Origin of the sequence: Saccharothrix espanaensis DSM 44229, from assembly GCF_000328705.1 — a bacterium.
GTDB lineage: Bacteria > Actinomycetota > Actinomycetes > Mycobacteriales > Pseudonocardiaceae > Actinosynnema > Actinosynnema espanaense.
Map to the genome: position 1 here is coordinate 228,714 of NC_019673.1, position 53,761 is coordinate 282,474.

A 53,761-nucleotide genomic window follows, 5' to 3' on the forward strand; every position below is an offset into this window, starting at 1 on the left:
TCCGACCACGCACACGTCACGCACGGGGACATCCTGCCGGACGGGCCACCCGATCCCGGCGCTCGTGGCAACCGCCGCCGGCCGGCGGACGTCCTGACGGCATGAGGGTGGAGGTGCTGGACGGGCCGGGCGCGCGGGAGGCGGCCCGCTTGCTCGCGGGGTTCGGGGCCGGGCTGATCACCGTCGCGGTGGTGGCGCGGCCCGGCTTGGCGGCCCTGGTCGTCGGCACCCGGCCCGACCCGGCGGCGGACGCCGTGGTCACGCCGGATTCCGTGGCGCGGCTGTGGGAGCGGCGGGTGGAGCCGTTCGCGCTGCGCTGGGCCGGTCTGCGGATCGGCCGGCCGGGACCGCCCGTGCTGCACGACCACGACCCGGACCTGCCCGTCGTCGCGCGGCGGCTGCTCGACCGGCTGCGCACGGGCCTCGCGCGCGACGGCTGGACCTACGACCACATCGGTTCGACGGCGGTGCCGGGGCTGCGCGCGAAGCCGTTCATCGACCTTCAGGTGGGGGTGACCGCGCTGCCCGTCGAAGGCTCGCCGGAGGACGACCTGCTGGCCGCCGCCGGGTTCCGGCCGCCGACCGGCGTGCGGCCGGACGCGCCGGGCGTGCACCGCGACTACGAGCGGCAGCCTGGCCTGGCCCCGCCGGAGTCGTACCGCAAACGCTTGTACGTGCGGCCGGACCCGGTCGGACCGGCGATCCTGCACGTCCGGCTGGTCGGCTCGCCGTGGTGGGCGGAGACCGTGCGGTTCCGGGACCTGCTGCGCACCGACCCGGCCGTGCTGGCGGCGTACCAGGAGATGAAGGAGCGTTCCGCGCGCGAGCACGGGGGCGGCGACGACTACGACCACTACACCCGGGCGAAGTCCGCCTTCTTCACCGACCTGCCCCGAGCCGACCTGTTTTGACCGGGTAATTCGACCTGCCCTGACCGGGCTCGCCGATCCGCACCGACCGGGGACGCGGTTCGGTCCGCGTCCCCGGTCCCGGTGGTCAGCGCAGGGCGTCGAGCGCGAACGCGGTGTAGACGACCACGCCGTGCTCCATCGCCGACTCGTCGAACAGCACCCGGTTCGAGTGGTTGGGCTCGGCCCGGTCCAGTTCCACGCCGCGCGGGCACGCGCCGAGGAACGAGATCGCGCCCGGGACGCGTTGCAGCACGTAGGAGAAGTCCTCGGCGCCCATCAGCGGGTCGTCCATCGGGGCCGCCCAGCGGTTGCCCAGGGCAGTGGCGGTCACGTCGAGCACGTGCGGGCCGACCTCCGCGTCGTTCACCGTCACCGGGTAGCCGGGGATGATCTGGACCCGCGCGGTGCAGCCGTGCGCGGCGGCGACGTGCTCGCAGACCTGCGGCAGCTCCTTGTGGACCAGCGCCCGGGTGTCCTCGCTCAACGTCCGGATCGTGCCCTCGACCAGGGCCGTCTCCGGGATGATGTTGGTCGTGGTGCCGGCCTTGATGTTGGTGACCGACACGACGGCCGGCTGGTGCACGTTCACCCGGCGGGCGACCATCGTCTGGAGTGCGCCGACCAGCGCGGCGGCCGGCGGGATCGGGTCGACCGCGTCGTGCGGCATGGCCCCGTGGCCGCCGCGGCCGGTGATGGTCACGTGGAACGTGTCCGCCGACGCCATGGTCGGGCCGGGGCGGGAGACCACGACGCCGGATTGCAGCGTCGAGGTGATGTGCAGGGCGAACGCCTTCTCCACGGGCGTGCCGGCGGCGTCCAGGACGCCCTCGTCCAGCATGTGCTTCGCGCCGTGCATCCCCTCCTCGCCCGGCTGGAACATGAACACGACCTGGCCGGACAGCGCCTCGCGCCGCGTCGACAGCAGCCGGGCCGACGAGGCCAGCATCGCCACGTGGGTGTCGTGGCCGCACGCGTGCATCGAGCCCGCGGTCTCGGACGCGTACTCCAGGCCGGTCTCCTCCTGCAGCGGCAGCGCGTCCATGTCCCCGCGCAGCAGCACGGTCGGCCCCGGCTTCGCGCCGCGCAGCACCGCGACCAGGGACGTGCTGGACTTGCCGGTGGTGATCTCCAGCGGCAGACCCGCCAGCGAGTGCTGGATCGCCGCCTGGGTCGCGGGCAGGGCGAGGCCCTGCTCCGGGTGGCGGTGGATCTGCCGGCGCAAGGCGACCGTCCTGGGCTGTAGTGCACGTGCCGCCTCCACCAGCCCGGTGAACCGGGGCTCGGGTGCGCTCGTCTGTGCGTTCGGCAGAGTTGTGCTCATCCCTCGATAGTGGCATCGGAAAGGCCCTGATGCCTCCGGCCGAGCCCCCCGTGCTACCGGGTGCGGTGCGGTGGCCCTACGGTGTGCACATGGCACACCAGGAGCCGGTCAACGGCTTCGCTGTCGCGGTGGTTCGGGAAGACGGCCGCTGGCGGTGCAGCAGGATGGACGGCTCGGCGCTGTCCGAGCTCGACGCGGCGATCACGGAACTGCGTCAACTCCGCTCCACGGGTGCCGTCTTCGGACTGCTCGCGGTGGACGACGAGTTCTTCATAGTCCTGCGCCCGGTGCCCGGCGGGGTGGCGTTGCTGCTGTCCGACGCCGCGGCCGCGCTGGACTACGACATCGCGGCGGACGTGCTGGACCTCCTGCGGGTCGACCCGCCCGACGAAGAGGACGAGGAGCTGTGGCCGGAAGGCGATTTGGCCGTCCTCGCCGACGTCGGGATGCCCCAGCACGAGCTCCAGGTGATCGTGGACGAGGTCGACCTCTACCCGGACGAGCAGCTCCAGATGATCGCGCAGCGGTGCGGCTTCGGCGACGAGTTCACCAAGCTGCTGGACACCATCCAGGCGTGACGGGCGGGATCCGGGCGTGAGGGGCGAGGCGGACCGGGACCTGGTCCGGGCGGCCCTCGACGTCGCCCGGCGCGCGCCGCTGACCGGGGACGTGCCGATCGGCGCGGTGGTGTTCGGGCCGGACGGGGTGGAGCTGGCGCGGGCGTGCAACGCGCGGGAGGCGACCGGCGACCCGACCGCGCACGCCGAGGTGCTGGCCCTGCGGGCGGCGGCGGCCGCGTTCGGCGACGGGTGGCGGCTGGGCGGGTGCACGCTGGCGGTGACCGTCGAGCCGTGCACGATGTGCGCCGGCGCGCTGGTGCTGGCCAGGGTCGAGCGGGTGGTGTTCGGGGCGTGGGAGCCCAGGACCGGCGCCGTGGGGTCGCTGTGGGACGTCGTGCGCGACCGCCGGCTCAACCACCGGCCCGAGGTCGTGGGTGGCGTGCTGGCCGACGAGTGCGCGGCGCTGCTGGAATCCTTCTTCGCGGAGATGTGACGCCAGTCACATAAGCGTTATAGGCCGTTCGGACGAGGCATCCCACCGGTGGAAGGACCACTTGTCGGGAAGGGGAAAGTCGCCATGGGCGTTTTCGACCAGGCCAAGGACAAGGCCGAGCAGCTGATCGGCGAGGCCAAGGAGAAGCTGGGTCAGAAGTCCGGCAACGAGGACCTGGAGGCCTCCGGCAAGAAGGACCAGACCGTGGGCGAGGTCAAGGAAACCGGCCACGACCTGCGGGACAAGACTGCCGGCGCCGTCCAGGACGCGAAGGACAAGTTCTCCGGCGGCAACAGGTAGCCACCAGCTCCCAGGCCCGGGTCGGCACCCCCTCCGCGGTGCCGCCTCGGGCTTCGGCGTGCCCGACGGGTGACGTGGTCGCCTCGCTTCCGGCCGTCGCGGAAATAGCCCACGTGGGGGAACCCGCTGATCTGCGCGCAGGCCGCCCCGCTGTCACGATCGGAGGGTGTCCGTCGAGATCGCGGACGCCGCCCTGGCAGGCGGCGTCGCCAGGGGAGACTTGGCCGCGTTCGAGGTGCTGGTGCGGCGCTACTCGGGCCGGGTGTTCGGCCTGGCGTACCGGGTGCTGGGCGACCGGGCCGAAGCGGAGGACGTCACCCAGGAGGTGTTCGCCACCGCGTGGCGCAGGCTCGGCTCCCTGACCGAACCGGCCGCCGTCCGGACCTGGCTGTTCCGGGTGGCCTACCGCGAGTGCCTGGGCGTCCTGCGCCGGTCCCGGACCGACCCGGTGGACGAACTGCCCGACCGCGCCACCCCCGTGGGCCTGGGCCAGGGTCCGCGCGACCCGTCGACGGTGGCGGAGACGGTGGCGGCGGTGGCGGCGCTGCGCTCGGCACTGCGAGGACTGCCCGCACCCCAACGCGCGGCGTGGCTGCTGGCCGAGGTGGACGGGCTGTCGTACGCGGAGATCGCATCGGTGGTGGGGGCGACCGAGGAGTCCGTCCGAGGCCGCCTCGCACGGGCCAGGGTGCGCCTGGCCGAGGTGATGAAGGTGTGGCGCTGACCCCAGTGGAGATCGGGTGCGGCGGTCTTGTATTGTTCTCGGCGGTGGCGTGTCCGAGCGGCCGAAGGAGCACGCCTCGAAAGCGTGTGAGGTTAACGCCTCCGTGGGTTCAAATCCCACCGCCACCGCTCCGAACGGGGCCTGACCAGCGGAAACGCGGGTCAGGCCCCGTTCTCGTCCCGGAGGCCCGGGGACTGCGCGAGGCGCGGTACCGGCTCGTTGCCCGGTGGTGCGGCGTGGCTCGCGTTCACGGTGTGGGGCCCTCGCGTTATAGAGGCGTGGACAACGCCCGCTCGCACAATGGCGCGTCCGACATCCCCCGATCGCAAGGAGCGAGAGATGATCGAACGACTCGCGCACGTGCGCAAGCTGCTCACCGCTCTCCGGGCGGGAGCGGTGCTCGTCGTTGCCACCGTCGCGCTACCGCTGACCACGACAGTCGCCGGTGCCCAGGCCAACGAGGTGCGGAACCAGGTGGTCGGTCACTGGGACACCACCGTGCGATCGCCGGGCAAGCCACCGACCCGGGTCCTCTTGGAGTTCCGCCTCGACCTCCGGATCGAGATGCTCGGTCAGATCGGGGTGGGTGGCGAGCCGGTGTACGTCGGCACGGGCAGTTGGCGCGGCACCGGGCCGACTGCGCTGAGCTTCGACGTCACCCACCCGCTGCCCGCACCCGACGGCACCCTCCTCGGGAACATCCGCTGCCACCAGGAGGGCACCCTCTCCGCCGACCGGTTCAGCGTGTCGGGCGAGGCGTTCCTCGACCAACCGGACGGCACGACCGCCGGCCCCTTCCCGGTGTCGATGGACGGCGTCCGCGTCCGGAACTGAACGATCTGCTCCGGCGATCCGCTCGGTGCGGGGCGGACGCGGACAGCGGCCGAGGTCGACCGAGAGTGAGGGGGCGATCCACCTGTCGGCGGCGTTCTCGGGTTCGGCACGGTCGGTAGCGTGACCCTGGTCACGTGGCGGAGCGTGTTGAGGGGGTCTGCGGAGATGAGCGTTGCGGGTGATCAGAGTGCTGCGCCGAGTCCGGAAGAGGTCGGGGCGGCGTATGACGAGTTCGGGGACCTCTACGCGTTGACGATCGGGGACGTCGGGCTGCACATCGGGTTGTGGTCGCGGCCCGGGGAGAGGGCTCCGGCCGCGACGCTCACCGACCTGGCCAACCGGGCCCAGGAGCGGCAGACGGACCACCACCTCGAACGCCTCGCCCTCACCGCCGACGACCACCTGCTCGACATCGGGTGCGGCAACGGGCAGCCGGCGGTGCGGATCGCCGAGCGCAGCGGGGTCCGGGTCACCGGGATCACGGTCAGCCGGGAGCAGATCGCGCTGGCGGGTGCGGCGGCTCGGGCGGCGGGGCTCGCCGACCGGGTCGGCTTCGACCACGGGAACGTCCTGGACCTCGGCTTCGCGGACGAGTCCTTCGACGCCGCCCTGGCGATCGAGGTCTTCCCGCATCTCGCGGACCGGCAGCGCGCGTTCCGCGAGACCGCCCGGGTGCTGCGGCCCGGCGGCCACTTCCTGGTCAGCGACTTCACCGCACGCGGCACCCCGCCCCCGGACCAGGTCGACGCGTTCCGGCAGACCTGGCTCTGCCCGCTGCCGACCACGCCCGCGAAGGTGCTGGAGATGGCGGACGCCGCCGGCCTCGAACTGGTCGAGGTCGAGAACCAGACGCAGAACCTCTCCTTCTCCGGCGACCTGATGGAACTGCTCTACACCCAGCGGAAGGACGCGATCGTCGACCGCTACGGCGTCGAGCTGTTCGACCGGATGGCGCCCGTGGTGCGGTTGGCCTGCGCCTACACCCGCGATCACCTCGGCTACTACCTGTTCCTCTTCCGCAAGCCCCAGTAGTCGAGGTTGTCAGAGTGGCCTGGTGGTCGGGGGCTGGGTAGTCGAGGTGGTCCAGGTAGGCGCTCTCGCGTGCCCCGGCCATCGTGGCTCCGACCTGGGCGGCCGGAGGGGCGGGAAGGGACCGCCGGAGGCGTCGGCTTCCTCGTCAGGCCGCCGACGCCTCCGTCATGTGCGTTGTGCTCCGGTCTGGCGCTGGGAGGGCCACCGGACCGGCACGTGATCAACCCTACCCCATGATCGAACACACGTTCGAGTGATCGTGAAGGATCCCCCATGCGAGTTTGGCCACGCGGACGTTAGGTCCGTGGCCTACTCGCACGCATGGTCAACAGTTAGTGACCGCTTCTTTCGCAGTTCACTCGTTCCGGGGAGGATGCGCGGACCCGCCAACTTCCGGAGGATCCGTTGAGACCAAGTCCGCTCCGCGTCGGATTAGCGGCCGCCGCCGCTTCGGCCGTGTCACTCGCCCTGGTGACGCCCGCGTCCGCCGCGCCCAGCCCGGACGCCCTGATCGCCGAGGTCTACGGCGGCGGGGGCAACTCCGGCGCCACGCTCACCCAGGACTTCGTGGAGCTGGCCAACCGGGGCTCCGCGCCGGTGTCGCTGGCCGGGTGGAGCGTCCAGTACCTGCCCGCGAGCGCCAGTGCCGCGAGCCAGTGGCAGGTCACGCCGCTGACCGGTTCGGTCGAGGCGGGCAAGCGGTACCTGGTGGCCGAGGCCAGGGGCGCCGGCGGCACCGTCGAGCTGCCCGCCCCGGACGCCACCGGCTCGATCGCCCTGTCCGCCACCGGCGGCACGGTCGCGCTGGTCACCGCCACCGCCCCGCTGACCTGCAAGACCGCCGCCGACTGCGCGGCCGACACCCGCGTGCGCGACCTGGTCGGCTACGGCACGTCGACCGTCGTCCGCGAGGGCACGCCGACCGGCAACCTGGCCAACGCCACGTCCGCCGCGCGCCCGGCGCTCGACGACACCGACGACAACTCGGCCGACTTCGCCGTGGGCGCGCCCACGCCGGTCAACTCCAAGGGCCAGGGCCCCGGCGACGTGGAGCCGGAGCCCGAGCCCGGCGACAAGCGGATCCGCGACATCCAGGGCACCACCCGGGTCTCGCCGCTGCTCGGCGCGAAGGTCGCGGGCGTCCCGGGCGTCGTCACGGCCTCCCGCGCCACCGGCGACCGGGGCTTCTGGATCCAGGACACCGCGCCGGACGCCGACCCGCGCACCAGCGAGGGCGTGTTCGTCTACACCGGCAACCTCGCGCCGACCGCCGAGCCGGGCGACTCCGTCCTGGTCAGCGGCACGATCGCGGAGTACCGGCCGGGTGGCGACACGGCGGGCAACGCGAACCTGACGCTCACCGAGATCACCAACGCGACGGTCACCGTGCTGACCAAGGGCAACGCGCTGCCCGCGCCGATCGTGCTGACCCCGCCGGACGGGTTCATCCCGACCGCGGGCGGCGGCAGCATCGAGGCGCTCGACCTCAACCCCGCGGCGTACGGCCAGGACTACTACGAGTCCCTCGAAGGCATGTACGTCCAGGTGGACGACGCACGGGTGGTGGGCCCCACGAACAGCTTCGGCGAAACGTGGATCACCACGAAGCCACCCAGAACCCGACCGCGCGCGGCGGCACCAACTACCTCGGCTACGACCAGCCCAACAGCGGCCGGATCAAGGTCAAGGCCGGTAGCGCCACGCCGCAGACCAGCAACGTGGGCGACGTGTGGCGCGGCGCGACCGTGGGCAACGTCGAGTACACGAACTTCGGCGGCTACACGCTGGCCACGAAGTCCGTGGGCACCTACGCGTCCGGTGGCATCACGCCGGAGAAGACGGACGCGGCGCGCTCTCACGAGCTGTCCGTCGTCACGTACAACGTGGAGAACCTGGCCGCGACCAACGACCAGGCCAAGTTCGACCGCCTGGCCGCGGCCGTGGTGCAGAACCTGGCGTCACCGGACGTCGTGGTGCTGGAGGAGATCCAGGACAACAACGGCGCGACCGACGACGGCACGGTGGCCGCCGATGCGACGTTCACGAAGTTCGTGGACGCGATCGTGGCCGCGGGCGGCCCGCGCTACCAGTGGCGGCAGATCGACCCGCAGAACAAGACCGACGGCGGCGAGCCGGGCGGCAACATCCGGGTGGCGTTCCTGTTCAACCCGGCGCGGGTGTCCTTCGTGGACCGCGCCGGCGGCGACGCGACGACCCCGGTGTCCGTGGTGAAGCAGCACGGCCGCGCGGCGCTGTCCGCGTCGCCGGGCCGCATCGACCCCGCGAACCCCGCGTGGAACAGCAGCCGCAAGCCGCTGGCGGGCGAGTTCAAGTTCCGCGGTCGCACGGTGTTCGTGGTGGCGAACCACTTCAACTCGAAGGGCGGCGACCAGTCGCTGCACGGTCGTTACCAGGAGCCGGTGCGGTCGTCGGAGGTGCAGCGGGCGGCACAGGCCACCGCGTTGCGCGCGTTCGTGGACCAGGTGAAGTCGGTCGACAAGGGCTCGAACGTCGTCCTCGCGGGTGACATCAACGACTTCCAGTTCTCGCCGGCGATCGCCACGCTCACCGCGGGCGATTCGGTCGTGGACCTGATCTCGACGCTGCCGGCCGCGGAGCGCTACAGCTACGTGTTCGACGGCAACTCGCAGACGCTGGACCACATCCTGATCAGCTCGAACATCAAGCGGTACCGCTACGACGTGGTGCACATCAACGCGGAGTTCGCCGACCAGGCCAGCGACCACGACCCGCAGATCGTGAAGCTGCGCCCGAGCACGGGCAACGCGCAGGTCGACCAGTTGGTCTTCCTGCTGGAGGACCTGCTGGAGCACCTGCCCCGGCCGTGACCCGGTGAACGCGAGAGGCCCCGCCCGGACGAACCGGGCGGGGTCTTCTCGTTGCGGAGGATACGGGATTTGAACCCGTGAGGGGGTTAACCCAACACGATTTCCAGTCGTGCGCACTAGGCCACTATGCGAATCCTCCGTGGAGAAGCCTACCCAACGGGTGAGGCCCGACCAAAACGGCTGGTCACCGGGTTGGCTTGAGTTCGATGACCAGGGTCGGCGCGTCGCCTCGCTCCAGCTCCGAGCCGTGGTCGACCAGGTCGCCCAGCACGCCCGCGTCGGCCAGGCCGTCGGCGCAGGCCATCACGGTCGCCGCCACGTGGTCCGGGTCGCGGCGGTGGCCGTCCGGGACGGTCCACCTCAGGCGCAGCGTGCACGGGCCGAGCGGGGGGACGCCGGTGGCGCGGGCCAGGGTCGCGGTCGCGGTGCGCAGGTCGCTGAGCGCTTGGACGCGGTGGCGCGGGTCGGTGGGCAGGCGGGCGTCGGGCAGGACGAGCACGGTGCCGCGCCGTTCGGCCGGCTGCGGGAGGGTGGTCTGCCAGTGGGTGACGATGTCGGCGGGCACGATCGGCCGGCTGTGCCGCGGGTAGTGGTCCTGGAGGGCTTCGACGGCGGCCGTCATGGGCACGTCGGTGAGTTGCGCGGCCCACGTCGCGAGGCCGGCGTCGTCCAGGACGGGGAACTCCGGGTCGACGGCCGCCGCGGCGGCCAGCAGGGCGGCTACCTGGGCGCGGTTCACCGCGCTGTCCCCCGGCTCACCGGCACTCCCGGAGCAGCAGGTCGTCCGGGGTGACGTCGAGGGCGTCGGCGAGCTTGCCGAGCAGGGCGGGGCTGGGCGCGCGGTGGCCGCGCTCGATCCCGGACAGCGCGCCTTTGGTGCAGCCGATCTCGGCGGCCAGCTCGGTCACGGTCCGTCGTGACGTCACCCGCAGGTGGGTCAGCCGGGCTCGATCGATCGATAACCTTGTCATGGCACAAACTGTAGACAAACTAACAAACAAAATGGAAGCGGTTTGCCGGAGTTTGCGCAGGTGGTCGACGTTGCGTGCGAGCGCGGAACGGTCCGTGCGCGGAACCTGGTTGAGGGTTTGCGATTGTTTGCGGAAGACTCGCCCCATGACCCAGTCGGAGGACGGCGCGGACCGACTGCCGGACTGGCCGCTGGGTCCGTACTTGCGGCAGGCGCGCCGGGTGGCCGGCCTGTCGGTGGCCGAGGTCGCCCGACTGGCGGAAGTCAGTCACGCGAAGGTGCGGCAGCTCGAACGCGGCTACGCCGTCCGCGACGGCGCCCACTACGCCGTCGGCACCACCAAAACCACAGTTGAACGGGTCGCGCGCGCCGTGGGGGCGGACGTCGCGGAAGCCCTCCGACTGGTCGGGATCGTCGCCGACGACCCGAGCGCGCCCGGCCGCCGGGCGCGACCATTGGACCTGTCCGCGGTGTCCGACGAGGACCTGCTGACCGAGATCGCGCGCCGGTTCGGCGCACGGCACCGGGACTGAGCGCGACGGAACCCGACGGTCCCGGGGACGAGGGCCCGGGACCGGGACCGCGCGGAACCACGGCTGGAGGGACGAGTGCCGCCCGTTGATGCGGAGTGCTACGTGTGCTCGTCGGCGTCCGGCGAGCGCCTGCACCTGTGGTTGAAGGCCCTGCCGGGCGGTGGCGTCTGGGCGTGGCTGGCGGAGAGCGCGCTGCCGGCGGTCGAGTTCACCCGCGAGGAGTCCGACCGGCTGCTGACCCTGTGGGCCGACCTGCGCCGGATGCTGCACGCCGGGGAGAGCAGCGACCAGCTCCGCTGCGTCGTCGTGACCGAGGTGGACAGTCGACAGCGGACCGTGCTCGTGTACGGCCTCCAGGAGGGGTTCATCACGTACTGGCGCGTCGGCGAGCCGCGCGACCCGGTGCTGCTGGACCTCAACGCGATGGACGAGCTGATCGAGGCGTGGACCGACGTGCGCACCTGACGCCTGACGACGCAGCCCGGCCCGTCCGAGCGCCGAACCCACGACGGTCACTTCCGCCGACGGGGTGTCGCAGGTCCACCCTGGTCCAAGGCGGCCTGTGTTCACCGTGCTGCACTCGCTGCCGCGCCCGGTCTGCTGGCCGTGGCGGTGGGTGTGCCGGGTCTGTCGCCGGCGGCTCCGGGAGACCGGCTACACTCATCGTGGACCTCGTGCGGCACACATCTCGCGAACCTCCCCAGGGCCGGAAGGCAGCAAGGATAAGCGGGCTCTGGTGGGTGCACGGGGTCCCCTTTTCGTGTCGGACCCCTTCGGTAGGGTCTGCCCCGTGGCGCTCGCCCTCTACCGCAAGTACCGGCCGGCAACCTTCGCGGAGGTGGTCGGGCAGGAGCACGTCACCGACCCGTTGCGCACGGCGCTCGGGGCGGGGCGGGTCAACCACGCGTACCTGTTCTCGGGTCCGCGCGGGTGTGGCAAGACGTCTTCGGCCCGGATCCTCGCCCGCTCGCTGAACTGCGTGAACGGGCCGACGCCCGATCCGTGCGGCGAGTGCAACTCGTGCATCGGCCTCGCGCCCAACGGCGTGGGCAGCGTCGACGTGGTGGAGCTGGACGCCGCGTCGCACGGTGGTGTGGACGACGCGCGCGAGCTGCGCGACAAGGCGTTCTACGCGCCGGCGGAGTCGCGCTACCGGGTGTTCATCATCGACGAGGCGCACATGGTCACGACGCAGGGCTTCAACGCCCTGCTCAAGATCGTGGAGGAGCCGCCGGAGCACCTGATCTTCATCTTCGCCACCACCGAGCCGGACAAGGTGCTGCCGACCATCCGGTCGCGGACCCACCACTACCCGTTCCGGCTGATCCCGCCGTCCTCGATGCGCGCGCTGCTGGAGCGCAACTGCGCGGCCGAGGGCGTCGCCGTGGAGCCCTCGGTGTTCCCGCTGGTCATCCGGGCGGGTGGTGGCTCGGCGCGGGACACCCAGTCGGTGATGGACCAGCTGCTGTCCGGTGCGGGGCCCGACGGCGTCAAGTACGAGCGGGCGATCTCGCTGCTCGGCGTGACCGACGTGGCGTTGATCGACGACGTGGTGGACGGCCTGGCCGCCCGGGACGGCTCGGCCGTGTTCGGCACGGTCGACCGGCTGGTCGACGCGGGGCACGACCCGCGCCGGTTCGCCTCCGACCTGCTCGACCGGCTGCGCGACCTGGTGCTGCTGCACGCCGTGCCGGACGCCGCCGACCGGGGACTGGTGTCCGCGCCGGACGACGTGCTGGCCAAGATGGTCGCCCAGCGCGAGGCGACCCGGCCCGCGACGGTCACCCGGTGGGCGGAGATCCTGCACCAGGGGCTGACCGAGATGCGCGGCTCGACCGCGCCCCGGCTGCTGCTGGAGCTGGTCACCGCCCGGATGCTGCTGCCCTCGGCGAGCGACACCGAGGCGGCGCTGCTGCAACGGCTCGAACAGCTGGAGAAGCACGGCCCACCCGCCGGCGCGGTCGCCGCACCCGCGAACCCCGCTCCGGCGAGCCCTGCCGCTCCGGTCGCCAGTGGATCGACGGGCGGCGGCTCGGTGGGCGGCGGATCGGCGGGCGGTGCGCCGGAGAGCAGCCGGACCTTCCAACGCCCCTCGCAGCGCCCTTCCGCACCCGCCGAGCAGCCCCCCCAGGCCGCACCGACCCAACCGCCGGCCGAACCCGTCCAGGCCCAGCCGGCCGCCGCGCCGAGCCCGGCCGACGCGACCCCGCACGCCGAGCCCGAACCCGACACGACCCCACCAAGCCCGGCCGCCCCACCAAGCCCGGCCGCCTCGCAGAACCAGGCCGGATCGCAGAACCAGGCCGGACCGGAGGACCAGACAGCGCCCGAGGTCGCGCCGGAGCAGAGCGCCGAGCCCGCCACCGGCGGTGCGCCGGGCGCGGACGCGGCGGAGATCCGGCGGCGGTGGCCCGACCTGTGCGGGATCGTGCGCGGGATCGCCGGTCCCAGCGCCGGCGCGCTGCTCACCAGCGCCACGGTCAGCGACGTGGTCGGCACGTCGGTCACGGTCAGCCACAAGTCGGTCCCGCTGGCCCGCCGGCTCGCCGAGCCGCGCAACGTCGACGCCATCGCGTCGGCGTTCGGCCAGATCTTCGGCGGCACCTGGCAGGTCACCTGCGTGCACGGCGACGCGGCACCGGCCGCCGCCCGCCCGCCGCAGCAGGCCCGCGCGCAGCGGCCCGCGCCGACCCGGCCCAGCCAGGCGGCGCGCACGCCGGAACCGGTCGACGAGGAGGAGATGTTCGCCGAGGCCGCCCGGCCGGGCGACGAGGAGACCGGCGAGCGCCTGGACCCCGAGGCCGTGGTGCTCAAGCTGCTCGCCGAGCAGCTGGGTGCTCGGCCGCTGAAGAGCTGATCGACGCGGCTACCCTGGTGGCCTGACCACGAGCGAGAGGAACCCGCGGTGCAACCCGGTGGGCCGAACATGCAGCAGATCCTCCAGCAGGCGCAGAAGATGCAGCAGCAACTCGCCGTCGCCCAGCAGGAGCTGGCCGACGCCGAGGTGACCGGTACGGCGGGCGGCGGCCTGGTGACCGCCGTGGTGTCCGGCAACGGCGAGCTCAAGAGCCTCGACATCGACCCGAAGGCGGTCGACCCGGACGACGTCGAGACGCTGTCCGACCTGGTCGTCGCGGCCGTGCGGGACGCCAACCGGGCCGCGCAGGAGCTGGCGGCGCAGAAGATGGGCCCGCTCGCGTCCGGCATGGGCGGCTTGGACGACATGGGCGGCCTCGGCGGGCTGTTCGGCTGATGTACGAGGGGCCGGTCCAGGACTTGATCGACGAGCTCGGCAGGCTGCCGGGCGTCGGTCCCAAGAGCGCCCAGCGCATCGCCTTCCACCTGCTCGCGGCGGACCCGGCCGACATCGGCCGGCTCCAGGACGCCTTGCAGAAGGTCAAGGACGGGGTGGTGTTCTGCGACGTGTGCGGCAACGTCTCGGCCGAGGCGACCTGCCGCATCTGCCGCGACCCGCGCCGCGACCTGACCCTGATCTGCGTGGTCGAGGAGCCGAAGGACGTGCTGGCGGTCGAGCGGACCCGCGAGTTCAAGGGCCGCTACCACGTGCTGGGCGGCGCGCTGGACCCGCTGTCCGGGGTGGGGCCCGACCAGCTGCGGATCCGGCAGCTGCTGACCCGGATCGGCACGGACGTCAACGAGATCATCATCGCCACCGACCCGAACACCGAGGGCGAGGCGACCGCGACCTACCTGGTGCGGATGCTGCGCGACTTCCCCGGCCTGACCGTGACGCGGCTCGCGTCCGGGCTGCCGATGGGCGGCGACCTGGAGTTCGCGGACGAGCTCACCCTCGGCCGGGCGCTGTCCGGCCGGCGCAGCATGTGAGGCTGGTCGCGGTCGACGGGCCGTCCGGGTCGGGCAAGTCGACCTACTCGGCGGAGCTGGCCGCCGGGCTCGGCGCGGTCCTGGTGCCCACCGACCACTTCGCGACCTGGGACGACCCGGTGTCGTGGTGGCCGCGCCTGCTCTCCGGCGTGCTCGAACCGCTCTGGGCGGGCCGCCCGGCGCGCTACCGGCGCATGGACTGGTCGGCGGGGTGGCCCCGGCTCGGCGACGAGGTGACCTTCGACGTGCCGGGAGTCCTGGTGCTGGAAGGGGTCTCGGCGGCCCGCCGGTCGATCGCCGACCGGCTGGACGAGGCCGTCTGGGTCGAGCACCCGGACCCGGAGCAGCGGCTGGCGCGGGCGGTGGCGAGGGACGGCGAGCGCAGCCGCGCCCACCTCGTGCGCTGGCAGGCGTTCGAACGGGGCTGGTTCGCGGTGGACGGCACCCGCGCCCGCGCCGACCGGGTCGTCACGACCGGCTGAGCCCCTCCAGCGACGCCCGCACCGGGCCGGCCTCCGGCGAGCCGATCGCGGTGAACCACTCCAGCGCGGTGCTCCAGTGGCCGCGCGCGGTCTCCCGGTCGCCGGTGGCCGCCGCCGCGTCGCCCGCCAGGTGCTCGGCCCGCGCCTGGACGAACCGCTGGCCGGTGCCGCGGCTGAGGTCCAGCGACCGCTTGGCGAAGTCCACCGCCTGCGCCACGTCGCCCAGGTCCAGCCAGACCCGGCCGACCAGCGCCAGCGCGCCGACCTCGGCCAGCCGCAGCCGGTACCGGACGGCGCCGTCGAGCGCTTGGTTCGCCGAGTACTTGGCCTCGTCCGGCCGGCCCGCCGCGCGGTGCGCGTGGGCCAGGCCCTGGCGGGCCGCGCACAGGCCCCACGGGTAGCCGGTCTCCTCGGCGATCCGCAGCGCCTCGGTGTGCCGCTGCACGGCCTCCTCGGTGCGCCCCACGCCGTGCATGGCCTCGCCGAGCGCGTTCTTCGCGTCGCACACGCCCTTGAGGTTGCCCAGCTTCTCCGCCATCGCCAGCGCCCGGGACGCCTCGGAGATCGCGTCCGCGTACCGCCCGCGCATCACGTAGGTGTGCGCGAGGCCCTCGTGCGGGATGTGGGCGAAGCCGCGCGCGCCGACCCGCTCGTACAGCTCGCCGGCCCGCTCGTGCAGTTCGGCGGCGCGCTCGGGCTGGCCCTGGAACAGGTACACCTCGGCCAGCGACCGGTAGCTGTCGGCCTGGGTGATCCACACGCCGAGCCGGTTGCCGACCTCCAGCGACTGCTCGAACGACGACATCGCCCGGTCGAGCTGGCCGAGCTGGAGGTAGACGCCGCCCAGGTTGATGTGCGCGATGCCCTCCTGTTGCAGCGCCCCGATCTCGCGGGTGATCACCAGCGCCCGCTCCAGGCAGTCCGCCGCGGTCTCCAGCTCGCCCAGGTCGACGTAGACGCCACCGAGGTTGATCAGCACCCCGGCCTCGGCGATCGGCGCGGCCCCGGTGCGCTGCTGGATCGGGATGGCGCGGCGGAAGTAGTCGACGGCGACCCGGTGCTGGCCGATCACCCAGTACAGGGTGCCCAGCGAGGCCAGCATCGCGACCTCGCCGACCGGGTCCCCGATCGCCTGCGCCACCGAGAGCCCGGCCTTGGCGGTGGCCAGCCACTCCACCGGCAGGCCCTGCGAGTAGAAGTAGCGGCGCAGCGCGTCGGCGAGCTGCCAGCAGTCGGTGTCGGGCTGCCGGTCGGCGGCGTGCAGCACCAGGGCGACCAGGTTCGCCCGCTCGGCGTCCAGCCAGGCCAGCGCCTCGGCGGGGGTGGAGAACAGCCGGGGGGTCACGCCGGTCACCGTCGACTCGCGCGGCAGCCGCAGCATGCTCGCCTTGACGGCCTCGGTCGCGTTGTCCACCGAGCGGATCGACCAGTCCAGCAGCCGGCGGTGCGCGAGGTCGCTCTCGGCCGGCCCGTCGTCGAAGGCCAGCCGCTCGGCCGCGTAGTCCCGCAGCAGGTCGTGGAACTGGTAGCGGCCGGGCGCGTGGTTGTCGACCAGGTTCGCGGTGGCCAGCCGGTCGAGCCGGCGCCGGGCGTCCTGGGTGGTCAGCCCGCCCAGCGCCGCCGCCACGTCCGGCGTGATGTCGCCGGGCGCCAGGCTCAGCAGCCGGAACAGCGTGGCCAGCTCGGGTTTGAGCGCGGTGTAGGACAGGTCGAAGGCGGCGTGCACGGCGGCCCGCTCGTCGCCCTCCACGGCCAGCGCGGCGAGCCGGTTGCCCGCCCGCAGCTCCTCCACGTAGGAGGCGATGGTGGTCTCCGGCCGGGACAGCAGGTTCGCCGCCGCGATCCGCAGCGCCAGCGGCAGGTGCGCGCACAGCTCGGCCAGCTCGACCGCCGCCTCGGCCTGCCGGGCCACCGCCTCCTCGCCGAGCATCCCGGCCAGCAGCGCCCGGGTCTCCTCGCGGTCGAGCACGTCGAGCCGCACGTTGGACGCGGCGTGGCTGACCGCCAGCCCGCGCAGGGTGTCCCGGCTGGTCACCAGGACCGCGCAGCCCGGCGAGCCGGGCAGCAGCGGCCGGATCTGCTCGGCGTTGGCCGCGTTGTCCAGCACCAGCAGCACCTGCTGGTCGGTGAGCCGGGAGCGGAACATCGCCTCCTGCTCGTCCTGGTCCAGCGGCACGGACTCCGGCGGCACGCCCTGCGCGCGCAGGAACCTCGGCAGCACGTCCACCGCGTTGAGCGGCGGGCCCTGGGCGTAGCCGCGCAGGTTCACGTAGAGCTGCCCGTCCGGGAAGTGCCGGCGCATCTTGTGCGCCGCGTGCACGGCCAGCGCGGTCTTGCCCACGCCCGGCGGCCCGGCCAGCGTCACCACCGGCACGCCCTGCGCGGTGCGCAGCAGCGCCTCGATCAGCTGCACGGCCTGCTCGCGCCCGACGAAGTCGCCGATGTCGGCGGGCAGCTGCGAGGGCACCACCCGGTCGCGCTGGGCGGGGGCGGCCGACCCGAGGTCCAGCGCCGGCGCGCCGGCCAGCACCTGCTGGTGCACGCGGCGCAGCTCGTCGCCGGGGTCGATGCCCAGCTCCTCGGCCAGCAGCCCGCCGACCTTGCGGTACGCGCCCAGCGCGTCGGCCTGCCGGCCGGACCGGTACAGCGCCACCATGAGCTGGGACCAGAGCCGTTCGCGCAGCGGGTGCTCGCCGGTCAGCCGGTACAGCTCGGGCACCAGCTCGGCGTGCCGGCCCAGCTCCAGGTCGACCTCGACGCGGCGCTCCTCGGCGTGCAGCCGGCGCTCGCCGAGCCGGGCGACCTCGTCGCGGTGCAGCACCTCGGACGGCACGTCCACCATCGCCGGGCCGCGCCACAGGCCCAGGGCGGCGGTGAAGATCGCCGACGCCGACTCCAGCCGGCCCGCCGAGCGCTCCTGCTCGCCCTCCTCGACCAGCTGCTCGAACCGGACCACGTCGATGGTCCGCTCGTCCACGTCGATCAGGTAGGCGTCGGGGACGGTGCGGATCGGCACGGCCGGTCCGAGGACCTGCCGAAGTCTCATCACGTAGGTCTGCAACGTGCCGCGCGCCCGCGCGGGCGGGTCCGCGCCCCAGATGTGCTCCGCGAGCTCGTCCACCGACACGCTGGAGCCGGCCCGCATGAGCAGCGAGACGAGCAGCGACCGCTGACGACCTGCGCGGACCACCACCTGCTCGCCGTCGACCAGCACCTGCAACGGCCCGAGGACGCGGAACTCGACCTGTGGGCCCATCCCCGACCTCCCCTCCGCCTGCGTGCGGCTTTCTGTTGTCCGTTGTACAGCGTAGGAGAGCGTTTGCCCGACGGGTCGTCGTCACGTTGGGTCAGCGAACGTGCGCCAGAGGTACGAGAATGCCCATTCACGTGGCCGGATCGTGACCTGTGTTACCACTGAAGGGTTGTGGTGACCGGTTAGGGTCGCTGACCACACCGTGAGATCCCGGATTTCCACTAGGGGTGTTTGATGGCTCATTCCCGAACGGCCCGGCGCCGCTGGACGGCCGCGATCGGCCTGACCGGCGTCGCCGCGCTCGCACTGTCCGCTTGCGCGCAATCCGACCGCGGTGACGAATCGGGTTCCGGCAAGACCGGCGGCACGCTGACCTTCGGTGCGGCCGGTGCTCCCAAGCTGTTCGACCCGTTCTACGCCACGGACGGCGAGACCTTCCGCGTCTCCCGGCAGATGTACGAGGGCCTGGTCGGCTTCAAGGCGGGCACCGCCGACGTCGAGCCCGCCCTGGCGACGAAGTGGGAGTCGTCGACGGATGGCAAGACGTGGACGTTCACACTCAAAGAAAATGTGAAATTCCACGACGGCACTCCGTTCAACGCTGAAGCGGTGTGCGTCAACTTCAACCGTTGGTACAACCAGAAGGGCGCCGCGCAGAGCGAGGCGGTTTCGCAGTACTGGCTGGACAACTTCGGCGGCTTCGCGGACACCCCGGACAAGCCGTCGCTGTTCAAGTCGTGCGCGGCCAAGGACCCGAAGACCGCGGTCGTCGAGTTGACCTCGGCGACTTCGCAGTTCCCGTCGGTGCTGGGCTTCACGTCGTTCTCGATCTCCAGCCCCGAGGCGCTCAAGAAGTACGACGCGGACAACGTCGTGGCGGCCGGTGACGCGTTCACCTACCCGGCCTACGCCAACGAGCACCCGACCGGCACCGGACCGTTCAAGTTCGGGAAGTTCGACAAGGCCAACAACGTGGTGGAGATCGTCCGCAACGACGACTACCACGGCACCAAGGCCAAGCTGGACAAGGTCGTCTTCAAGATCATCCCCGACGAGACCGCCCGCAAGCAGGCGCTCAAGGCCGGCGACATCGACGGCTACGACCTGCCCAACGCCGCGGACTGGGCCGGGCTCAAGAGCGACGGCTTCGACGTCAAGGTGCGCCCGCCGTTCAACGTGCTGTACCTGGGCATCAACCAGCTCAACAACCCGAAGTTGCAGGACCTCAAGGTCCGCCAGGCGCTCCAGTACGCGATCAACCGCGAGCAGCTGGTCAAGTCGCAGCTGCCCGAGGGCGCGACGGTCGCCACCCAGTTCATGCCGCCGACGGTGGACGGCTACGACAAGTCGCTGACCGCGGTCAAGTACGACGTGGACAAGGCCAAGTCGCTGCTGGCCGAGGCCGGCGCGTCCGACCTGACGCTGAAGTTCTACTGGCCGACCGAGGTCACCCGGCCGTACATGCCCAGCCCGAAGGACCTCTACGGCGCGATCGCGGGCGACCTGCAGAAGGCCGGCATCAAGGTCGAGACGACCAGCAAGCCGTGGAACGGCGGCTACCTGACCGACGTCGACAACGGCGAGCCGGACATCTTCCTGCTCGGCTGGACCGGTGACAACGGCACCGCCCACAACTGGGTCGGCACGTTCTTCGGCCGCACCGACAACCGGTTCAACACCGGCAAGTCGCCGTGGGGCGCGACCCTGGCCGACGCGCTGGCCGCGGCGAACGCCGAGCCGGACGCCGCCAAGCGGACCAAGCAGTACGAGGAGCTGAACAAGAAGCTGATGGAGGAGTACCTGCCCGCCATCGCCATCTCGCACTCCCCGCCGGCCATCGTGTTCAAGAAGGAGATCCAGGGCGTCACGCCCAGCCCGCTGACCGACGAGCGGTTCGGCTCGGCCTCCAAGGGCTGAGGACCGCGATAGGGACAACGGGGTAGCTCAATGCTCCGCTACACGATCCGACGGCTCATCCAGCTGGTCGGCGTGGTGCTGGTGCTGTCCCTGCTGCTCTTCGCGTGGCTGCGCGCTCTCCCGGGTGGGCCGGTTTCGGCCCTCCTGGGGGAGCGCGCCACGCCCGAGTCGCGGGAAGCCCTCACCCGGCAGCTCGGCTTGGACCAGCCGATCGTCACCCAGTACTTCAAGTTCCTCGGCCGCGCGTTGTCCGGCGACTTCGGCACCTCGACCGGTGTCCAGCCCGGCGACTCGGCCATGGAGATCTTCCTCCAGCGGTTCCCCGCCACCATCGAGTTGAGCTTCCTGGCGATCGTGATCGCCATCGCGTTCGGCATCCCGCTGGGCTACATGGCGGCCAAGCGGCGCGGCGGCTGGTTCGACAACCTCAGCGTCGGCGGCTCGCTGATCGGCGTGGCCGTGCCGGTGTTCTTCCTGGCCTACGTGCTCAAGGACACCCTGTCCGCGGCGCTGGGCCTGCCCACCGAGGGCCGCCAGGACGCGATCAGCGCCACCCGGGTGACCGGGTTCTTCGTCTTCGACGGCGTCATCACCCAGGAGTGGGACGCCGCCTGGAACGCGATCGAGCACCTGATCCTGCCCGCGATCGCGCTGTCCACCATCCCGTTCGCGGTGGTCTTCCGGATCACCCGGGCGGCCGTGCTCGACGTCCTGGAAGAGGACTACGTGCGCACCGCCGAGTCGAAGGGCCTGACCGCCCCGACCATCCGGCGGCGGCACGTGCTGCGCAACGCGATGCTCCCCGTGGTCACCACCATCGGCCTGCAGACCGGTGCCCTGCTGGCGGGCGCCGTGCTGACCGAGAAGGTGTTCTCGCTGCCGGGGGTCGGCCAGGCGCTGGCCATCGGCTTCGAGAGACGGGACTACCCGGTACTGCTGTTGCTGATCATCATGGCCACGGTCGTCTACGTGGTGGTCAACCTGCTGGTCGACCTCTCGTACGCGTTCATCGATCCGCGGATCAGGACGAGGTAGCCGCGATGGTCACTCCCACCAAGAAACTCGGGCGCAAGAAGGACCGGATCGACGCGCTGGCCGCGTCGAGCGCCGACGACGCCGGGGTCAGCCTGGCCGCCAGCGCCTGGCGGACGCTGCGCCGCAGCCCGGTGTTCCTCACCGGCGCGGTCATCATCGGCCTGTTCGTGCTGGTCTCGCTGCTCGCGCCGTGGTTGGCGCCGCAGGACCCGTCCGAGCCGATGCTGATCGACCAGGTGGTCAAGGCCCGCAACGAGATCCCGGCACCCCAGCCGGGTCACGTGCTGGGCGGCGACCTGCAGGGCCGGGACTTCTTCTCCCGGCTGCTGGTCGGCTCGCAGCAGACGCTGATCGTCGGCGTGCTGGCCACCATCATCGGACTGGCCGGCGGGCTGACGCTGGGCACGCTGGCCGGCGCGTTCGGCGGCTGGGTCGACTCGGTCGTCATGCGGGTCGTCGACGTCATGCTGTCGCTGCCGAGCCTGCTGCTGGCGTTCAGCATCAGCGCGCTGTTCGCCCGCCCCAACCAGTTCACCGTCATCGTCGCGGTGGCGGTGGTGCAGATCCCGGTCTTCGCCCGGCTGTTGCGCGGCTCGATGCTCGCGCAGCGGCACAGCGACCACGTCCTCGCGGCCACCGCGCTGGGCGTGAAGCCGGGCGCGATCGTGTTCCGGCACATGCTGCCCAACTCGCTGGGCCCGGTGATCGTGCAGTCCACGCTCGTGCTGGCCACGGCCATCATCGACGCGGCGGCGCTGTCGTTCCTCGGCCTGGGCAACCCCGACGACCGGATCCCGGAGTGGGGCCAGATGCTCGGCGACGTGCAGAACGTGTTCGACACGCACCCGCACCTGGCCGCGTGGCCCGCGGGCTGCATCATCGTGGTGGCGCTGGGTTTCACGCTCATGGGCGAGACCCTGCGCGAAGCCCTCGACCCCAAGAGCAGGCGGTGAGTCATGGCGTTGCTGGAAGTGCGTGACCTCACCGTGGTTTTCGAGCGCAAGGGGGAGCAGCCCTTCACCGCCGTCGACCACGTGAGCTTCGACGTGGAGCCGGGCCAGACCGTGGGCCTGGTCGGCGAGTCCGGGTGCGGCAAGTCGGTCACCTCGCTGGCCGTGATGGGCCTGCTGCCCAAGCGCGGCGCGCGGGTCAGCGGGACCGTGTCCTACGAGGGCGCGAACCTGCTGTCCCTGTCGGACAGGGAGATGCGCGACCGGCGCGGCCGCGACCTGGGCATGGTGTTCCAGGACCCGCTGTCCTCGCTGAACCCGGTCATCCCGATCGGCGTGCAGGTGACCGAGGTGCTGGAGCGGCACCGGGACATGTCGCGCAAGAAGGCCATGGTCGAGGCGGCGGAGCTGCTGGACAAGGTCGGCATCCCCGACCCGACCCGGCGGCTGACCGAGTACCCGCACCAGCTCTCCGGCGGGATGCGGCAGCGCGCGCTGATCGCGATCGCGCTGGCGTGCCGGCCGCGGCTGCTCATCGCCGACGAGCCGACCACCGCGCTGGACGTGACCATCCAGGCGCAGATCCTGGCCCTGCTGAAGGAACTCGTGCAGGACCTGGGCACCGCGCTGGTGATGATCACGCACGACCTGGGTGTCGTGGCCGGGCTGTGCGACGAGGTCAACGTCCTGTACGCCGGTCGGGTCGTGGAGAAGGCGCAGCGGCACGAGCTGTTCGCGCAGCCGCGCCACCCGTACACGCACGGGCTGCTGGCCTCGATCCCGAGGCTGGACGCGCCGCGCGGCGAGAAGCTGCACCCCATCAAGGGGTCCGTGGCCGACAACATCCCGTGGGACCACGGGTGCGCCTTCGCGCCGCGGTGCCCGAACGCGCTGGACGTGTGCGTCCGGATCACGCCCGAGCAGGAGGACCTGGGGTCGGGCAGGTTGTTGCGCTGCCACAACCCGGTCCAGCCCACGGTGCCCGAGGAGGTGTCGGCATGAGTTCGCTCAGCGACGCGGCCGCGGTGCCCGACGGGTCGGCCGGTGTCCCGGATCAGTCCACTGTGGACGAGCTGATGTCCGTGCGGGGCATCAAGGTGCACTTCCCGATCAAGCGGGGCATCGTGCTGGACCGGACGGTCGGGCACGTGTACGCGGTGGACGGGGTGGACCTGAGCGTCCGGCGCGGCGAGACCTACGGCCTGGTCGGCGAGTCCGGTTGCGGCAAGTCCACCCTCGGGCGGGCGATCCTGCGGCTGACCGAGCCGACCGCCGGGCACGTGGTGTTCGACGGCACGGACCTGACCACGCTCAAGGGCGAGGCGCTGCGCACCATGCGGCGGCGGATGCAGATGGTGTTCCAGGACCCCATGTCGTCCCTGGACCCCCGGCAGTCCGTGGAGTCCATCCTGGTCGAGGGCCTGCGGGCGCACGACCTGGACAAGGGCAAGGAGTCCACCGGCAAGCGGCTGCGCGAACTGCTCACCGCGGTGGGCCTGCCGGCGAAGTCGCTGCGCAAGTACCCGCACGAGTTCTCCGGCGGGCAGCGGCAGCGCATCGGCATCGCCCGCGCGCTCGCCGTGGAACCCGACCTGATCATCGCCGACGAGCCGGTGTCCGCGCTGGACGTGTCGGTGCAGGCGCAGGTGGTCAACCTGCTGGAGGAGTTGCAGGACCAGTTCGGGCTCACCTACCTGGTGATCGCGCACGACCTGGCCGTGGTGCGGCACATCTCGGACCGGGTCGGCGTGATGTACCTGGGCGGCCTGGTGGAGGAGGCGACCTCGGACGACCTCTACGCCGAGCCGCTGCACCCGTACACCAGGGCGCTGCTGTCGGCGATCCCGGTGCCCGACCCGCTGGTGGAGGACCGCCGGGAGCGGATCCTGCTCAAGGGCGACCTCCCGTCGCCCGCGAACCCGCCGACCGGGTGCCGGTTCCACACCCGGTGCCCGTGGAAGCAGGACACCAAGTGCTCGACCGAGCGGCCGGAGCTGCGCCAGGTGCTGCCCGGCCACAAGGTCGCGTGCCACTGGGCGGAGGACATCCGCGCCGGGCGGATCCGGCCGCACGAGGTCGAGGCCGTGCTGGTGGAGGAGTCCGACGGGCTCTCGCCGGACATCCCGCTGGTCGGCCCGGCGTCGGTGACCGAGGCGCTCAACCCGTGACACCCGTGCGGGGTGCCTCCCCCTGGGCGGCACCCCGCACGGCGGTTCAGGGCTTCCAGTCCGGCGAGCGGCCGAGCAGCGCGACCAGCTTGTCGGTGGTCGGGGCGTCCTCGGTGACGCCCACCGGCAGCGCGAACGCCGCCCCGGGACCCCGCACGTTCGGTGTGCTCGGGTAGCGGAGAGCCACCTTGTACGCGACGAGCGCCAGGCCGTCGTCCAGCGTTCCGTCCAGCCCCAGCGCGCGTTTGACGTCCCAGGAGTGGACCACGGTGTCGACCAGGTGCGCGCCGACCAGGTTGCGGCCCGGGTAGGTGCCGAAGCCCGGGATCTGCCCCTCGCGGTCGAGGAAGCCGTCGGCCCGGAACGACTCGGTGACCAGGTCGCTCGCCGTCGCGTAGGACGTGACCAGGTCGTCGGAGATCCCCGAGCGGGGTTCACCGCCGCGCGCGCCCACGTCGAACTTGATCGACATGTCGACCAGGTGCCGCAGGACGTCGCGGACGGTCCAGCCCGCGCACGGGGTGGGCAGGTCGTAGTGCTCCGGTTCGAGGCTCGCGACCAGCGCGGCGTTGAGGTCGATGGCGGTGCGGTCGAGGTCGAGCAGGTCCACGGATCCCCCTAAAAGGTTGTACGAACGATCGTACTATTAGTTTCGCAGTGGTCAAGGGGGCTAGCGTGGGCGGGGTGAAGGTCGACGGACGGGTGGAGCGCGGCGAGCAGACCCGGCGGCAGATCCTGCGGCGGGCGGCGGAGATCGCGTCGGTGGAGGGCCTGGAGGGCCTGTCCATCGGCCGGTTGGCCACCGAGCTCGAAGTCAGCAAGAGCGGCGTGTTCGCGCACTTCGGGTCGAAGGAGGAGTTGCAGCTCGCCACGGTCCGGGCGGCGGCGAAGATCTTCGTCGACGAGGTGATCACGCCCGCCTCGGCCGAGCCGCCGGGCCTGGCCCGGCTGGAGCGGCTGCTCGGCGGCTGGCTGGACTACTCGCGGCGGCGCACGTTCCCCGGCGGGTGCTTCTTCGCCTCGGTGCAGGCCGAGTTCGACGCCCGCCCCGGCCGGGTGCGCGACTCGATCGCCGAGTTCGACCGGCGGTGGGTGGACCTGGTCACGACCACCGCGGCGGACGTGCCCGACCTCGCCCGCGACCCGGCGCAACTGGCGTTCGAGCTGGTCGCGTACCTGCAATCGGCCAACGCCCGGTCCGTGCTGCACGACGACCCGGACGCCTACGAGCGGGCCCGCGCCGCCGTCGGCCGGGCGCTGGACCTGGCTACCCGGCGGGCGTGACGACCCGGCGCTGCGCGGCCCGCACCGCCAGCCCCACCGGCAGGCTGACCAGCAGCGCCGCACCCCACGACAACGCGATGGCGAGCACCGGCTCGGCCACGACCTGGCCGCCGAAGTACCCGATCAGCGCGGTGTAGGTGCACCACAGCGCCGACCCGATGAACGCCACCGGAACGAACCGCCGCAACGGCCACCGCACCGACCCGGCGATCAGCGCGCCCACCACCCCGCCGCCCGGCGCCCACCGCACCGCGACCAGGATCGGCTCGCCGCGCGTGGCGAGCTTCGCGCGGGTCCACTCGACCACCGCCCGCGCCCCCGCCCGCCGGCTGACCCGCTCGACCGCCCGCGACCCGGCCCCGCGCCCCAGCGCGTAGTTGACCAGATCGGCCAGGAAGCACCCGGCCGTGGCCACCGGGATCACCGCGAGCAGCGACAGCTCACCGGACGCGACCAGCACACCGCTGCCGATCAGCACCGCCTCCGTGGGCAGCAGCGGCACGGCGGCGACCACGAACAGCAGCAGGAGAGCGGTCATGATGCGGCAACGCTACCCGCCACCGGATCGCTCCCACCCGGTCGACCTCTTCAGCCGACGTTCAGCCGGAGCCCTGCGCAGACCCGTGCCCGGACCCGGTGCCCGGACCCGGTGCCGCCCGGCCCGTAGGTGGGCCGGGCGGGGCCCGCAAGGTCAGCGGTGGGCGCGGTTCAGGGCCGAGACGAGTGCGCGCAGGGACGCGGAGACCGTCGAGCTGTCGATGCCGACGCCCCACAGGACCCGGTCGCCCACCGCGCACTCCAGGTACGCGGCGGCGCGGGCGTCGTCGCCGGAGGACATGGCGTGCTCGGAGTAGTCCAGCACCCGCACGTCGTAGCCGATGGTGGCCAGCGCGTCCACGAACGCGGCGATCGGGCCGTTGCCGGTGCCGGTGATCTCCTGGGTCTCCCCGTCCACGACCACCACGGCCTTGATCTTCTCGTGGCCGCCGCCGTCCGCGCTCACCTTCTGCCGCACCAGCTTCAGCGGCACCGCGCCGTCGAGGTACTCGGTGGAGAACGAGTCCCACATGTCCTTCGGCGAGATCTCGCCGCCGTGGGTGTCGGTGACCTCCTGGATCACCCGGGAGAACTCGACCTGGAGCCGGCGCGGCAGGTCCAGGTGGTGCTCGGACTTCATCAGGTAGGCCACGCCGCCCTTGCCGGACTGCGAGTTGACCCGGATGACGGCCTCGTAGTTGCGGCCCACGTCCTTCGGGTCGATCGGCAGGTACGGGACCTCCCACGGGAACTCGTCCACGTGCTGCCCGGCGGCCTTGGCCGCGTCCTCCAGGGCCTCCAGGCCCTTCTTGATCGCGTCCTGGTGCGAGCCGGAGAACGCGGTGAACACCAGGTCACCGCCGTACGGGTGGCGCTCGGCGACCGGCAGCTGGTTGCAGTACTCGACCGTGCGGCGGATCTCGTCGATGTCGGAGAAGTCGATCTGCGGGTCGACGCCCTGGCCGAACATGTTCATCGCCAGGGTGACCAGGCAGACGTTGCCGGTGCGCTCGCCGTTGCCGAACAGGCAGCCCTCGATCCGGTCCGCGCCCGCCAGGTAGCCCAGCTCGGCGGCGGCCACGCCGGTGCCCCGGTCGTTGTGCGGGTGCAGCGACAGGATGATCGAGTCGCGGCGGGCCAGGTTGCGCGACATCCACTCGATCGAGTCGGCGTAGACGTTCGGCGTGGCCATCTCGACGGTCGCCGGCAGGTTCACGATCAGCGGCTTGTCCGGGGTGGGCCGGACGATCTCGGAGACCGCGTCGCACACCTCCAGCGCGTACGACAGCTCGGTGCCGGTGTAGGACTCGGGCGAGTACTCGTAGCGGAACTCGGTCTCCGGGTACTTCTTCGCCTCCTCCAGCGCGAACCGCGCGGCGTCGGTGGCGATCTTCTTGATGCCCTCGCGGTCGGACTTGAACACCACCCGGCGCTGGAGGACCGACGTGGAGTTGTAGAAGTGCACGATGGCCTTGCCCGCGCCGCGCAGCGCCTCGAACGTGCGCGCGATCAGCTCGGAGCGGCACTGGGTGAGCACCTGGATGGTGACGTCCGGCGGGATCGCGCCGTCCTCGACGATCTCCCGGACGAAGTCGAAGTCGGTCTGCGACGCGGCCGGGAAGCCGACCTCGATCTCCTTGTAGCCCATGCGCACCAGCAGGTCGAACATCTTGCGCTTGCGGGCGGGCGACATCGGGTCGATCAGCGCCTGGTTGCCGTCGCGCAGGTCGACCGCGCACCACAGCGGGGCCTGCGTGATCCGCTTGGTCGGCCAGGTCCGGTCGGGTACGTCGACCACCTCGACCAGCTCGTGGAAGGGGCGGTAGCGGTGCACGGGCATCGACGTCCCGCGCTGCGGGTTCCACGCCGGCTGGTCGGCCGGGGCGGGGCGCGCGGGGGGACGGATGCGGCTGACGCCGGAGGTGTAGGCGTCGGGTGAGGTCGTCATGACGGAGGGTGCTCCTGCCGGGCGTGGGGGAAACGACCGGCGGCAACGCTCGACCCGCGACGGGGGGCCGGTCTGATCAGACCCCGTCACGGCGGCGAAGCAGGAGCGCACGTGCCACGGCCACACCCTAACCGGAATCCGACCGGACGTGGAACCGAGCGCCCAGATGGTGGAACTTCACCCATCCGTGTTTCGCTCGATCGTGGGTCGGGCATTTCTCCGACATGTCCAGATGGCGAACCTCAACGCGCAGCGGCGGCTTCACCGCTGCCCGAGTGATCAGCGGTGTTGGCGCTGTGTTCGCGCTCATCGAGGTGCTCTACATCCTGATGATCCTCTTCGGGGCGAACCAGGCCAACGCGTTCTTCCGCTTCATCCAGCAGCTCGCCGAGCCGCTGGCGCTGTTCTTCCCCGGTCTGTTCCAGCTCGGCAACGCCAACCTCGACGTCATCGTCAACTACGGTCTGGCGGCCGTGTTCTGGCTCGTCGTCACCGGCCTGCTGGCCCGCGTCGTGGCCAGGTAGCCCAGCGGCCCCGGTGGTGCGTGTCCACCGCCCGTCGACCTGCCGGTCCGCAGTCCGCCCGGCAGGTCGACGGGTCGTCGTCCGCCCGACAGCGGCGATCAGACCTCGAACGCCTTCCCCCACGTGCCGGTGAACGCGATTTCCGGCAGGGGTTTCCGTTCGCGGGGCCGGGTTTCCCGGGCCTGGAGTTCTTCCGGCAGGACGCTCACGTCACCGAGCTTTCCGACGGCTATGACCACCACCGGAACAACATCTTCGGGCAACGCGAACGCGCGCGCCGCGGCGTCGTGGTCGAAACCGCCCATCTGGTGCGTCACCAGCCCGAGGTCGACGGCCTGCAGCACCAGGTTCTGCACGGCCAGCCCCAGCCCGAACTCGGTGTTCGGCACCGGTCCGCGCTCGTCCGCCGTCGCCCGCGCCGCGAGCAGCAGCACCGAAGCGCGCCCCGCCCAGGTCTGGTTGCCGGGCCGCAGCACGTCGAAGATGCGCTGGAACGTGTCGTCCCCGCGGAGCCCCACGACGAACCGCGCGGGTTGGGTGTTGCCGTGCGAGGGCGCCCACCGGGCGGCCTCCAGCAGCAGGGTCAGGTCGGCCGGGGCCACGGTCGCGGTCGCGTCGAAGGCGCGCGGGCTCCAGCGGTCGGCGATGATCGGGTTGAGTTTCATCAGATCGCATACTGCCAAGCCGTGATGGCGTACGCGCCGAACCACGCGCTGAACGCCACGATTCCCACCAGGACGGCCACCACCGTGCTCGTCCGCCGCCGCGCGAGCGCCAGCGCCACCGGGACCAGCAGCGTGAACGCGGGCAGCAGCAGCCGCGCCTTGGAGTTCATCAGCCCGTTCGACCCGAGGTCCATCACCAGCACGCCGACCCCGTACCCGACCAGCGGCCACTCCAGCCGGCGCCGGATCCCCAGCACCACCAGCGCGATCGCCACCACCAGGAACCACACCGTGGCCAGTTCCAGCACCGAGCGCGGGTCGCCCAGCACGAGCAGCGCGAACTTCCAGGTGGCCGCGCCGCCGTCGAACCGGGAGTCCCAGCCCTCCTGCTGCACGGCGAACCAGCCGTCCCACCGCCCGGTGCGCACCGCCACGTACCCGAGGTAGCCGAGCAGCCCCAGCGGTGCGATGGCCGCGCCCAACCACGGCCGGACGCCGTCCTCGCGGGTGACGATCGCGACGACCGCCGCCGCGCACACCGCCAGGACCAGCGCCGCCGCCGTGGGCCGCACGAGCCCGGCCGCCGCGCAGCACAGGCCTGCGAGCACCCACCGCCGTTCCACCACGCCGACCAGCGACCACGCCGCCAGCGCGCAGAACGTCGCCTCGGAGTAGGCCATCGACAGCACGACCGCCATCGGCGACGCGGCGAACAGCACCACCAGCACCAGCCCGGCCCGGTACGACCCGCCGAACACCGCGCGCCCCAGCCGGTGCACGCCGTACGCGCAGAACAGCCCGCTGAGCAGCGACACCGCGAACGCCGCGCCGACCAGCGTGACGCCGGGCAGCCCGTCCGCCCACCGCACCAGCGCCGGGTAGCCGGGGAAGAACGCCAGCGGCGTCTCGTCGGTGCGCCGGGAGAACGCGTCGACCAGCGACCGGTTCACGTTCGCGTAGCCGCCCTCGGCGATGCCCAGGAACCACTGCCCGTCCCACGAGGTGAGAGCCCGGGTCAGGTCCTTGTTCCACCGCTCGGCCATCAGCTGCAGCGCGAGCAGCCCCGTCTCGCGCACCGCCAGGTAGAGCAGCGCGGGGGCGAGCGCCGAGGTCACCCGGTGTCTGGCCGCGCGCGCCAGCCGCTCGCGCACCGGCACCGGTGCGCCCTCCGGCTCCACGTGGACGGCCTCCAGGGTTGACACGACCATGAGGGTAGTGCCCGTCACGGTCGCCGCTGTCCACCTCGCGGGACGGGTAGTCTGCCCTTCGAGCTGGGGTTTCCCCGCTCAGGCATCGGCTCGGAGGGAGAGGCTCAGTGGCGCTCGTCGTCCAGAAGTACGGCGGTTCCTCGGTCGGGAACGCCGAGCGGATCAAACGGGTGGCCGAGCGCATCGTCGCGACCCGCAAGGCGGGCAACGACGTCGTGGTGGCCGTCTCCGCGATGGGCGACACGACCGACGAGCTGCTCGACCTCGCCCGCCAGGTGTCCCCGGTGCCGCCCGCCCGCGAGATGGACATGCTGCTCACCTCCGGTGAGCGCATCTCCATGTCGTTGCTGGCGATGGCGATCCACTCGCTGGGCGCCCAGGCGCGCTCGTACACCGGCTCGCAGGCCGGCGTGCTGACGACCTCCGTGCACGGCAAGGCGCGCATCATCGACGTGACGCCCAGCCGCATCCAGGACGCGCTGGCCGACGGGGCCATCGCGATCGTCGCGGGCTTCCAGGGCGTGAGCCAGGACAGCAAGGAGATCACCACGCTCGGCCGGGGCGGCACCGACACCACCGCGGTGGCGTTGGCGGCGGCGCTCAAGGCCGACGTGTGCGAGATCTACACCGACGTGGACGGCGTGTTCACCGCCGACCCGCGCATCGTGCCGAACGCCCGGCGGCTGGAGACCATCACCTACGAGGAGATGCTCGAGATGGCGGCGTGCGGGGCCAAGGTGCTCATGCTCCGCTGCGTCGAGTACGCCCGCCGCTACGGCGTCCCGGTGCACGTCCGATCTTCGTTCAGCAACAAGCCCGGGACCATCGTGTCCGGGTCAGTGGAGGACCTTCCCGTGGAACAGGCGATGATCACCGGCGTCGCGCACGACCGGTCCGAGGCCAAGGTGACCGTGACCGCGGTCCCCGACCACCCCGGCGTGGCGGCCCGGATCTTCCGGGTCGTGGCCGAGGCGGAACTCGACATCGACATGGTCGTGCAGAACGTCTCCCAGGCCATGTCCGGCCGCACCGACGTGACCTTCACGCTGTCGAAGGACGACGGCCCGCGCGCGGTGGCGGCGCTGGAGAAGGTGCGCGAGGAGATCGGCTTCGAAGCGGTCCTCTACGACGACCACGTGGGCAAGGTGTCGCTGATCGGCGCGGGGATGCGCTCGCACCCCGGCGTGACGGCGACCTTCTGCGAGGCCCTGGCCACCGCCGGGGTGAACATCGAGATCATCTCGACGTCGGAGATCCGGATCTCGGTCATCTGCCGCGACACCCAGCTCGACGACGCGGTCCGTGCGCTGCACGACGCGTTCGAGCTGGGTGGCGACGAAGAGGCCGTGGTGTACGCGGGGAGTGGACGATGAGCCCGACGCTGGCCCTGGTGGGCGCGACCGGTGCCGTGGGCACCGTCATGATCGAGATCATCAACGGCCGGCCGTCGGTGCCGTGGGGCGAGATCAGGCTGATCGCCTCGCCCCGCTCGGCGGGCAAGAGGATCACCGTGCGCGGCGAGGAGCTGACCGTGGTCGCGCTGTCGCCGGAGGCGTTCGACGGCGTCGACGTCGCGATGTTCGACGTGCCCGACGAGGTGTCCGCGCAGTGGGCCCCGATCGCGGCCGAGCGCGGCGCGGTGGCGGTCGACAACTCCGGCGCGTTCCGGATGGACCCGGACGTGCCGCTGGTGGTGCCCGAGGTGAACGCGGACGAGATCTCCGCGCGCCCCAAGGGGATCATCGCGAACCCGAACTGCACGACGCTGTCCATGATGGCCGCGCTCGGCGCGCTGCACCGGGAGTTCGGGCTGCGCGAGCTGGTCGTGGCGTCCTACCAGGCGGCCTCCGGCGGCGGGCAGTCCGCGATCGACCGGCTCTACGGCGAGCTGGAGGCGTTGGCGGGCAAGCAGGTCGGCGTCCGCGCCGGCGACGTGCGGGAGGCGCTGGAGGCGGCGGGCCTGCCGGTCTCGGAGTCCCCGTTCCCGGCCCCGCTGGCGCTCAACGTGGTGCCGTGGGCCGGTTCGCTCAAGGACGACGGCTGGACCAGCGAGGAGCTCAAGGTCCGCAACGAGTCCCGCAAGATCCTCGGCATCCCGGACCTGAAGGTGTCGGCGACGTGCGTCCGGGTGCCCGTGGTGACCACGCACTCGTTGGCCGTGCACGCGACCTTCGCCCGTGAGGTGACCGTCGAGCAGGCGCACAAGATCCTCGCCGAGCAGCCGACCATCGTCCTGGTGGACGACCCGGCGGCGAAGAAGTTCCCGACGCCGGCCGACGTCGTGGGCGAGGACCCGACGTACGTGGGCCGGGTGCGCCAGGCGCTGGACTTCCCGAACACGCTGGACTTCTTCGTGTGCGGCGACAACCTGCGCAAGGGCGCGGCGCTGAACACCTACGAGATCGCCGAAGAGCTGGTCGGCCGCCTGTAGCCGCCCGCTCGTCCGCTCGCCGACGACCCCGCCCGATCCCGGCCCGCCCGGTTTCCGGCGGGGTCGCCGTGTTCCGACCGACGGCGGGTCCGGCGGTTCGGCGGGACGGCAAGTCCGGCGGTTCGGCGGGTTCGGCGGGTTCGGCGAGGGTCCGGTGGGATCATCGCGTTGTCGCGGGACGGTTCGGTTCGGTGGTGGGCGGGTAGGTTCGACGCATGGCTGACGCGGTGCTGGCGGTCGACCTGGGCACGACGGCGACCAAGGTCATCGCGGTCGACCGCGACGCGGCCGTGCTCGGGTCGGCGGAGTACGGCTACCCGATGCGCATCACGCCCTCCGGCGAGGCGACGCACGACCCCGAGGTGGTGTTCGAGGCCGCGCTGCGGGCGTTGGCGGAGGTCGCCGCGCTGGGGCACCGGGTGCACGCCCTGGTGCTCACCGGCGCGATGCACACGTTGCTGGGGTTGGACTCCGGCGGTGTGCCGGTCACGCCGTCGTTGAGCTGGGCCGACAACCGGGCGGTGGCCGAGGCGTCGGGGCTGCGCGGCACGGCCGAGGGGCGCGCGCTGCACCGTGAGACCGGCACCCCCGTGCACACCATGTCGCCGCTGGTGAAGCTGGCGTGGTTCCGGGCGCGCGGGATCACGGCGGACTCGTGGTGCGGGCTCAAGGACTACGTGGCCCTGCGCCTGACCGGTCGGCTGGTGACCGAGTACTCGTCCGCGTCCGGCAGCGGGCTGATGGACCTGCGGGCGTTGGCGTGGCACCCCGACGCGCTGGCGTTCGCCGGGGTGCGGGCGGCCGAGCTGCCCGAACTGCTGTCGCCGACGACCGTGTTGCCGCTGGTCCTCGACGTGCCCGGGATTCCGCGCGGGGTGCCGGTGGTGCTGGGCGGCGGTGACGGCCCGATGGCGAACCTCGGGGTCGGCGCGGTGGTGCCCGGGGTGGCGGCCGTGTCGTTGGGCACCAGCGGGGCGTTGCGGGTGGTGCGCGACGAGCCCGCGGTGGACGAGCAGGAGCGGGTGTTCTGCTACGCCATCGCCGACGGGCTGTGGGTGCTGGGCGGCGCGGTGAGCAACGGCGGGGTCGTCGCGCAGTGGGCCGCCGACACGTTCAAAGCGGACGTGACGACGTTGTTGCGGGAGGCGGCGGACGTCCCGCCGGGCGCGTCGGGCGTGATCGCGCTGCCGTACCTGCTGGGGGAGCGGGCCCCGTGGTGGGACCCGGACGCGCGGTCGGCGTTGATCGGGGTGCGGCGGGAGCACGGCCGCGCGGAGATCACCCGGGCGTTGGTGGAGGGCGTGGCCCAGCAGCTGGCGCTGGTGCTGGACGCGGTGCGCTCGGTGGCCGACGTGCACGCCGTGCGGGTGACGGGCGGCGCGTTCCGCAGCGACCTGTGGGCGTCGGTGCTGGCGTCGGCGCTCGGCCTGGACCTGGAACTGGCCGAGGACAGCGAGGGCTCGGGCGTCGGCGCGGCGCTGCTGGCGTGGCACGCGCTGGGCGACCTGCCGGACCTGCGCACGGCGGCGACGTTGATCGAACCGACCCGGGTCATCCACCCCGACGCCGAGGCCGCGCGCTACTACGCGCAACACCGCCCGCTTGTCGGACAGCTCTACGAGGCACTGCACAAGCTCGGCTGACCCAGGTAGAAGTGTTGGACGATCCTCATGCGGCCGATTGACGGGCGATTTAGCCGCCGGTCGTGAGGGATCGGCTGGAACTGCGTTCCTCCCACTTCGGGTTCAGCCCCAACGCCGGGCGGTAGAGGTCGGCGATCCGGTAGATCCGGATCCCGGGCCGGCCGAGGAAGCCGTGCCGGGGTTGGCGGCCCGGCACCGCCGCGACGGCGACCTGCGCGACCGTCTACCAGGCCCTCGAGCACGACCTGTCGTCCCGCTTCCGGGACGATCGCGAGTCCTGCACCGAGGCGAAGGGCCTGTTCATCCGGGAAGCCCTGCGCGCGGTCGGCGGCTCCTGGCCGTCAGCACCATCGAGCCCGCGGCGATCGCCACCGCGCCCAGGCCCGCCACGAAGTAGCCCCAGGCGGGCGACGAGTGGTCGATGACGAACCCGGCGAACGGCGCGCCGAGCGCCGCGCCCAGCGTGAACGCCGAGCCCTGCAAGCCCATCGCCTCGCCCCGCGCCGAGCCCGGCGTCATCCGGGTGATCGCCTCGCCGGTCCCGGCGATGGTCGGCGCGCACAGGAAGTTCGTCGGCACCAGCGCGAGCGCGAGCAGCCACGGCGTCCCGCCGAACAGCCCGATCGGCACCGCGAGCACGCCCATCAACCCCATCATCACCCACACCGGCGGCACCCGGTCCAGCGCGCCGTAGACGAACCCGCCGACCAGCGACGCCACGCACATGACCGCGATCAGCGCGCCCGTCCAGTCGGTCAGCCCCATCCCGCGCATGGACGCGACCACCGCGACCTCGACCCCGGACAGCACGAACGTCGCGCCGCCCGCGCTGATCAGCACGCCGACCACCCGCCCGGTCAGCCACTGCGAGCGCGGCACCGGCGCGCCGTGGTCCACGTCGTCGCGCACCGGCGGGTTGACCGCGTACAGGACCAGCCCGAACACCACCATCGACGCGCCGATCGCCCACATCGCGACCCGGCTGTGCCAGTGCGTGGTGAGGAACACGCCCAGCGCCGGCCCGGCCATGAACGCCACCTCGACGGCCATCGAGTCCATCGCCAGCGCGGTCCGCCGGCCCTCCTCGCCGACCAGGGCGGTGGTGATCTGCCGGCCGATCTGCATGACCGGCATCACCGCGATCCCGGACACGAAGCAGGTGACCAGCAGCACCTCGAACGGCAGGAACGGCGCGATGAACCAGAACAGCGCCTCGGACCCCATCGACAGGGCGAGCATCACGCGCAGCCCGCGCCGGTCGGTCAGCCGCCCCATCAGCGGCGCGCCGACCGCGATGCCGATCGTGGCCATCGCGCCGACCAGGCCCGCCGCGCCGTAGCCGCGCTCCAGGCTGAGCAGCACGTGCATGGTGATGGTCATGCCCGCCGCCGTCGCGGGTATCCGGGCGACCAGCATCAGCAGCATCAGGGACGGCAGCCGAGGCGTGCGCAGGACCGCGAGGTAGGGGGCGAGGTTCACCTGGTCATCTTCACCTGGCCGGGCAAGAGGTTTAACCATTCGTTTTCTTGACTGATTCCAAAAAACATGGTGGAGTGGTGGAGCTATGACCCCAGGACCACGCGAACTGCTCAAGGACGCCGGGCTGCGCATCACCGCCCCCCGGATCGCTGTCCTCGACTGGCTCGTCGACCACCCCCACGCGACCGCCGACCAGGTCGCGGACGGCGTGCGGACCAGGCTGGGGACGGTGTCCACGCAGGCCGTCTACGACGTGCTCAACGCGTGCTCACGAGCCGGCCTGCTGCGCCGCATCGAGCCCGCCGGTCACCCGGCGCGCTACGAGACGCGGATCGGTGACAACCACCACCACCTCGTGTGCAGGCAGTGCGGACGGACCGAGGACGTCGACTGCGTCCACGGTGCCGCGCCCTGCCTGGAGCCCTCGGACACGGTCGGCTTCGCCGTGGACGAGGCGGAGGTCCTGTTCTGGGGTTCGTGCCCGGACTGCCGTCCGGCCACCTGACTGCCGCACCCCCACAGAAGGAGCTAGAGCGTGACCCAAGCGCGTCACACGACCAACAACGCAGGCATCCCGGTCGCCAGCGACGACCACTCGCTGACGCTGGGCGCGAACGGCCCGATCCTGCTCCAGGATCACTACCTGATCGAGAAGAACGCCCAGTTCAACCGCGAGCGCGTGCCCGAGCGGGTCGTGCACGCCAAGGGCGGCGGCGCCTTCGGCCACTTCGAGACCACCGAGGACGTCAGCCGCTTCACCAAGGCCGCGCTGTTCCAGCCGGGCGCGAAGACCGAGACGCTGCTGCGCTTCTCGACCGTCGCCGGCGAGCTCGGCTCGCCCGACACCTGGCGCGACCCGCGCGGGTTCGCGCTGAAGTTCTACACCTCCGAGGGCAACTACGACCTGGTCGGCAACAACACCCCGGTGTTCTTCCTGCGCGACCCGATCAAGTTCCCGGACTTCATCCGCTCCCAGAAGCGCCGCGCCGACACCGGCCGCCGCGACCACGACATGCAGTGGGACTTCTGGACGTTGCAGCCGCAGACCGCGCACCAGGTGACGTGGCTGATGGGCGACCGGGGCATCCCGAAGACCTGGCGGCACCAGAACGGCTACGGCTCGCACACCTACCTGTGGGAGAACGCGGCGGGCGAGAAGTTCTGGGTGAAGTACCACTTCAAGACCGACCAGGGCATCGAGACCCTGACCTCGGACGAGGCCGCCCGGATCGCCGGCGAGGACGCCGACGCGCACCGCGCCGACCTGTGGCACGCCATCGAGCGCGGCGAGTTCCCGTCGTGGACGCTCAAGGTCCAGGTCATGCCGTACGAGGACGCGAAGGACTACCGCTTCAACCCGTTCGACCTGACCAAGGTGTGGCCGCACGCGGACTACCCGCTGATCACGGTCGGCAAGCTGGTCCTCGACCGGAACCCGGCGGACTACTTCGCCGAGATCGAGCAGGCCGCGTTCGAGCCCACCAACCTGGTGCCCGGCATCGGCACGTCCCCGGACAAGATGCTGATCGGCCGCATCTTCTCCTACCCGGACGCCCACCGGTACCGGATCGGCGCGAACTACGCGCAGCTGCCGGTGAACCGGCCGAAGTCCCCGGTGAACTCGTACGCGAAGGACGGCGCGATGCGCTACACCAACGCGTCCGACCCGGTCTACGCCCCGAACTCCTACGGCGGCCCGCACGCGAGCGCCGTGACGGCCGGTGAGACCACCTCGGCCTACGGCGTCCAGGACGAGGTCGTGCGCGCGGCGTACACGCTGCACGCCGAGGACGACGACTTCGGCCAGGCCGGCACGCTGATCCGCGAGGTCATGGACGACGCCCAGCGCGAACGCCTGGTGCAGACCGTGATCAGCCACGCGGGCAACGGCGTGTCCGCCCCGGTGCTGGAGCGCGTCTTCGCGTACTGGCGCAGCATCGACAAGGAGACCGGCGACAAGATCGCCGCCGCCTTCGGCAAGTGACGTAGTGCCGGCGGGGAGGGGCTGCGGCTCCTCCCCGTTCGCGCTGTCCGGACCCTCCCGCTGTGACCCTCCCGCTGTCCGGACGGGCCGTCCCGCGCGGCGGGACGGGCCGTCACGTCACGCCGTCTCGGTCACGCCCTTGCGCGCGTTGGCCAGCGCCAGCCCGGTGCGCAGCGCGCCCACGGCCTCCGCCACGGCTTCCCGGAACACGCCGCCCACCCCGAGGATGTTGGCGTACCCGTGGAACAGCCCCTCGTAGCGCCGCAGCACCACCGGGACCCCTTGGTCGGCGAGCTTCTCGGCGAACGCCTCGCCCTCGTCGCGCAACGGGTCGAACCCGGCGGTCGCCAGGTAGGTGGGCGGCAGGCCGCTGAGGTCGTCGGCGAGCAGCACGGAGAGCCTGGGGTCGGCGTGCGCCGAGCGGGACGGCGCGTAGTGGTCCAGGAACCAGTCCATCTTCCGGTCGGTCAGGAAGAAGCCCTCGCCGAAGATCTCCCGCGAGCGCCGGCGCACGGTCGCGTCCACCGCCGGGTAGAACAGCAGCAGGAACACCGGTTTGACGGCGTCGGCGTGCAGTGCGGTCACGGCGGCCAGGTTGCCGCCCGCGCTGTCTCCGCCGACCGCGATCCGGGCCGGGTCGATGCGCAGTTCCGAAGCGTTCGCCACAGCCCACTCGTACGCGGTGCGCGCGTCGTCGGCGGCGGCCGGGAACGGGTGCTCGGGGGCCAGCCGGTAGTCCGCGGCCAGCACCCGCACGCCCGCCTCGACGGCCAGGAACCGGCACAGGTTGTCGTGGCTGTCGAGGTCGCCGCTGACCCAGCCGCCACCGTGGTAGAAGACCAGCAGCGGCGAGCCCTCGGCCAGGCCGTGCGGGGTGTAGAAGCGGCCGCCGACGCCGTCCATGGACACCGCGCGGACCGTCACGCCCTCGATCACCGGGCCGGACACCAGGAAGTTGCTCCTGGTCAGGGCCGCCCGGTTGGCCGCCGGGGTGGTGGTCTGCCAGTCCTCGCCGCTGAGCTGCTGCAGGCGCAGCAGCAGGTGCGCCTCGGGGTGCAGGCGCTGGCCGTCGAGGGTGATCGGCGGGCCGGTGATCAGCTTGCGCAGCGGCCCGGGGAGGCCGAACGCGAAGCGCAGGGCACCGGCCAGGACGCCGGGGGGCAACGACTCGGCGAGCTTCGACATGAGACGCACGTTACTCGCCAGTACACCCCCCGACCAGGTTGGACCTCCAGCTAGGTGGAGGTGGCAGGATCGGGGCATGACGGTCACGGTGGTGGGTATCGGCGGTTCGCTGCGCCCGAACTCGCAGTCCGAACGCGCGCTGCGGATCGCGCTGTCCGGCGCGGCGGACGCGGGCGCCAAGGTCATCGAGGTCGTCGGACCGGACCTGGTGCTGCCGTTCTACGACCCCGCCGTGGCCGACCGCCCGGACAACGCCCGCCGGCTGGTCGAGGCGCTGCGCCAGGCCGACGGCGTCGTGCTCGTCTCGCCCGGCTACCACGGCACGGTCTCCGGCCTGGTCAAGAACGCCCTGGACTACGTCGAGGACCTGCGCGAGGACCCGCGGGTCTACCTCGACGGGCGGGCGGTGGGCTGCGTGGCCGCCGCGCGCGGCTGGCAGGCGTCGGTCACCACGCTGACCGCCCTGCGCTCGATCGTGCACGCGCTGCGCGGCTGGCCCACCCCGCTCGGCTCGGCGATCAACTCCCGCGAGGTCGAGTTCGACCTCGAAGGGGGCTGCTCGGATCCCACGGTCGCGGACACTTTGCGCACGATCGGGCGACAGGTGGCGGAGTTCGCCGTGTCACAAGCCGGTTGACGGTTCTACTGGGCGGGTACGCCTGGACCGGCGTGAGCTGCCGCGCCACGCGGTGCGGTCCGGTGCGAACCGGGTGTCGAGGGGGAGAGGAACCCCGAACCACCAGCTCGAAGGAGAACGTTGATGCAGGTGCTCTACACGGCGGAGGCGACCGCGGTCGGCGACGGCCGCGACGGCGAGGTCCGCTCCTCGGACGGCGTGCTCGACGAGCAACTCGTCACGCCGACCGAGCTGGGTGGTCCCGGTGGCGACAAGACGAACCCGGAGCAGCTCTTCGCGGCCGGGTACGCGGCGTGCTTCCACAGCGCGCTCCAGGTCGTCGCCCGCCGGGCGAAGCTCGCCCTGACCTCGACCGAGGTCACCGCGAAGGTCGGCATCGGCCCGAACGGCGAGGGCGGCTACCAGCTCACCGTCGCCCTGCACGCGCACCTGCCCGGAGTGGAGCAGGCGGTGGCCGACGACCTCGTCGCCCAGGCCCACCAGGTCTGCCCGTACTCCAACGCCACGCGTGGAAACATCGAGGTGGCTCTCACCGCCACCGTGTGAAGGAGGCGCTAGCACCATGGCCAAGTCCCCGGCCAAGTCCCCGATCACCAGCCCGCTGTCCGACGACCACAAGAAGTCGGTCGGAGCGGTGCTCCAGGCGACGCTGGTCGACCTGATCGACCTGTCCCTGGTCGCGAAGCAGGCGCACTGGAACGTGGTCGGCAAGAACTTCCGCAGCGTCCACCTCCAGCTCGACGAACTGGTCACCACGGCCCGGACCTACACCGACGAGGTGGCCGAACGGGCCTCCGCGCTGGGCATCTCGCCCAACGGCAAGGCCAAGACCGTGGCCGCGTCCTCGGGCATCCCGGAGTTCCCGGAGAACTGGCTCAAGGAGGACGACGTGGTGGCCGCCGTGGTCACCGCCCTGGCCAAGCTGGTCGAGCGGCTGCGCGGCCGGATCGACGAGACCGACAAGTCCGACCTGGTCACCCAGGACCTGCTGATCGAGATCACCAAGCAGCTCGAACAGGCCCACTGGATGTGGCAGGCCCAGCAGGCCTGACCGGTCGGGTCCGCGCGCGGCTCGCGCGCGGACCCGACCCGCCTTCCGGCGGACGTCCGGCCGGGCTAGAGCACCTTCCGGACGAACGCGACCTCCGCCGCGGTCTGCCGGATCGTCTCCGCGACGACCAGCGACCCGTGCCCGGCGTCGTACCGGTAGACCTCGTAGGCCGCGCCGCGCGCCGCCAGCCGGTCCAGGTAGTTGTCGATCTGCCGGATCGGGCAGCGCGGGTCGTTCTCGCCCGCCAGCACCAGCACCGGCGCGCTCACCGCGTCCACGTAGGTCAGCGGCGAGCACTCGCGGTACCGGTCCGGCACGTCCTGCGGCGACCCGCCGAACAGCGCCCGGTCGAACGCGCGCAGCGGCTCCATCTCGTCCTCGTAGGCCGCCAGGTAGTCCGCCACCGGCACGCCCGCGACGCCCGCCGCCCAGCGCTCCGGCTGCGTGCCCAGCGCCAGCAGGGTCAGGTAGCCGCCCCACGACGCCCCGTTGACCACGCACCTCGCCGGGTCGGCGAACCCGGAGGACACGGCCCAGTCGTGCACCGCGGCCACGTCCTCCAGCTCCGTGAGCCCCGGCCGGCCCTCGATCGCGTCCCGCCACGCCGAGCCGTAGCCGGTGGAGCCGCGGTAGTTGACGTGCACCACGGCGTACCCGGCGTCCAGCCACACCGCGCGGTAGGCGGAGAACCGGTCCTCGTCGGCCGAGTGCGGGCCGCCGTGCAGGCTGAACACCGTGGGCAGCGGGCCGTCCGGCGCGCCCTCGGGACGGGCCACCAGCGCGTGCACGTCACCGACGAACACGTCCTGGAGGTCGACCGACGGGGCCGCCTTGTGCCCCTGCGGCGCGAGCAGCACGCGCTCGTCGCCGTCCACGTCGAGCACCCGCACCACGCCCGGCTGCGCGCCCGAGGACCAGGAGAACTCGACCGAGCCGTCCGGGCGCGCGGACGCCGAGCCGACCGTCCCGTGTGGAGTGTCCAAAGCGGACAGAATGCCGGTGGTGAGGTCGTAGCGGTGCAACGTGTTGCGGGCCTGGAAGGTGTGCACGACCAAGAGCGACCGGGCGTCCTCGAACCAGTCGGCGCTGATCTCGCCGGGCAGGTCGATCGCGATCTCGGTCTCGGTGTCGGCGGCGACGTCCCAGATCAGCAGTTCCTCGCGGCCCCGGCGCTCGTGCAGCACCAGCAGCCGGTTGTCGCCGGGCACCGGGCTGAACGCGATGGCGTCCAAGCCCTTGCCGGGGCCGTCCCACTTCTCCACGACCGTCTCGCCGGTCGGCGTGACCACGCGCAGCGCGGTGTGCCGGTTGTCGCCGTGCTCGGAGTGCGCGAGCGCGAGCAGCGTCTCGTCCTTGGACAGCGCGGCGATGCCGCCGTCGTTCTCGTGCGAGTAGACCACCTCGGCCGGGCCGCCGTCGCGCGCCACGTAGACGGTGGTGCCGTCGTCGGTGGAGGTGCCGACCGCGACCAGCCCGTGCCCGATCTCCAGGCCCGCCGGGTAGCCGGCCGGCACGCCCTCGACAGCGGGCTTCGGCTCCCCGCCGGCGTGGAACGGCTCGCTGACCCACACGCCGAACTCGTCGCCGTCGCTGTCGGCGAACCACCAGATGGTCTCGCCGTCCGGGCTGAGCGCGGCGTGCGACGTGCCGTTCGGGCGGTCGGTGACCTTGCGGTGGGTGTCCGCGGCCCGGTCCCAGGCGTAGATCTCCCAGACACCGCTGGAGTTCGACACGTAGAGGCTGCGGTCGGGGGCGTCGTCGGCCCAGCCGGGCAGGCTGACCCGGGGCGCGGTGAACCGGTCCCGCCAGCGGGCCTCGGCGTCGGCGTCGTCGAACAGCGGGTCGGGGATCTCGGCGGTCGGGTGCGTCGTCACGTCCCCGATCCTGCCGGCTGCGGCGCGGCGGGCAGGTTCGCGGTGACCAGGTAGTAGTCCAGCAGGCCGCGCTCGGCGGCCCGGATCCACCGGCGGTCCCAGCGGTCCGGGTGGTCGCCGAGCGCGAGCCACCGGTCCAGGCCCGCCCAGACGTGCTCGCCGATGCGGTCCGCGCGCACGTCGGCGAAACCGGCGGCACGCAGGTCGGCGGTGAACCGGTCGATCGGGTGGGCCAGGTCGAGGCCGGTGGCGAAGGTGTCCAGCAGCTCCGCGAGCGCCGGGCCCGCGTCGTCGTGGCGGGCGAAGAACGTGGTCACGGCCAACCGGCCGCCGGGCGCGAGCACCCGCGCGGACTCGTGCGCGAACGCCGTCAGGTCCTCGAAGTGCTGGGCGGCCTCGACGGACAGCAGGCGGTCGAAGGTGTTGTCGGGGAACGGGATGTACGACGCCGAGCCGAGGGTGAACGTGGCCTCGGGCGTGCTCCGCTGGGCGCGGGCCACCTGTTCCGGGACCAGGTCGAGGCCGTCGAGACTGCGCGGTGCGCGGACGAGCACTTCCCGCGCGCCTCGGCCGCGACCGCAGCCGACCTCCAGCACGCGGTCGTCGGGTGTGATGGTGAGGCTGTCCAGGACGAGGTCGTACAGGGCCCGCTGGGACGCGATGCGCTGGTCGACGGTGAGCTCACCGTCCAGCGGAATGCCCGCCCAGTAGCCGAAGTTGATGAACCCGCCGGCGAACGCCGGTCGCTCGGCCAGGTCGTCCGGGCCGTAAATCCGGCGGCGGCGTTCAGCGCGCGCCGCTTCGTCGTCTGCCATCCCCTGATGGTGCCGGTTCGCGGAGGTGGGGTGGCAGAGGGGAGCCGATGGGCCTGTCCCCTGTCGGCCTGTTGCTAGTCGAGCTCTTCGGAGAAGATCTGGTCCATCTTGCGCGACGCCTTCGCGAAGGCGTTCACGACGAGCCCGATGACGGCCAGCGCCAGCCCGGTGAGGACGCCGGTCGCAGGGGAGGCGAGGACCGCCAGCACACCCGCCACCCCGGCGACGACCATGCCCCAGGCGACGAGGTGGAGCCAGCTGCCGGTGGTGGGTTTCATCGCGGAGACGATGCTCATGTTCGGCTCTCCTACCGTGAAAGCGTCTGTGGCCGACGTGTTGTCTCGTCTTCGCGCCGACCTCGACCTTCGTTACTTTGCGTGAGTTGATTCGTCAATCATCACTCATTCGGTGTAACAGAACGTGACATCTGCTCGTACTCCACACCACGCTACGTCAGGAATCGGCTACTAGGCCGAAAGTTCACTCCATCGTGCGACCTAGCGCACTGCCAGTAGGTAACTGCATGCAGTGATGGTGATTGGGCCTTTCGAGTGAGCTGATCACCAGCCGTTCCAGTGCGGCACCTACGCGGCGAGCATGACGTCGTCGGGGACGGCACACCCGGATTGGCGTACATCCGTCGCACGTCCCGGTCGCTGAACGGCCGGTTCCCGGCGGCATGCACGGCCCGCCGGTACACGTCGGCGACCTTCGCCCGGGTGGTTCCGAGGAGCGCCCCGACATCGCGCTGTGCCGGCTGTCGACCGCCGTGGTTCGCGCGGCGGAGGCGCAGTCCGAGGTCAGCGGGGTGGGCGTGGGGCAACACCTGGTGCTGAAGATGCTCGCCGCAGTCGGCCCATGCTCCCAGCAGGCGCTCAGCGAGGAACTGCGCATCGACCGCAGCGTGATGGTCGGCCTCGCGGACGACCTGGAGAAGGCCGGGCACGTCACCCGAACGCGCAACCCGATCGACCGACGTGCCTACGAGGTGGTCATCACCGAGACTGGCAGCGGGTGCTGGCGCACGCGGTCGAGGACGCGCCCACCTGACCAGCCTGCTGGCCAAGCTCCTGCACCGACCCTGACCCGGAAAGGCGCCCCCCGTTGAGCCGCACCCGCTTAACCGCCGCCCTGGCCCTAGCTCTCCTGGCCGCCTGCACCCCCACACCCCCACCGACCACCACCCGAACGCCCACCCCGACACCCGCCCAGCCGACCACCGACCAACCCGCGCCCCCAACCCCGGCTCCGACGTCGGCACAGCCTTCCCCCGCCTCCGCCCCTGCCTCCGCCGCGAAGACGTGCACAGTCCCGAACGTCGTCGGCATGGTCCACCAGACCGCCCAGGACACCATGCAAGCCGCCGGCTTCTACCGCCTGCGCGAGGAAGACGCCACCGGCCAGGGCCGCCTGCTCGTCGTGGACCGGAACTGGACGACGACGGCGCAGAACGTCGAGGCGGGCAAAGAGATCCCGTGCGACACGGTGGTCGTGCTGTCGGCCAAGAAGACCGGCGAGTGACCCCTACCGCGACAACCGCGACCGGGCGACCCGAGCCGCCACCAAAGCCCCTCCGGTGGCCACGAGCCTGGCGGCGTTGACCCGGTACCACGCGCGCAGCAACGCTTTCCGCTCATCGGCGGACGGCACGCGGTCGCGGAAGAACAGGTCCAGGTTCACGGTGCGCACCAGATGAGCAGTCAACCCGACCCCCACCCCTGAGCAGACGACCGCAGCCACCAACCAAGGCCGCCCACCCCGATCACCCCACCCCGCGACCGCCGCGGCAAGAGCGGCCGGCAACGTCAGGGGCGCGCCCACCAGGTAGTACCGCACCGGACTCCCCACCCCGACCGGAGAAGCCCCGCCCTCCCGATCCGCCAACCGGTCAGGCACCCTCACCACAGCCTCGTAGAGGTTGCCGAAGAACCAGTGCGCGTGCCCGAACTCCGCCAACCCCAACGCCCGCGCGGCAATCCGCCGAGCCGTACCCGTGGACATGCCGACGAGCATGGCAGGACCCACACCCGAATCGGGCCAACGGGCCACCAAGGGCCGCGACGGACACTCGGCCCCGTCGCTCCCCTTCTTCTCCCGAAAAGACCCCACAAACGAGTCAGGCCCTGCCCACAACCGCTGTGGACAGGACCTGACCTGCAAGTACCCGAGTCGGGGTGACAGGATTTGAACCTGCGACCTCTTCGTCCCGAACGAAGCGCGCTACCAAACTGCGCCACACCCCGGTCTTGCTCTCGAACGAGGAGAACTCTACCTGACGTTGCCGCCAACTCCGAACCGGGTATCCCTTTCCGCGTCGGACCGGGGCTGACCAGCGTCGACGGGGCGGGCTACCAGGGTCAGCAGGCTGGCTTCGGGTGGGCAGGCGAAGCGCACCGGGGCGTAGGGGGAGGTTCCCAGGCCCGCCGAGACGTTCAGCCACATGTGCGCGCCCCACCGCGACACGCCGCGTGCGCGGGACCGGTCCAGTTCGCAGTTGGTCACCAAGGCCCCGTAGCCCGGGATCCGGAGCTGTCCGCCGTGCGTGTGGCCCGCCAGCACGAGGTCGTAGCCGTCTGCCGCGAACGGGTCCAGGACGCGGGGTTCGGGGGAGTGGGTCACGCCCAGGCGCAGGGCCGCCGACGGCACGCGGCCCGCGATCTCCTCGTACCGGTCGCGCTTGAGGTGGGGGTCGTCGAGGCCGGCGGCGAAGACCGACTGGCCGGCGACGGTGAACGTCTCCCGCACGTGCGTCAGGTCCAGCCAGCCGTGCTCGACCATCGCCGCGCGCAGGTCCCGCCACGGCAGCGAGATCCCGTGGATGCGCTTCGTCTTGGCCGACGGCAGCAGGTACCGCACCGGGTTCTTGGGGCGCGGCGCGAAGTAGTCGTTGCTGCCGAACACGAACACCCCCGGGCGGTTCAGCAACGGCCCCAGGGCGCGGATCACGGCCGGCACGGCTTGCAGGTGCGCCAGGTTGTCGCCGGTGTTCACGACCAGGTCCGGCTCCAGCTCGGCCAGTGCCGCCACCCACCGCTGCTTGGACTCCTGCCCCGGCAGCATGTGCAGGTCCGAGATGTGCAGCACGCGCATCGGCGCGGAACCCGGCGCCAGCACCGGCACCGTGGCCTGGCGCAGCGTCCAGTGCCGCCGCTCGATCCCGGCCGCGTACGCGACCGTGGCGGTGCCCAGGGCGGTGGTGGCGAGCAGTGCGCGACCGAACTTGTTCACAGCACCGAGGGTAGGGGGTTGACCGATTCGGGTCGTAGCGCGGTGCCCGGTAACGTCTGCCCGCATGGCGGAGCTCAAGGCGCGGTTGAGGGCGGATCTGACGACGGCTATCAAGGGCCGGGAGACGGTCCGGGCCGGTGCGCTGCGCATGGCGCTGACCGCGATCACCACTGAAGAGGTCTCCGGCGAGACCGCGCGCGAGCTGAACGACGACGAGGTGCTCAAGGTCATCACCCGCGAGGTGAAGAAGCGCCGCGAAGCCGCCGACGCGTTCGCCGGCGCGGGGCGCACCGAGAAGGCCGAGCTGGAGCGGGCCGAGTCCAAGGTGCTGGAGGCCTACCTGCCGGCCCGGTTGGACGACGCCGAGCTGGCCGCGATCGTGGACGCGGCCGTCGCCGAGGTCGCCGCCGCGCTCGGCGAGCAGCCCGGCCAGCGGCAGATGGGCCAGGTCATGAAGCTGGTCAACGGCAAGGTCGCCGGGCGCGCCGACGGCGGCAAGGTGGCCGCGGCGGTGAAGGCGAAGCTGGCCTAGGCAGGACCGACCGGCCCGGTGAACTCGTCGTCGGTCGGGTCTTCGGACCGGGCGGCGATCCAGGCGAGGACGGCCGGCGTGATCCGGCCGGCCTCGGGGTCCTGGTTGCGGGACGTCAGGCGGCGCAGGAGTTCGTCGTGCGGCACGGCGAGGTGCACCAGCCGCCACGTCCCGCCGGCCTCCGCCACGAGCCGCTTGTAGTCGTCGCGTTCCGCGCGCCGGCCCAACCCGTGGTCCAGCACGACGTCGCGCCCCGCGCGCACGTGCCCGACCAGTTCCGCGCGCACCTCCGCGACCACCGGGCCGAGCAGCGCCAGGTGGTCGGCTGCCGGGTAGTCCTTGTCGAGCCTGCCGTGCCGGGCCGCCATCCGCTCGTCCACGGACAGCCGCACGACCCCGAGCGACCGCGCGAAGGTCGTCTTCCCCGACCCGGGCAGCCCGACGAGCAGGTGCACGAGGGGGCGCGCCGCCGTCACCGACCCGACGGCTCGGTCGGGATGGTGATCTGCGGCGGGTCGCCCGGACGTCCGCTGGGCGGCGGCTCGGCCGGTGGCGGCTGGGCGGTCGGGTCGGCGGGCTGCGGCGGCGGGACGTAGCCGGTCGACACGAGCAGGGTCACGACCGTGCCGCGCAGCGCGCTGCCGCGGGGCGTCTGGCTGACCACGGTTCCCTTGGCCTGCTCGGAGTTCCGGTTCGACGTGGTCACCTTGTAGCCGGCTTCCTCCAGGATCCGGGTGGCGTCGTTGACCTGCTTGCCGACCACCTCGGGGATCTGGATCTCCTTGCCGCCCTTGCGGTACCGGTCCTCGACGGGCGGCAGCTCGCGCACCGGGAGTCCTTCGTGGACCTTCGTCATGGTGTCGAACCACGTCCGCGCGGGCACCGTGCCGCCGTAGATGTCACCGTCCCGGCACAGCCTCGGCGGCCCGCCGTTGACGCAGATGCCGCGCGGGTTGGTGCCGTCGTTGAACGTCTGGACGGACGCGGCGTAGTCCGGGGTCGCGCCGATGAACGCGGCCGACTTGTAGTCCTCGGTGGTGCCGGTCTTGCCGAGCATCGGCCGGGCCCACTTGGCGTTGCGCGCGGCGAGGGCCGCCGTGCCGGCACCCTGGTCGTCCTTGCTCATCCCGGTGGCCAGGCCGTTCGCCAGGCCCTCGGCCACCACCTGCTCGCACGGCGCTTCGTTGACCGGGACGCCCTCCCCGTTGCGGTCGAGCACCTTGATGATGGGCGTGGGCGGGCACCACACGCCGCCGCTCATCACGGTGGCCGCCACGTTCGCCAGTTCCAGCGTGCTGACCGGCGCGGGGCTCAGCGTGAAGGAGGCGTTGCCGCCGTTGGACTTGTAGAACTCGGTCTGCGAGATCCGCAGCGACTTGTCCTTGGCCTTCGGGTCGGGCCGGGTGCCGGCGATGTTGGTCGCCATGGTCTCCCGCATCCCCAGCCGGGCCGCCATGTCCACCACCGGGTCCAGGCCCAGTTGCTCCTCCAGGATCACGAACCCGGTGTTCGGCGAGGTCTGCAGCGCGGTCTGCAACGTCATCTGCGGCGGGTAGTTGGAGGTGGCGTTGCCCAGGCAGTACCACCGGGTGCCGGGCTCGCCGGTGCTCGGGCACTTCTCGCCGCCGCCCTTGAACACCCGCGACACGTGGGAGTTCGGCGTGGCCATGTTGTTCTCGATGCCCATGCCCTTCTCCATCGCCGCCGCCGCGGTGAACACCTTGTAGACGCTGCCCGCGCCGAACTTGTTCTCCACGCCGGAGGGCAGGTCGTAGGTGGTCTGGAACTGGTCCGCCTTGAGCCCGTAGTCCCGGTTCGCGACCAGCGCCACGACCTCGTGCTTGTCGCGCCCCGGCCGGACGATCGCCATCGCGTTGGCGATCCCCTCGGTGTCCTTGCCGACCTGGCCCTCGGCGGCGGCCTTGGCCTGGCTGGTGATGGTGCGGTCCAGCGTGGTCTGGATGGTGTAGCCGCCGTTCTTGAGCTGCTCCAGGCTGAACCCGTTGCGCTCCAGGTAGGCCACCACGTAGGAGCAGAAGAACCCGTTCTCCGGGCCCGCGCCGACGCAGCCGTTGGGCGGGGTGCGGACCGGGTTCGCCAGGCCCAGCGGCTCCTTCTTGGCGGCCTCGGCGGCGTCGCGGGAGAGCTTGTCGTTCTCGACCATCTTGTCGATCACCTGGTTGCGCCGCTCCAGCGCCTTCTCCGGGAACACCTCCGGGTTGAGCGCCGACGGGCTGTTGACCATGCCGGCCAGCATCGCGGCCTGGGGCACGGTCAGCGCCTCGGGCGTGGTGTTGAAGTACGCCTGGGACGCCGCTGCGATGCCGTAGATCGTCGAGCCGAACGGCACCACGTTGAGGTAGCGGGCCAGGATTTCGTCCTTGCCGAGTTTGCGTTCGAGCTGCAACGCGATGCGCGCTTCGCGGGCCTTGCGCGCAATTGTCTGCTCTTGTGCTTTCTGCTGCTCGACCTGGTTGTTCCGTGCGACCACGTGCACCAGGTAGTTCTTGACGTATTGCTGCGTGAGCGTGGAGGCACCCTGCGTGACCGCTCCGCTGAACTGGTTGGTCAGCCCGGCCCGGATCGTGCCCCGCCAGTCGACGCCCTGGTGTTCGTAGAAACGTCGATCTTCGACCGACACCAGCGCCGCCTTCATCGTGGCCGCGATCTTGTCGGGTGGGACCAGCACCCGGTACTGGTCATACAAGTACGCGATCGCCGTGCCGTCCTTGTCCGTGATCGTGGAGATCAACGGCGGGTCCGTGGTCACGAGATCTGCGGAGATGCTGTCGACCGTGTCGCTGGCTCTGTTCGAGACGAGCCCCAGCGAGCCGATGACAGGGAACATCATGCCTGCCAGCAACACGCCGGCTAGCAGACACAGGCCGAGCAGTTTCAGCACGCCGTTCCTGGCTCGCATGGACTGGAGCGTAGCGGGGACCTGAACGGGTGATCAGCATCGCGCAACGTTCATTACACAGGATGAGTACTCGTACTCAAGACAGGTAACAGGTGGGCAACCCAGGGTTGGAGGTGGAACCGGAAGGCTCTACAGTCCGTCACTGTCCAAGACAGCAGCCGACGGCACGACCACTCGATGTGGGGAGCCTACGGCATCCGCGGCAGGGGTGTGGCGGATTTAAAAGAGTCTGGGCACTGTGTGAACTGAGGTGGGGGTTATGCAGCAGCAGGGGGATTGGCGGATCAAGGCCTCGTGCCGTGATGAGGAGCCGGACCAGCTCTTCGTCCGCGGTGCGGAGCAGCGCAAGGCCAAGGTGGTGTGCCTGGGATGCCCGGTGCGCACCGAGTGCCTGGCCGAAGCACTGGACAACCGGATCGAGTTCGGCGTCTGGGGCGGCATGACGGAACGGGAGCGTCGAGCGCTCCTGCGCCGACGCCCCGACGTCACGTCCTGGCACGAACTCCTGGACACCGCGCGCCAGGAGCACACCGAGGAGAAGGTCGGGTAGTCACTCGCCCGCGAGCCGCCGGCCGATCTCGTGCAGACCGTCCAGGTCGTGCACGTCGGCCGGCAGTGCGGGCACGCCCACGAGTGGAACGTTCGGGTGCGCGCGGGTGAACCGCGCGAGCAGTCGCCTCTCGCGATCGGCGACGGCCACGCGGTCCGCGTGCACCCGGAGCACGGCCGCCGCCAGCGGAGCGTCCCCAGAGCGCTCCAGGCGGTCGGCCGCCGCGAGCGCGCCCGGTGCCGGCAGGGAGGCCAGCACCGGGTGGGTGCGGTTCGCGACCAGGCCGTTGATCGGCATGCTCTCGGCCGAGAGGCGCTCCACGAAGTAGCTGGCCTCGCGCAGCGCGTCCGGCTCGGCGGCGGCGATCACCAGGAAGCCGGTGCCGGGCGAGCGCAGCAGCTCGTAGGTGGCCTGCGCGCGCTGCCGGAAGCCGCCGAACATGCTGTCGAACGCTTGGACGAACGTCGAAGCGTCCTGCAGCAGCTGACCGCCGACGATGGTCGAGACGGCCTTGGTGAACAGGCCGAACCCGGCGCCGACGATCTTGCGGATACCCCGGCCGCCGGCCCGCGCCGGGGCGGACAGCATCCGGATCAGCTTGCCGTCGAGCACGGTCGACAGGCGCTGCGGCGCGTCCAGGAAGTCCAGCGCGCTGCGGCTGGGCGGCGTGTCCACGACGATCAGGTCCCACTCGTCCTGGGCGACGAGCTGGCCGAGCTTCTCCATCGCCATGTACTCCTGCGTGCCGGAGAACGACGTGGAGATCGTCTGGTAGAAGGGGTTCTGCAGGATCTGCGCGGCCCGCTCGCGGCCCGCGTGCTGGTGGACCATGTCGTCGAACGTGCGACGCATGTCCAGCATCATCGCGTGCAGCTCGCCCTCGGGCTCGAACCCGTCGATCCTGACCGGGCGCGGGTGGTTGTCCAGTTCGCGCAGGCCGAGCGACTGCGCCAGCCGACGTGCCGGGTCGATCGTCAGCACCACCGCGCGGCGGCCCCGCTCGGCGGCCCGCACGGCGAGCGCGGCGGCCGTCGTCGTCTTGCCGACCCCGCCCGAACCGCAGCACACCAGCACCCGCGTCGCCGGGTTGTCCAACAATCCATCGATGTCCAGCCGGTTCATCGCACACCTCGCCCGACCAGCTCCTCGGCCAGCTCGTACAGGGCCGCGAGGTCCACGCCGTCGGTCAGCTCGGGCAGTTCGACGGTCGGCAGGTCGGCCTCGGCGAGCAGGTTCTTGGCGTCCTGCTCCATCCGCACCCGGATGGCGTGCTCCACGGTCTCGTCCACCAGGCCGGTCAGCACCTCGTCGTCCACGTCCAGGCCGCCGGCGGTCAGCCCCGCGCGCAGCCGGGCCGCGTCGACCCGGCCGGCGGCGGCCGACGGCAGCGAGCGGGCGGGCAGGCGCGGGGTGCGGACCCGGTTCACGAACACCGCGCCCGGCCGCAGGTCGGCGGCGTCCAGGTCGGCCACCGCGTCCAGCGTCTCCCGGACCGGCATCTCCTCCAGCAGCGCGACCAGGTGCACCGCCGTGTCGCCGGAGTGCAGCAGCTTCACCACCCCGTCGCTCTGCCCCTTGATCGGCCCGACCTTGGCCAGGTCCGCCATCGCCCGGGTGACGTCGAGGAACCGCACGACCCGGCCGGTCGGCGGCGCGTCGAGCACCACCGCGTCGTACTCGTGCCGACCGGTCTTGCCGGCCCGGCGCACGCACTCCTTGACCTTGCCGGTCAGCAGCACGTCCCGCAGGCCGGGCGCGAGCGTCGTGGCGAACTCGATCGCGCCCATCCGGCGCAGGGTCCGCCCGGCGAAGCCCAGGTTGTAGAACATGTCGAGGTACTCCAGCAGGGCCGCCTCCGGGTCGACGGCCAGCGCGCGCACCTCGCCGCCGCCGGGCGCGGACGCGATCCGCTCCTCGGAGTACGGCAGCGGCGCGCGGTCGAACAGCTGCGCGATGCCCTGCCGGTTCTCGACCTCGACCAGCAGCACCCGCCGCCCGCCGGTGGCGAGCGCGAGGGCCAGCGCGGCGGCCACCGTCGTCTTGCCGGTGCCGCCCTTCCCGGTGACCACGTGCAGCCGGGCGCGGGTGAGTTCGTCGGTCCAGCCGTTCACCAGATCAGCGTAAGTGCGCCGACCTGAGACCCGCTGGACACGGTCAGTCCATCATCGTGACGAACACCACCGCGATGGCCGTCGCCGCGACGATCCCCCACGCCGCGACCGACGGCAGCAGGTACGCGATCAGCAGGGCGATCACCGCCACGGCGGCCAGCCCGATCAACGCCGCCCGCCACACGTCGGACGCCTGCGCGTGCTTGCGGTCCCGGGCCTGCGCCATGCCGACGAGCACCATGATCAGCCCGCCGACGATGAACGACCCCGCCGCGACGATCCGCCACGTCTCCACGTGATCAAAGTAGCGCCGAAGCCCGGGGCGCGGCAGGGGTGACCCACACGATCGTGGTACGCACCTCGTCGCCCTCTTCGAAGTACCGCAACGCGCTCTCGGCGGTGGCCGTGAGCATCCTCAGGTCGCCGGAGGTCGAGGCGACCTCCGCGTGGTCCTCGAACGCCATCCCCCACGCGGCCACCCAGTCCTCCTCGTCGTCCTGCTGCACGACGGCGAACAACTGCGGCGCCAGCCGGTCCACGTCGATCCCGGTCATCCTTCGTCCTCCCTGATCTCGACGTGGCCCTCGACCACGACGTGTCCCCGGGCCTCGGCCCACTTCATCGCCTGCCACCCGACGTCGAGCAGCACCACGCCCAGGTCGCGCGCCCACTGCTCCACCGACTCGGTGTAGTCGGTGGTGCTGCGACCGCCGGTCTCGTCCAGCACGCGTGCGATGAAGCGCTTGCACGCGTCCAGCGCGCGCCCGGCCCCCGCGGCCATTTCCAGCTCGTCGCGATCCATCCGCCCCATCCCGGATTGCCCCTCGAATGAGACGAGCCTAACATCTGTACAGTTCACAGCCGGGGAGTTCAGCCGGGTGAAGTCTCGTAGCGGGCCCTTGCCCTGAGTGATTGGAATAAGTGAATGGCAGACGGCACAACCCGCGGGAAGCGCAGGCTGGCGCGATTCGTCCGGG

At 71.8% G+C, this 53,761-nt stretch carries 61 protein-coding genes, 3 tRNA genes, 1 other RNA gene and 1 pseudogene (2 of these 66 only partly in view); 37 read left to right on the forward strand and 29 right to left on the reverse strand.

Annotation, left to right across the window (positions count from 1 at the left end; translation table 11 throughout):
- A protein-coding gene (locus BN6_RS01090) for a prephenate dehydrogenase (RefSeq protein WP_015097669.1) crosses the window boundary here: on the reverse strand, positions 1-24 show its 5' portion. Its footprint begins 933 nt before the window's first position; 24 of the gene's 957 nt are visible here — the first part of the coding sequence; its start codon is at positions 22-24; its stop codon lies off the left edge, out of view.
- Between the two features lie 77 nt (positions 25-101).
- Here BN6_RS01090 and BN6_RS43150 point away from each other — a divergent pair, with 77 nt between their 5' ends.
- The gene (locus tag BN6_RS43150; protein ID WP_015097670.1) at positions 102-911 is read left to right on the forward strand and encodes a GrpB family protein; all 810 of its coding nucleotides are present in this window, start codon (positions 102-104) and stop codon (positions 909-911) included.
- Between the two features lie 85 nt (positions 912-996).
- Here BN6_RS43150 and BN6_RS01100 read toward each other — a convergent pair whose 3' ends face one another.
- Positions 997-2,232, reverse strand: a complete 1,236-nt coding sequence (locus BN6_RS01100) for a M20 metallopeptidase family protein (RefSeq protein WP_015097671.1) — start codon at positions 2,230-2,232, stop codon at positions 997-999.
- 89 nt (positions 2,233-2,321) lie between these two features.
- Between BN6_RS01100 and BN6_RS01105 the strand changes: the two genes are divergently transcribed.
- The 8 genes and pseudogenes from BN6_RS01105 to BN6_RS49910 form a co-directional block, all read left to right on the forward strand.
- Positions 2,322-2,810: a tRNA adenosine deaminase-associated protein gene (locus BN6_RS01105; protein WP_051075917.1), complete on the forward strand. Its 489-nt coding sequence runs from the start codon at positions 2,322-2,324 to the stop codon at positions 2,808-2,810.
- A 16-nt stretch (positions 2,811-2,826) separates the two neighbouring features.
- Positions 2,827-3,285 (forward strand): nucleoside deaminase, encoded by a 459-nt coding sequence (locus BN6_RS01110; protein WP_015097673.1) that lies wholly within the window; start codon positions 2,827-2,829, stop codon positions 3,283-3,285.
- A gap of 84 nt (positions 3,286-3,369) precedes the next feature.
- Positions 3,370-3,585 (forward strand): CsbD family protein, encoded by a 216-nt coding sequence (locus BN6_RS01115; RefSeq protein WP_015097674.1) that lies wholly within the window; start codon positions 3,370-3,372, stop codon positions 3,583-3,585.
- A gap of 166 nt (positions 3,586-3,751) precedes the next feature.
- Positions 3,752-4,309, forward strand: a complete 558-nt coding sequence (locus BN6_RS01120) for an RNA polymerase sigma factor (protein ID WP_015097675.1) — start codon at positions 3,752-3,754, stop codon at positions 4,307-4,309.
- A gap of 43 nt (positions 4,310-4,352) precedes the next feature.
- A tRNA-Ser gene (locus tag BN6_RS01125) sits at positions 4,353-4,437 on the forward strand.
- A gap of 211 nt (positions 4,438-4,648) precedes the next feature.
- Positions 4,649-5,143 (forward strand): hypothetical protein, encoded by a 495-nt coding sequence (locus tag BN6_RS01130; protein ID WP_015097676.1) that lies wholly within the window; start codon positions 4,649-4,651, stop codon positions 5,141-5,143.
- Positions 5,144-5,308: 165 nt separating this feature from the next.
- Positions 5,309-6,175: an SAM-dependent methyltransferase gene (locus BN6_RS01135; RefSeq protein ID WP_015097677.1), complete on the forward strand. Its 867-nt coding sequence runs from the start codon at positions 5,309-5,311 to the stop codon at positions 6,173-6,175.
- A gap of 471 nt (positions 6,176-6,646) precedes the next feature.
- A pseudogene (locus BN6_RS49910) lies at positions 6,647-6,928 on the forward strand (lamin tail domain-containing protein); the annotation flags it as partial.
- A gap of 131 nt (positions 6,929-7,059) precedes the next feature.
- On the opposite strand, the gene BN6_RS49915 reads toward BN6_RS49910, so the two are convergent.
- Together BN6_RS49915 and BN6_RS49920 are read right to left on the reverse strand one after the other, a co-directional pair.
- Positions 7,060-7,401, reverse strand: coding sequence for a hypothetical protein (locus tag BN6_RS49915; protein WP_331712622.1), 342 nt, complete (start codon positions 7,399-7,401; stop codon positions 7,060-7,062).
- Positions 7,402-7,419: 18 nt separating this feature from the next.
- Entirely contained in the window at positions 7,420-7,647 is a 228-nt protein-coding gene (locus tag BN6_RS49920; RefSeq protein WP_331712623.1) for a hypothetical protein, read from the reverse strand.
- Between the two features lie 120 nt (positions 7,648-7,767).
- Here BN6_RS49920 and BN6_RS49925 point away from each other — a divergent pair, with 120 nt between their 5' ends.
- Positions 7,768-9,024: an endonuclease/exonuclease/phosphatase family protein gene (locus tag BN6_RS49925; RefSeq protein WP_015097679.1), complete on the forward strand. Its 1,257-nt coding sequence runs from the start codon at positions 7,768-7,770 to the stop codon at positions 9,022-9,024.
- A 54-nt stretch (positions 9,025-9,078) separates the two neighbouring features.
- Here BN6_RS49925 and BN6_RS01145 read toward each other — a convergent pair.
- The 3 genes from BN6_RS01145 to BN6_RS45215 all read right to left on the reverse strand — a co-directional run bounded on the left by BN6_RS01145 (position 9,079) and on the right by BN6_RS45215 (position 9,995).
- A tRNA-Ser gene (locus tag BN6_RS01145) sits at positions 9,079-9,163 on the reverse strand.
- Positions 9,164-9,208: 45 nt separating this feature from the next.
- On the reverse strand, positions 9,209-9,763 hold the full coding sequence (locus tag BN6_RS01150; protein WP_015097680.1) for a hypothetical protein: 555 nt from the start codon (positions 9,761-9,763) through the stop codon (positions 9,209-9,211).
- Positions 9,764-9,779: 16 nt separating this feature from the next.
- A complete protein-coding gene (locus BN6_RS45215) occupies positions 9,780-9,995 on the reverse strand; it encodes a helix-turn-helix domain-containing protein (RefSeq protein ID WP_015097681.1) in 216 nt (71 codons plus the stop codon).
- A gap of 145 nt (positions 9,996-10,140) precedes the next feature.
- On the opposite strand from BN6_RS45215, the gene BN6_RS43155 reads away from it, so the two are divergent.
- From BN6_RS43155 to BN6_RS01180, 7 genes are all read left to right on the forward strand, one after another.
- Positions 10,141-10,527, forward strand: a complete 387-nt coding sequence (locus BN6_RS43155) for a helix-turn-helix domain-containing protein (RefSeq protein WP_051075410.1) — start codon at positions 10,141-10,143, stop codon at positions 10,525-10,527.
- A gap of 75 nt (positions 10,528-10,602) precedes the next feature.
- Positions 10,603-10,992 (forward strand): hypothetical protein, encoded by a 390-nt coding sequence (locus BN6_RS01160; protein ID WP_015097683.1) that lies wholly within the window; start codon positions 10,603-10,605, stop codon positions 10,990-10,992.
- Positions 10,993-11,191: 199 nt separating this feature from the next.
- Positions 11,192-11,286, forward strand: an RNA gene (gene ffs / locus BN6_RS42850) — signal recognition particle sRNA small type.
- Positions 11,287-11,317: 31 nt separating this feature from the next.
- Entirely contained in the window at positions 11,318-13,384 is a 2,067-nt protein-coding gene (locus tag BN6_RS01165) for a DNA polymerase III subunit gamma and tau (protein ID WP_041311585.1), read from the forward strand.
- A 69-nt stretch (positions 13,385-13,453) separates the two neighbouring features.
- Positions 13,454-13,780 (forward strand): YbaB/EbfC family nucleoid-associated protein, encoded by a 327-nt coding sequence (locus tag BN6_RS01170; RefSeq protein ID WP_041311588.1) that lies wholly within the window; start codon positions 13,454-13,456, stop codon positions 13,778-13,780.
- Positions 13,780-14,373, forward strand: coding sequence for a recombination mediator RecR (gene recR / locus BN6_RS01175; protein ID WP_015097686.1), 594 nt, complete (start codon positions 13,780-13,782; stop codon positions 14,371-14,373). The genes BN6_RS01170 and recR overlap by 1 nt, the downstream gene beginning before the upstream one ends.
- Positions 14,370-14,855, forward strand: a complete 486-nt coding sequence (locus tag BN6_RS01180; RefSeq protein WP_015097687.1) for a uridine kinase family protein — start codon at positions 14,370-14,372, stop codon at positions 14,853-14,855. The genes recR and BN6_RS01180 overlap by 4 nt, the downstream gene beginning before the upstream one ends.
- Here BN6_RS01180 and BN6_RS01185 read toward each other — a convergent pair.
- Entirely contained in the window at positions 14,842-18,111 is a 3,270-nt protein-coding gene (locus BN6_RS01185; RefSeq protein WP_015097688.1) for an AfsR/SARP family transcriptional regulator, read from the reverse strand. The genes BN6_RS01180 and BN6_RS01185 overlap by 14 nt on opposite strands.
- Before the next feature lie 231 nt (positions 18,112-18,342).
- Here BN6_RS01185 and BN6_RS01190 point away from each other — a divergent pair, with 231 nt between their 5' ends.
- The 5 genes from BN6_RS01190 to BN6_RS01210 all read left to right on the forward strand — a co-directional run bounded on the left by BN6_RS01190 (position 18,343) and on the right by BN6_RS01210 (position 24,178).
- The gene (locus BN6_RS01190) at positions 18,343-20,025 is read left to right on the forward strand and encodes an ABC transporter substrate-binding protein (protein ID WP_015097689.1); all 1,683 of its coding nucleotides are present in this window, start codon (positions 18,343-18,345) and stop codon (positions 20,023-20,025) included.
- Between the two features lie 30 nt (positions 20,026-20,055).
- Complete coding sequence (locus tag BN6_RS01195) at positions 20,056-21,060, forward strand: ABC transporter permease (RefSeq protein WP_015097690.1); 1,005 nt, start codon at positions 20,056-20,058, stop codon at positions 21,058-21,060.
- 5 nt (positions 21,061-21,065) lie between these two features.
- On the forward strand, positions 21,066-22,013 hold the full coding sequence (locus BN6_RS01200; protein ID WP_015097691.1) for an ABC transporter permease: 948 nt from the start codon (positions 21,066-21,068) through the stop codon (positions 22,011-22,013).
- Positions 22,014-22,016: 3 nt separating this feature from the next.
- Positions 22,017-23,012 carry an ABC transporter ATP-binding protein gene (locus tag BN6_RS01205; RefSeq protein WP_015097692.1) on the forward strand — a complete coding sequence of 332 codons (996 nt, stop codon included), beginning with the start codon at positions 22,017-22,019 and terminating at the stop codon, positions 23,010-23,012.
- Between the two features lie 74 nt (positions 23,013-23,086).
- Positions 23,087-24,178, forward strand: a complete 1,092-nt coding sequence (locus BN6_RS01210) for an ABC transporter ATP-binding protein (protein WP_041315835.1) — start codon at positions 23,087-23,089, stop codon at positions 24,176-24,178.
- A gap of 46 nt (positions 24,179-24,224) precedes the next feature.
- Here the strand turns inward: BN6_RS01210 and BN6_RS01215 are convergent, their stop codons facing one another.
- Positions 24,225-24,788 (reverse strand): TIGR03086 family metal-binding protein, encoded by a 564-nt coding sequence (locus BN6_RS01215; RefSeq protein WP_015097694.1) that lies wholly within the window; start codon positions 24,786-24,788, stop codon positions 24,225-24,227.
- A 65-nt stretch (positions 24,789-24,853) separates the two neighbouring features.
- On the opposite strand from BN6_RS01215, the gene BN6_RS01220 reads away from it, so the two are divergent.
- On the forward strand, positions 24,854-25,462 hold the full coding sequence (locus tag BN6_RS01220) for a TetR/AcrR family transcriptional regulator (protein ID WP_015097695.1): 609 nt from the start codon (positions 24,854-24,856) through the stop codon (positions 25,460-25,462).
- Here the strand turns inward: BN6_RS01220 and BN6_RS01225 are convergent.
- Both BN6_RS01225 and leuA read right to left on the reverse strand, forming a co-directional pair.
- Complete coding sequence (locus tag BN6_RS01225; protein WP_015097696.1) at positions 25,446-26,000, reverse strand: DedA family protein; 555 nt, start codon at positions 25,998-26,000, stop codon at positions 25,446-25,448. The genes BN6_RS01220 and BN6_RS01225 overlap by 17 nt on opposite strands.
- 153 nt (positions 26,001-26,153) lie before the next feature.
- Complete coding sequence (leuA, locus tag BN6_RS01230) at positions 26,154-27,947, reverse strand: 2-isopropylmalate synthase (RefSeq protein WP_015097697.1); 1,794 nt, start codon at positions 27,945-27,947, stop codon at positions 26,154-26,156.
- Between the two features lie 224 nt (positions 27,948-28,171).
- On the opposite strand from leuA, the gene BN6_RS01235 reads away from it, so the two are divergent.
- Positions 28,172-28,471: a hypothetical protein gene (locus tag BN6_RS01235; protein ID WP_015097698.1), complete on the forward strand. Its 300-nt coding sequence runs from the start codon at positions 28,172-28,174 to the stop codon at positions 28,469-28,471.
- Between the two features lie 98 nt (positions 28,472-28,569).
- On the opposite strand, the gene BN6_RS01240 is transcribed toward BN6_RS01235, so the two are convergent.
- Together BN6_RS01240 and BN6_RS01245 are read right to left on the reverse strand one after the other, a co-directional pair.
- The gene (locus tag BN6_RS01240; protein WP_015097699.1) at positions 28,570-29,136 is read right to left on the reverse strand and encodes a nitroreductase family protein; all 567 of its coding nucleotides are present in this window, start codon (positions 29,134-29,136) and stop codon (positions 28,570-28,572) included.
- Positions 29,136-30,344: a hypothetical protein gene (locus BN6_RS01245; RefSeq protein WP_269454315.1), complete on the reverse strand. Its 1,209-nt coding sequence runs from the start codon at positions 30,342-30,344 to the stop codon at positions 29,136-29,138. The genes BN6_RS01240 and BN6_RS01245 overlap by 1 nt, the downstream gene beginning before the upstream one ends.
- Before the next feature lie 107 nt (positions 30,345-30,451).
- Here BN6_RS01245 and BN6_RS01250 point away from each other — a divergent pair, with 107 nt between their 5' ends.
- The 3 genes from BN6_RS01250 (at position 30,452) to BN6_RS01260 (ending at position 34,418) form a co-directional block, all read left to right on the forward strand.
- Positions 30,452-31,717 (forward strand): aspartate kinase, encoded by a 1,266-nt coding sequence (locus tag BN6_RS01250; protein ID WP_015097701.1) that lies wholly within the window; start codon positions 30,452-30,454, stop codon positions 31,715-31,717.
- Positions 31,714-32,775: an aspartate-semialdehyde dehydrogenase gene (locus BN6_RS01255; protein ID WP_015097702.1), complete on the forward strand. Its 1,062-nt coding sequence runs from the start codon at positions 31,714-31,716 to the stop codon at positions 32,773-32,775. Before BN6_RS01250 ends, BN6_RS01255 begins: the two co-directional genes overlap by 4 nt.
- Positions 32,776-32,990: 215 nt before the next feature.
- Entirely contained in the window at positions 32,991-34,418 is a 1,428-nt protein-coding gene (locus tag BN6_RS01260) for a gluconokinase (protein ID WP_015097703.1), read from the forward strand.
- 49 nt (positions 34,419-34,467) lie between these two features.
- Here BN6_RS01260 and BN6_RS46420 read toward each other — a convergent pair whose 3' ends face one another.
- Positions 34,468-34,614 (reverse strand): hypothetical protein, encoded by a 147-nt coding sequence (locus BN6_RS46420; RefSeq protein ID WP_015097704.1) that lies wholly within the window; start codon positions 34,612-34,614, stop codon positions 34,468-34,470.
- Positions 34,615-34,718: 104 nt separating this feature from the next.
- Positions 34,719-35,897, reverse strand: coding sequence for an MFS transporter (locus BN6_RS01265; RefSeq protein ID WP_015097705.1), 1,179 nt, complete (start codon positions 35,895-35,897; stop codon positions 34,719-34,721).
- Positions 35,898-35,982: 85 nt separating this feature from the next.
- Between BN6_RS01265 and BN6_RS01270 the strand changes: the two genes are divergently transcribed.
- Positions 35,983-36,402, forward strand: a complete 420-nt coding sequence (locus tag BN6_RS01270; RefSeq protein WP_015097706.1) for a Fur family transcriptional regulator — start codon at positions 35,983-35,985, stop codon at positions 36,400-36,402.
- 30 nt (positions 36,403-36,432) lie between these two features.
- The gene (locus BN6_RS01275) at positions 36,433-37,881 is read left to right on the forward strand and encodes a catalase (protein WP_015097707.1); all 1,449 of its coding nucleotides are present in this window, start codon (positions 36,433-36,435) and stop codon (positions 37,879-37,881) included.
- A 117-nt stretch (positions 37,882-37,998) separates the two neighbouring features.
- Here BN6_RS01275 and BN6_RS01280 read toward each other — a convergent pair whose 3' ends face one another.
- Positions 37,999-39,066, reverse strand: a complete 1,068-nt coding sequence (locus BN6_RS01280) for an alpha/beta hydrolase (RefSeq protein ID WP_015097708.1) — start codon at positions 39,064-39,066, stop codon at positions 37,999-38,001.
- A gap of 76 nt (positions 39,067-39,142) precedes the next feature.
- On the opposite strand from BN6_RS01280, the gene BN6_RS01285 reads away from it, so the two are divergent.
- From BN6_RS01285 to BN6_RS01295, 3 genes are all read left to right on the forward strand, one after another.
- The gene (locus BN6_RS01285) at positions 39,143-39,703 is read left to right on the forward strand and encodes an NADPH-dependent FMN reductase (RefSeq protein WP_015097709.1); all 561 of its coding nucleotides are present in this window, start codon (positions 39,143-39,145) and stop codon (positions 39,701-39,703) included.
- A gap of 120 nt (positions 39,704-39,823) precedes the next feature.
- Entirely contained in the window at positions 39,824-40,249 is a 426-nt protein-coding gene (locus BN6_RS01290; RefSeq protein WP_041311597.1) for an organic hydroperoxide resistance protein, read from the forward strand.
- A 16-nt stretch (positions 40,250-40,265) separates the two neighbouring features.
- Positions 40,266-40,754, forward strand: a complete 489-nt coding sequence (locus BN6_RS01295) for a Dps family protein (RefSeq protein WP_015097711.1) — start codon at positions 40,266-40,268, stop codon at positions 40,752-40,754.
- 65 nt (positions 40,755-40,819) lie between these two features.
- Here BN6_RS01295 and BN6_RS01300 read toward each other — a convergent pair whose 3' ends face one another.
- From BN6_RS01300 to BN6_RS01310, 3 genes are all read right to left on the reverse strand, one after another.
- On the reverse strand, positions 40,820-42,628 hold the full coding sequence (locus tag BN6_RS01300) for a prolyl oligopeptidase family serine peptidase (RefSeq protein WP_015097712.1): 1,809 nt from the start codon (positions 42,626-42,628) through the stop codon (positions 40,820-40,822).
- Positions 42,625-43,443: a class I SAM-dependent methyltransferase gene (locus BN6_RS01305; protein ID WP_015097713.1), complete on the reverse strand. Its 819-nt coding sequence runs from the start codon at positions 43,441-43,443 to the stop codon at positions 42,625-42,627. Before BN6_RS01305 ends, BN6_RS01300 begins: the two co-directional genes overlap by 4 nt.
- 74 nt (positions 43,444-43,517) lie before the next feature.
- Positions 43,518-43,739, reverse strand: coding sequence for a hypothetical protein (locus BN6_RS01310; RefSeq protein ID WP_015097714.1), 222 nt, complete (start codon positions 43,737-43,739; stop codon positions 43,518-43,520).
- 383 nt (positions 43,740-44,122) lie between these two features.
- On the opposite strand from BN6_RS01310, the gene BN6_RS01315 reads away from it, so the two are divergent.
- Together BN6_RS01315 and BN6_RS48320 are read left to right on the forward strand one after the other, a co-directional pair.
- On the forward strand, positions 44,123-44,551 hold the full coding sequence (locus tag BN6_RS01315) for a MarR family winged helix-turn-helix transcriptional regulator (RefSeq protein WP_015097715.1): 429 nt from the start codon (positions 44,123-44,125) through the stop codon (positions 44,549-44,551).
- A 218-nt stretch (positions 44,552-44,769) separates the two neighbouring features.
- Positions 44,770-44,964 (forward strand): hypothetical protein, encoded by a 195-nt coding sequence (locus BN6_RS48320; protein WP_015097716.1) that lies wholly within the window; start codon positions 44,770-44,772, stop codon positions 44,962-44,964.
- A gap of 3 nt (positions 44,965-44,967) precedes the next feature.
- Here the strand turns inward: BN6_RS48320 and BN6_RS01325 are convergent, their stop codons facing one another.
- The 3 genes from BN6_RS01325 to BN6_RS01335 form a co-directional block, all read right to left on the reverse strand.
- On the reverse strand, positions 44,968-45,444 hold the full coding sequence (locus BN6_RS01325) for a DUF1772 domain-containing protein (RefSeq protein WP_063641864.1): 477 nt from the start codon (positions 45,442-45,444) through the stop codon (positions 44,968-44,970).
- A gap of 168 nt (positions 45,445-45,612) precedes the next feature.
- Positions 45,613-45,686 (reverse strand) — tRNA-Pro (locus tag BN6_RS01330).
- Between the two features lie 25 nt (positions 45,687-45,711).
- Positions 45,712-46,671, reverse strand: coding sequence for a metallophosphoesterase (locus tag BN6_RS01335; RefSeq protein ID WP_015097718.1), 960 nt, complete (start codon positions 46,669-46,671; stop codon positions 45,712-45,714).
- A gap of 64 nt (positions 46,672-46,735) precedes the next feature.
- On the opposite strand from BN6_RS01335, the gene BN6_RS01340 reads away from it, so the two are divergent.
- Entirely contained in the window at positions 46,736-47,203 is a 468-nt protein-coding gene (locus tag BN6_RS01340; protein ID WP_015097719.1) for a GatB/YqeY domain-containing protein, read from the forward strand.
- On the opposite strand, the gene BN6_RS01345 is transcribed toward BN6_RS01340, so the two are convergent.
- Together BN6_RS01345 and BN6_RS01350 are read right to left on the reverse strand one after the other, a co-directional pair.
- Positions 47,200-47,679 carry an AAA family ATPase gene (locus tag BN6_RS01345; RefSeq protein ID WP_015097720.1) on the reverse strand — a complete coding sequence of 160 codons (480 nt, stop codon included), beginning with the start codon at positions 47,677-47,679 and terminating at the stop codon, positions 47,200-47,202. The two genes, BN6_RS01340 and BN6_RS01345, sit on opposite strands and share 4 nt — an antisense overlap.
- Positions 47,676-50,123 (reverse strand): transglycosylase domain-containing protein, encoded by a 2,448-nt coding sequence (locus BN6_RS01350; RefSeq protein WP_015097721.1) that lies wholly within the window; start codon positions 50,121-50,123, stop codon positions 47,676-47,678. The genes BN6_RS01345 and BN6_RS01350 overlap by 4 nt, the downstream gene beginning before the upstream one ends.
- A gap of 259 nt (positions 50,124-50,382) precedes the next feature.
- Between BN6_RS01350 and BN6_RS01355 the strand changes: the two genes are divergently transcribed.
- A complete protein-coding gene (locus BN6_RS01355) occupies positions 50,383-50,673 on the forward strand; it encodes a WhiB family transcriptional regulator (RefSeq protein WP_015097722.1) in 291 nt (96 codons plus the stop codon).
- Here BN6_RS01355 and BN6_RS01360 read toward each other — a convergent pair whose 3' ends face one another.
- The 5 genes from BN6_RS01360 to BN6_RS01380 are packed head-to-tail and all read right to left on the reverse strand — an operon-like array spanning position 50,674 to position 53,586.
- Positions 50,674-51,795, reverse strand: a complete 1,122-nt coding sequence (locus BN6_RS01360) for an ArsA family ATPase (RefSeq protein WP_015097723.1) — start codon at positions 51,793-51,795, stop codon at positions 50,674-50,676.
- Positions 51,792-52,784 carry an ArsA-related P-loop ATPase gene (locus tag BN6_RS01365; protein WP_015097724.1) on the reverse strand — a complete coding sequence of 331 codons (993 nt, stop codon included), beginning with the start codon at positions 52,782-52,784 and terminating at the stop codon, positions 51,792-51,794. The genes BN6_RS01360 and BN6_RS01365 overlap by 4 nt, the downstream gene beginning before the upstream one ends.
- A gap of 43 nt (positions 52,785-52,827) precedes the next feature.
- Positions 52,828-53,079, reverse strand: coding sequence for a hypothetical protein (locus BN6_RS01370; protein ID WP_015097725.1), 252 nt, complete (start codon positions 53,077-53,079; stop codon positions 52,828-52,830).
- Positions 53,080-53,083: 4 nt separating this feature from the next.
- On the reverse strand, positions 53,084-53,338 hold the full coding sequence (locus BN6_RS01375; protein ID WP_015097726.1) for a hypothetical protein: 255 nt from the start codon (positions 53,336-53,338) through the stop codon (positions 53,084-53,086).
- Positions 53,335-53,586: a hypothetical protein gene (locus BN6_RS01380; protein ID WP_041311603.1), complete on the reverse strand. Its 252-nt coding sequence runs from the start codon at positions 53,584-53,586 to the stop codon at positions 53,335-53,337. The genes BN6_RS01375 and BN6_RS01380 overlap by 4 nt, the downstream gene beginning before the upstream one ends.
- A 123-nt stretch (positions 53,587-53,709) precedes the next feature.
- Here BN6_RS01380 and BN6_RS01385 point away from each other — a divergent pair, with 123 nt between their 5' ends.
- Positions 53,710-53,761, forward strand: the beginning of a protein-coding gene (locus BN6_RS01385) for a helix-turn-helix domain-containing protein (RefSeq protein ID WP_015097728.1). It continues 812 nt past the right edge of the window; only the first 52 of its 864 coding nucleotides appear in the window; the start codon lies at positions 53,710-53,712; its stop codon lies off the right edge, out of view.

Excerpts from the sequence above, each read along its gene's own strand:
- BN6_RS48320 (WP_015097716.1), top strand. The coding sequence starts at position 44,770 with ATGGTCCACCAGACCGCCCAGGACACCATGCAAGCCGCCGGCTTCTAC.
- BN6_RS01380 (WP_041311603.1), bottom strand. The coding sequence starts at position 53,586 with ATGGATCGCGACGAGCTGGAAATGGCCGCGGGGGCCGGGCGCGCGCTG.
- BN6_RS01130 (WP_015097676.1), top strand. The coding sequence starts at position 4,649 with ATGATCGAACGACTCGCGCACGTGCGCAAGCTGCTCACCGCTCTCCGG.
- BN6_RS01270 (WP_015097706.1), top strand. The coding sequence starts at position 35,983 with ATGACCCCAGGACCACGCGAACTGCTCAAGGACGCCGGGCTGCGCATC.
- BN6_RS01285 (WP_015097709.1), top strand. The coding sequence starts at position 39,143 with ATGACGGTCACGGTGGTGGGTATCGGCGGTTCGCTGCGCCCGAACTCG.
- leuA (WP_015097697.1), bottom strand. The coding sequence starts at position 27,947 with ATGACGACCTCACCCGACGCCTACACCTCCGGCGTCAGCCGCATCCGT.
- BN6_RS01360 (WP_015097723.1), bottom strand. The coding sequence starts at position 51,795 with ATGAACCGGCTGGACATCGATGGATTGTTGGACAACCCGGCGACGCGG.
- BN6_RS01350 (WP_015097721.1), bottom strand. The coding sequence starts at position 50,123 with ATGCGAGCCAGGAACGGCGTGCTGAAACTGCTCGGCCTGTGTCTGCTA.
- BN6_RS49920 (WP_331712623.1), bottom strand. The coding sequence starts at position 7,647 with ATGCTGCCGCCGCCCGCGGTCGGGATGAACCCGTCCGGCGGGGTCAGC.
- BN6_RS01100 (WP_015097671.1), bottom strand. The coding sequence starts at position 2,232 with ATGAGCACAACTCTGCCGAACGCACAGACGAGCGCACCCGAGCCCCGG.
- BN6_RS01295 (WP_015097711.1), top strand. The coding sequence starts at position 40,266 with ATGGCCAAGTCCCCGGCCAAGTCCCCGATCACCAGCCCGCTGTCCGAC.
- BN6_RS45215 (WP_015097681.1), bottom strand. The coding sequence starts at position 9,995 with ATGACAAGGTTATCGATCGATCGAGCCCGGCTGACCCACCTGCGGGTG.
- BN6_RS43150 (WP_015097670.1), top strand. The coding sequence starts at position 102 with ATGAGGGTGGAGGTGCTGGACGGGCCGGGCGCGCGGGAGGCGGCCCGC.
- BN6_RS01310 (WP_015097714.1), bottom strand. The coding sequence starts at position 43,739 with ATGAGCATCGTCTCCGCGATGAAACCCACCACCGGCAGCTGGCTCCAC.
- BN6_RS01240 (WP_015097699.1), bottom strand. The coding sequence starts at position 29,136 with ATGAAACTCAACCCGATCATCGCCGACCGCTGGAGCCCGCGCGCCTTC.
- BN6_RS43155 (WP_051075410.1), top strand. The coding sequence starts at position 10,141 with ATGACCCAGTCGGAGGACGGCGCGGACCGACTGCCGGACTGGCCGCTG.
- BN6_RS01255 (WP_015097702.1), top strand. The coding sequence starts at position 31,714 with ATGAGCCCGACGCTGGCCCTGGTGGGCGCGACCGGTGCCGTGGGCACC.
- BN6_RS01225 (WP_015097696.1), bottom strand. The coding sequence starts at position 26,000 with ATGACCGCTCTCCTGCTGCTGTTCGTGGTCGCCGCCGTGCCGCTGCTG.
- BN6_RS01245 (WP_269454315.1), bottom strand. The coding sequence starts at position 30,344 with ATGGTCGTGTCAACCCTGGAGGCCGTCCACGTGGAGCCGGAGGGCGCA.
- BN6_RS01260 (WP_015097703.1), top strand. The coding sequence starts at position 32,991 with ATGGCTGACGCGGTGCTGGCGGTCGACCTGGGCACGACGGCGACCAAG.
- BN6_RS01355 (WP_015097722.1), top strand. The coding sequence starts at position 50,383 with ATGCAGCAGCAGGGGGATTGGCGGATCAAGGCCTCGTGCCGTGATGAG.
- BN6_RS01340 (WP_015097719.1), top strand. The coding sequence starts at position 46,736 with ATGGCGGAGCTCAAGGCGCGGTTGAGGGCGGATCTGACGACGGCTATC.
- BN6_RS01190 (WP_015097689.1), top strand. The coding sequence starts at position 18,343 with ATGGCTCATTCCCGAACGGCCCGGCGCCGCTGGACGGCCGCGATCGGC.
- BN6_RS01315 (WP_015097715.1), top strand. The coding sequence starts at position 44,123 with ATGCACGGCCCGCCGGTACACGTCGGCGACCTTCGCCCGGGTGGTTCC.
- BN6_RS01135 (WP_015097677.1), top strand. The coding sequence starts at position 5,309 with ATGAGCGTTGCGGGTGATCAGAGTGCTGCGCCGAGTCCGGAAGAGGTC.
- BN6_RS01205 (WP_015097692.1), top strand. The coding sequence starts at position 22,017 with ATGGCGTTGCTGGAAGTGCGTGACCTCACCGTGGTTTTCGAGCGCAAG.
- BN6_RS01195 (WP_015097690.1), top strand. The coding sequence starts at position 20,056 with ATGCTCCGCTACACGATCCGACGGCTCATCCAGCTGGTCGGCGTGGTG.
- BN6_RS01170 (WP_041311588.1), top strand. The coding sequence starts at position 13,454 with ATGCAGCAGATCCTCCAGCAGGCGCAGAAGATGCAGCAGCAACTCGCC.
- BN6_RS01280 (WP_015097708.1), bottom strand. The coding sequence starts at position 39,066 with ATGTCGAAGCTCGCCGAGTCGTTGCCCCCCGGCGTCCTGGCCGGTGCC.
- BN6_RS01235 (WP_015097698.1), top strand. The coding sequence starts at position 28,172 with ATGTCCAGATGGCGAACCTCAACGCGCAGCGGCGGCTTCACCGCTGCC.
- BN6_RS01375 (WP_015097726.1), bottom strand. The coding sequence starts at position 53,338 with ATGACCGGGATCGACGTGGACCGGCTGGCGCCGCAGTTGTTCGCCGTC.
- BN6_RS01325 (WP_063641864.1), bottom strand. The coding sequence starts at position 45,444 with ATGTCCACGGGTACGGCTCGGCGGATTGCCGCGCGGGCGTTGGGGTTG.
- BN6_RS01305 (WP_015097713.1), bottom strand. The coding sequence starts at position 43,443 with ATGGCAGACGACGAAGCGGCGCGCGCTGAACGCCGCCGCCGGATTTAC.
- BN6_RS01210 (WP_041315835.1), top strand. The coding sequence starts at position 23,087 with ATGTCCGTGCGGGGCATCAAGGTGCACTTCCCGATCAAGCGGGGCATC.
- BN6_RS01200 (WP_015097691.1), top strand. The coding sequence starts at position 21,066 with ATGGTCACTCCCACCAAGAAACTCGGGCGCAAGAAGGACCGGATCGAC.
- BN6_RS01115 (WP_015097674.1), top strand. The coding sequence starts at position 3,370 with ATGGGCGTTTTCGACCAGGCCAAGGACAAGGCCGAGCAGCTGATCGGC.
- recR (WP_015097686.1), top strand. The coding sequence starts at position 13,780 with ATGTACGAGGGGCCGGTCCAGGACTTGATCGACGAGCTCGGCAGGCTG.
- BN6_RS01185 (WP_015097688.1), bottom strand. The coding sequence starts at position 18,111 with ATGGGCCCACAGGTCGAGTTCCGCGTCCTCGGGCCGTTGCAGGTGCTG.
- BN6_RS01105 (WP_051075917.1), top strand. The coding sequence starts at position 2,322 with ATGGCACACCAGGAGCCGGTCAACGGCTTCGCTGTCGCGGTGGTTCGG.